This window comes from Anaerolineae bacterium (genome assembly GCA_025062375.1).
Lineage (GTDB): Bacteria > Chloroflexota > Anaerolineae > SpSt-600 > SpSt-600 > SpSt-600.
This window is the reverse complement of sequence record JANXAG010000015.1, coordinates 1-47,549: the sequence shown is the minus strand read 5'-3', so window position 1 is coordinate 47,549 and position 47,549 is coordinate 1. Positions and strand designations below refer to the sequence as shown.

The following is a 47,549-nucleotide window of genomic DNA, read 5'->3' as shown; positions in this document are numbered from 1 at the left end:
ATCGCACCATAGTGGGATTGAGCGGAAGGGGAAGAGCCGCGATTGCACTATACCCTGATATAGGGCTGGGAGTTTACAGAGGTGGAGTTGGGGCGCAAGGTGTGATTTGCAGAGCCCCAGGGTTAATGCAAAAAAGCCCGCCGGTATAAGGCTTTGTTTAGAATTGAAGGAGAACAGGTCGGCCTGAAGCTTTCTCTAAACCATGTGAGGGGGTTCACCGCTACGCCATTCACCCGCACTTCCCAGTGAAGGTGTGGGGCTGTGGAGAGACCAGTGTTCCCCACTTTCCCTATTATTTCACCCCTCCTCACTTCCTGCCCCTCCCTTATAGCTATCTCCGAAAGGTGCAAAAAGCCACTCATCACCCCAGCCCCATGGTCCAGTATGACCATCCTGCCCCTTAAAATAAGTTCCCTGGCCAGGACTGCCCTCCCGGGCGCCGGGGCGTAGACCAGTGTCCCCTCTTCAGCTCTGAAATCAACCCCAGCGTGGAAATCTGAAGGAGGTGAAGAACCATAAGCTCTCAAGGTGCCAAAATGGGAGGTTATCTGCAGTTCCCCTTTAAGAGGCGGGGAAAAAGGGAAAAACCACAATGGTTTTCTAGAAAATTTGGAGTATGCCCGGGAAACTATTTCCCTCTCCTCTTTAACTATTTCGGGCCTGATAAGGGCCAGTTTTTCCGCCGGAAAGCGAATTCTCTCCACCGGATAAACCTTTTGGACCACAGGTAATTCGCTGGTCTGGCACAGCCCTGAGGGCAAGCACACCCGAAGAAAATGTTTCCCAGGACTGGTCAAAACATGCACTCCCACAAAAGCCACCCAATTTCCCCCATCCCGCACAAACTTTAAGGATTGCCCCGCAAATTCCCCCTCAGGAGGACCAGGCAGGTGCGTTTTCACCGTTACAAGGGCTGTTTCCCCGGGCACAAGGGGAAGCGGAATAACTTCAACTGAAAGCGCAGGGCCAGCGCCAAAGCTTACCGCTATGGCTACAAGAAGGCTAAGGGATTTCAAAAGCCAGCTCATCCCCCACTTCCACTTTGCTCAGCAGTTCCACAGGGCCCTCCAGAAGGTAAACGGCGGGGCAGGAAGGAAAATACCAAGGGACGAAGGGCCTGGCAAAGGTTTTATCCACTACTCTCCTCTCCCGGTTAAGCCATATCACCGCCAATGGGGTGAAGACAAATAGCATGTGGACCCCGGACCCAAGCCGGGTTTCTTTCCCCATCACGAAAAGGAGGATTTCATCAGGCTCAATAGAGCAGCGGAACATGAACCCCAGACCCTTTTCCCAAAAACTGCGGCATATCCTGGCCTTTTCGGTTAGTTTTGTCTCTTTTGTGCGGTTGAAAATGGGGGTTGAAAGTCGGCCCAAAGAGATTACCCCCTCAATCAGAATCTCTGGAAATCTGCACCACTAGAACTTCTTTTGTTTGAGAAGTGATGGCTGCTTCTTCGGATATGTGGTGGCCTACTACCCACAGGATTTTTTCTTCGTCTGCCAGCAGAGGCCACCTATCCCGCAGATATTGGGGGATTTTTTCGTCAATCATGAACTCATGGAGGCTCTTGCTGCCACCTCTGAGGCCCATCGGCCGGAAACGATCTCCAGGACGGCGAGATCTCAGTTTGATGGAACCCGAAATTTTCCACCGGTCCAGAAAAGCACGCCAGGGGTCGGGGTTTTTCTCCCAACCAGCAGGAAGTTCGGATAAAGGGAGAACGTAGGTTTTAACTATCCAGTCGGTTTGGGGGATGTGGGTTTGGTCTGGGATTTTCAAAGGGATTTCTTCCGAGCCTCCTGCGAGAGAAGGCGGGAGAAGAGGAAGGTCTTCCTGAGGGGTGAAGCCTTCTTCTCCGATGAAAAATTTTCCGTAGCCAGTGGTGAGGACCAATCCGTGAGGGAGTGTTACCCTGAGCCCGGCTCTGCCTTCCAGTATCGCTCTGCGCGCATTTTCTATATGAACCCATCCGATATCCCTCAGCCCGCGGCGCATCCGCCTTATGGCTTCTCTGAGAGTCCCCCTCTGCATTGCCGGGTGGAGGTTTTTCCAGAGGGGGAGGGAAAAAACTATGCCCTCTTCCCCTTCTCGTTCCACTGTTTCCCGCCACGAAGCTTCCACTTGGCGGCGAAGGAAGTCGTAATCGTCGGCGAAAAGCTGGGCGGAGCGCCTCACCAGTTCCCGGAAACGTGGGTTGAAGGTTTCCAAGTAAGGGATGAGCTCATGGCGAAGGCGGTTGCGGAAGTAGGTAGTATCCAGGTTGGAAAGGTCAAAGCGAGGGGTAAGCCCGTTTTCGCGACAGTAAGCTTCAATTTCCGCTCTGGTTACTTCTAATAAGGGGCGGATGAGCCAGAGGTCGTATTCTTTGCTCCCCACTACGAGGCGGGAACGGGGAAGCATGCCTCTGAGGCCAGCCAATCCTGAGCCCCGCACCCAGTGCATTACTACGGTTTCTACCTGGTCATCAGCGTTGTGGCCCACGGCTATGGTTCTGGCTCCCTCCCTTGTGGCCACCTCAGCCAGGAACTCATACCGGGCGTAACGGGCAGCTTCTTCCAGGCTCATCCCCTTTTCCTGTGCCAAAGCCGGCACATTTCTGGTTTCTATTGTGCAGGGGATACCCCATTCTCTGGCTATGGTTTCCACAAAAGCGGCATCTTCATCGGCTGCAGCCCCCCTTATCATATGGTTCAGGTGAGCCGCATGGAGTTTAATGTCCCACTCCCCCTTGAGGCGATTGAGGACGTGCAAAAGGCAGAGGGAATCGGGCCCTCCTGATACCCCAACGATTATTTTTTCTCCGAAAGAAAAGAGTCCGTGCTGAATTGCGAAAAAGCGAACTTTCTCAAGCATTTGCTTTTACATTTCCACCACTTTAATCCCTCTCTTCGCCAGTTCCTCCAGGAATGGCTCCGGTTCTATGCAGCCTTCCGGGGCGAAGGCGCCTTTTTGCTGGATTAGTCCGCGGGCCAGCCACTGAGCACCTATGGAAGCCGGTATGCCTGTGAGACGTCCCATTCGGTCGGCCACAGCGTAGCTTATAGTTCTGGCCTGGCCGTCTTTGCGGCCTTTGACGGTGACTCTGGCTCCGGAGCAGGGTATTCCTCCGGCCCGGAAAAGGCCTTCAATGGGATGGATCAGGCGGGCAATCCTTTCCCTTCTGGCGGGGGTGTTTATTAGCCCAAAGGCACTGAAAATGTTCAGGAGTTTGTTGTTCCATTCGGGAACCAGAGCACCCTTTAAGGACACGTTTCTGGCTTTTATGTAGCGAGGGATAGTTATGGGCTCGGGGTGGCCGCAGTGGAAAACTTTCACTTTACCCAGTGGGGGTGGAAATTCAACGGTTTCCCTTCCCGAGGAAGCTTTTACCCGGATGAGGCGGCCATCGGACCAGGTGGGGACTTCGCCGGTAGATACGTAAAACACGTGCATTATAACCGCCAGCCCCTTTGAATCGGAAGGACTTCCAGCCCAGGCTATGTGGATCTCATCCACTTCGTCAAGTTGCTCGGACGCGCGACGGGCCAGGATGTTAGTTATGCCTGGAGTCCACCCGAGGCCCGTGATTATCGTTATCCCCGCTTGGCGAGCGGCCTCATCCATGGCCAGAATTTCTTCCACAGGGCCGTAGTCATCGCAGATATCAACATAGTTAACTTTCGCTTCCAGGGCAGCCTTAGCCAGGGGCAGGGCGAATTTGTAGAACGGGCCGATGCATCCCACTGCTGCGTCGGCACCTTCAAGGACTTTCCGGAGCGAGGTAGGGCTGGTGGCATCTACGAAAGCCGCTCTGGCTTTTCCCCCAAGCTTGGAGGCCATTTCTTCGGCTAATTTTATCCGGTAATCGGCAATTACCACTTCGGCATCGGAAGTCTGGAGAAGGTCGTGAACCACGTGGCTTCCCATATCGCCACAGCCGCCCAAGACTACGATTTTCATGTTTCCCCTCCTTTCTTGGTCTACACCTATTATATCTGACGGTGGGGTAAAAGAAAATCTTTCAAGTTGAAACTACCTTGATACGTCCGACCCTTCGTGCTATAATTATCCTGGCCTGATTGATACTGGCCCTACTGCCCTCAGGCCAGACGAACGGGGAGATGTACTGCGCTCTCACAGGCTCGCTGACCAGCGAACCCTGGCTGTGTGGAGGTGAAAGATGGACATAAAGCTTGCCCAGGAATATATCAAAATCCTTGAGGGAGAACTCTCCGCCATTGACCCCGAAATTGACCGCCTTATCCAATTTGAGGAAGAAAAACAGGCCCGCAAGATCATCCTGATCCCTTCCGAAAGCATAGCTCCGGAACCCGTCCTCAAAGCCCTTGGTTCTGTTTTCAATAACATCTACGCCGAAGGATATCCTCCCCTCAGGATGACCAGGGAGGAATTTGAGCTGGTGATGGATTTTGCCCATCAATTGACTCATTACCGGCGCTACGGTGACAGGCGGTTTTATAAGGGCGTTGAATATGTGCACTTTGTGGAGACGCTGGCCCAGCGCAGGGTGGCCCAGGCCTTCGCCAACGAAAGGGTTCCCCCAGAACGCATCTTCGTGAACGTCCAGCCCCTATCGGGCGCTGCCGCTAACATTTCAGTCTACGATGCCCTCCTCAACCCTGGCGATACCATCATGGGCATGGACCTCTTCCAGGGTGGCCATTTGACTCACGGAAGCGAATTCAATATCTCCGGCCGCCGCTACAAAGTTGTATCCTACGGTGTGGACCCCGTCACTGAACGCCTAAACTACGACCAGATAATGAAGCTGGCCCTGGAATATAGACCCCGCCTCATAATTGCCGGCTACACTTCCTACTCCTGGGCCCCCGATTGGGAGAAATTCCGGGAAATAGCCGATGCCGTAGGAGCTTACCTCATGGCCGACATCGCCCACACCGCAGGCCTCGTAGTAGCTGGTGCTCACCCCTCCCCCATCGGTATTGCCGATGTGATAACCTTTACCACCCACAAAACCATATGTGGCCCTCGCGGAGCTGTCATCATCTCCACCGATGAGGAACTGGCCCAGCGGATTGACGCCGCCGTTTTCCCAGGAATCCAGGGAGGCCCCCACGTCAACAAGTTCGCCGCCATCGCCGTAGCTTTTAAGATTGCTCAGACTGAAGTTTTCAAACGCATCCAGCACAAGATCGTTGAAAACGCCAAAGCCCTGGCCGAAGCTTTCCAGAAAAGAGGGATAAAAGTAGCTTACGGCGGGACCAACACCCATATGGTGGTCCTGGACCTGCGTCCCATAAGGACCGATACCGGCTACCCGGTAAAGGGAGAAATAGCTGCCCGGCTCCTGGATATTGTCGGAATTGTCGTCAACAAGAATACAATCCCCGGCGACACCATGACCCCTCTGGCCAGCGGAATACGCCTGGGAACCCCCTGGGTCACCCAACGAGGTCTTGATGCGGAGGAGATGGACGAAATAGCCGATATAATGACCGAAATCCTAGTCAATATAAAACCCTTCCGGTATTACGGCCGGGACCATGAACTGCCGAGAGGGAAGATAGAGCTTGAAATCCTGAAGAGGGCCGCCTGCCGGGTGGATGAACTCATAGACCGCATCCCTGTGTGTCCTCCACCCTGCAGAACAGGTTACCCCCACTACTGTTTCCTGCCCGGAAGAGAGCCCGCCCGAAGCCCAATGCTGGAAACCAGAGCTATACCCGAAGGTGAAGGACCTTTCGTATTTGACCTGACCAACCTCGGCCTCTTAATGGTGAGGGGGACCAGAGCTGAGGCCTTCATCCAGCAGGTGAACACCGCTAACCTTGCGAACCTCAAGCCAGGAACGCTCGCCCGCTCCTTCCTATTGGATGCTGATGGCAAACTTCTTGACGATATCTCCGTCCTCCGCTTCCCCGATGATAGCCGTGGCCGTCAGCAATACCTGGTGGTAACCAACCCTGAAAATTCGGAAAAAGTCAAAGACTGGTTCCGGGCTTTATCCGATGGCTACGTGATCTTTGACCGCCATGACATCTTGGCCAAAATTGAAGGGCCAGTGGTCGTGGAAGACCTGTGGGAAGATATGGAAAAGCCTTGGAGGAAAACGGCCATAGGGGTCGCAGGGAAAGAAGCCAGCGCTAAACTCTACGAGCTCTTCCCCTGGCTCCCCGAACTCCCCATCAACCACTTCTGGTCCGGCCAGGTGAATGGAGCCGAAACCATGGTTGCCAGGGTGGACTACGGCAACGGCTATGAACTTTTGATGCTTATATCCCACCCTGATAACATCAGAGACCTGTGGGAGACCCTGAAGCAGAAGGGCTTTAAAGCCGCTTCACCTCAGGCTTACAAGTCCTGGCGTGCTTCCGCCGACTGGCCCTCTTACGATGGCGAAAGACCTGATGCCCTCGCCCTCTACCGCAGCAACCACAAAGACCTCTTTGCCCTTTCCAAACCCTATTTCGTGGGCGAAAACCGCCTGCACCAGGAAAGACTCCCTGTCCAGAAAGAAGAATTCCGCTGGGAGGAGAAGCCCGGACCCCTCAAGCATACGCCTCTTAACGAAGAGCACAGAAAACTCAAGGCCAAGCTTATCCCCTTCGCCGGGTGGGAAATGCCCGTATGGTATACAAGCGTCCTTGAAGAGCACAAAGCCGTCCGCGAAGCCGCTGGCCTCTTTGACGTAGCCCACATGGGAGTCTTTGAGATATCCGGAGAGCACGCCACGCGCTTCCTGGACTTTGTCACCACCAACTATGTCCGCTGGCTTGAGGATGGCCAATCTCTTTACTCCTACCTCCTGGACCCTGACGGCAACGTCATTGACGACGTGATGATTTACCGCTTACGGAAGGACCGCTACATCATGGTGGTGAACGCTGTCAATGAAGAGAAGGATTGGGCCTGGCTCAACGCCGTTAACTCCCGCCGGGTAATCGTGGACAGAGAGCACCCCGATAAAGAAGTAGATGGGCAAGCTATCCTGCGCAACCTCAAAGACCCATCCTGCGGCAGAGATATGAGGGTGGACATGGCCCTCCAGGGGCCGGCCTCACTTCACATCCTCATGTCCCTGGCCAACCGCGACGGGCGAGAGATCCTCAAGAGGCTCCGCCGCACAGAGCTGGCCGAAATTACTCTGGATGGAATGGACCTTATCATAGCTCGCACAGGCTACACCGGTGAGGAATGGGGCTATGAGATCTTCGTTCACCCCGACGACGCACCCCGCCTCTGGAACCTCCTCCTGGAAAAAGGGAAAGCTTTCGGCATAAAGCCAGCCGGCCTTGGCGCCAGGGATTCAACCCGAACTGAGGCAGGGCTACCCCTTTACGGCCATGAACTGGCAGGGCCCTTCAACATAGACCCCATAGAAGCAGGCTTCGCTCCCTACGTCAAATTCCACAAGCCTTACTTCATCGGGCGCAAGGCCATCATTGAAAAAGAAGCCAGACGCACACGGGAGATAGTCCGCTTCCGGATGAACCGCAAGGGCGTTCCCAAACCGGAGCCAGGGGATCCGGTCGTTAATCCGCGGGGAGATTACATAGGGGCAGTAACCTCCTGCGCCATTGATACCGAGGGCTACCTTGTGGGCATGGCCCTTATAGACCGGCGCCAGGCTCGTGAGGGCAACCAGATAGGGATATTTGCTGGCCGGGCTCGCCAGCGCGAGATAAAGCCTGTGGATAAACTTGGCCCTGGCGACAGCGTTCCCCTTCCGGAGTGGGCTACCATCCTACCCCGTTTTATGCGGAGAAGTTAGATGCGTGCCCTGGCCCCGGCTCCTCTTAACCCTGAGTCTCACCTGCAAAATCTTCTGAAAGGCACGGCTGACACATCGGGTAAAAACCTGTAGCTATCACCCTCTCCCAGGGGAGAGGCTCCTTTCGGGGCCAGGGTCCAAGGTATTTTCCTTTATCTGTGCCTGCTTTTTCCAGAGCCTTCTCCCAGCGGGAAGGGGTTGCCTTTTCTCTCATTCGGGCTATTTCCACAAGAGCAAGCCCCACCTTTTTATCCCCACGGCTCAGAGTGGCCTGAACTGTAGCCCAGGCCGGGCTTTCCGCCCGCATTTTAACTTTGAGCCTGCGCAGGAGATGGCGCAGAAACTTCAAGCGCTCTCCCAGCTCTTCTTCCGGGGCCATCGCAATCCGTTGGAAAGGAGTGTGAGGCTTGGGAACGAAAGGTGAAACGTTCACCACCACTTCGCCCTCAAACCTTTTGAGGATCTCGCTTGTTAGAAGACTTATGGCCCTTAAATCTTCCTCGCTTTCCCGGGGGAGGCCTATCATAAAGTAGAGTTTGAGGCGGCGAATCCTGTACTTAGCGGCCAGCTCAGCCACCCTGAGGATTTCCTTTTCAGGGATGGGTTTACCGATAATCCTGCGAAGGGCAAAGCTTCCAGCTTCGGGAGCCAGAGTTATAGTAGCGGAGCTTCGGGCCAGAGCTTCAATTAGCTTCTCACTTACAGATTCAGCCCTTAATGAAGAGGCGGAAAGGCCAGCTCCCAGAGCCCGAAGGCCGTCCAGAAGTTCGTCCATTCTGGAATAATCGGAGACCGCAAACCCTACAAGGCCAATGGTTCCACGCCACTTAACCCCCTCTTTCGCCTGGGCCAGGATTGACTCCACAGAGCGCTCTCTTGGGGGGAGGTAAATGTATCCTGCCAGACAGAACCTGCAGCCTCTTCCACACCCCCTTTCTATCTCCACAAGATACATGTCACCGAACTCGGTTTCTTCCGTGAGCACCACTGAATGCACCGGATAAAGGTCAAGGTCCTGCACCCACCGTCTGACCACAGGAGGATCAGATGGGTTGTGAATTAAGGGAACGTAAACGCCCTGTATCCCTCGCAAAGCCTCCAGAAGTGTATTACGAGGGGCATGGATGGTTTCCCTTAAGACAGCAATCACTTCAGGGATAACTTCTTCCCCTTCACCGATAATGAAAGCATCCACCATTTGAGATAGGGGTTCAGGGTTGGCGGAAACGGCCGGCCCTCCCGCAATCACCAGAGGATCCCCTTCTTCTCGTTCTGCAGAGAAGAGAGGTATGCGGCTGCGTTCCAGAACCTCAGCCAGGTGAAAGTAATCTAACTCGTAGGAAATGGAAAAAGCTATTACTGAAAAGTCCGCAAGGGGGCGCTGAGACTCCAGAGAAATCGGGCCTTCTTCATCCATGAAGAGGGGATCAGCAAAGACCCTCTCGCATACCACATCGGGCTCGGAGTTAAGTATACGGTAGACGGTCTGAAAACCGAGGCTGGACATGCCAACATAGTAGGTATTGGGATAGACGAGGGCGATGGATATTCTACCTCCCCAATCCTTGACGATAAAGCCTGTTTCTCGCCTGAGAACAGCTCTGGCTCTGGCTATTTTCCTCCAATTCATCGGATTAGAAGGCTGATGAACGGCTTCAGGTTCTCTGTTATCCTCTGGATTACGGCTCCAAGTTCTGTATCTTTAAGCTCGACAGAAACAGGAACTTCCATTTGGATGGAAATCGTCTGGCTTACGGGAACTTCTATGTAAAGCTCCACTGGCAGCCGCATCCCGGGTGGCAAGACCAGGCTCACAGAACCTCTTATGGATCCTCCTCCGCCTGGAAGAACAAAATTTGCGCTGGTACTGACGGGGACAGGCCCCAGAGTAGTGACTGTCGTGCGGGTGTGAACGGGTAGGGTGAATTCTACGGGTATCGTCTCGCTTATGGAGACTGTTAGGTTTATAGGGGCGCTCAGCAAGTCATCAAGGTCTCTTTGAACTTCCTGAAATTTCGGGCGAATTACCTGCTGGTGGATCTGTGGACTTTGCCAGACCAGTAAATCCAGGAGCACGATGATAACGCACAAGGTCATAAGGTTGAAAAAGAAAGAGAAAACAATGGCGATGTTTCTGAAGGCATCCCAAAGCCTGTTCCATTGGATTGGTATTCTGTCCAATGGTTACCTCCTCAATCCCAGTGAAAAGTTCTGGGCTCACTGAAAGGACTCAGAGGGATTATATTCCCCTGGTCCGTCAGATATATTACCTGAACCTGCCACTCATAGGTTCGGTCTGGCTGATCAGCAGCGCCGTGCAGGCTCTGAGGGACTATGTAACTGGGCCTTTCTGTGAGGATCGGAATTTCCACAAGGTTTCCACCCTGGCGGTATCGTATTATGAGCCTGTATACGTGCCTGGGAGGCAATTCCGCAGGAGGCTTCCATTTAAGGTCTATGATGGTGCTCCCGCCATGGAACCATTCCCCATTAGATGGGAAAATAGGCTCTGGAGCTTGATAAGCGAAGGGAATTGTGGGGGTTGGAGTGGGCATTGGGGTGAAAGTTGGCGTTGGTGTCACTCCGGGTGCTGGCGTGGGGGTCTGAGTTGGGGTTGGACTTGGGGTTAAAGTGGGAGTTGAAGTTGGCGTCGGGGTTGAGGTTGGAGGTGGGGCGGGGGTGGGAGTCGGGGTGAAAGTTGGCGAAGGGGTAGGGGTGAAAGTTGGTGGGACAAGCTGAAGGGCAATGGTCTGGAAATCGCTTCGTATACGATGGGCTACAATGGGGGGAATGATAGCGTAGAGGATAAGGCCTAAAACAAATCCGGCTAAGAGGCTGAAGGCTATCATCCCCCAGCGGGTTCCTGGCTTCCAGACTTCAGCTCCGCAGTGGGGGCACAATTGGAGAGCGCCGCTCACAAACTGCTGGCAGGAAGGGCATCGGACGTATTCAACCTGCGGGGCACGGGAGTAACCGCACATGGGGCATACTGAAGCCCCCCTTGGTATCTTCGCTCCGCATTTTCTACAACGCATTTCCCGTCCCTCTGGCCATAAATCTACAGTCTATTATACGCCTTTTCACCATATTATGCCAGCTCAGAAGCAATGGGCCATTTGTTGAGGCAAAGTCTGGTCTTCTTCTATCCCGCCGGCAAGCTGCGTTTGACAATAAGGGTGCACATCGGTATAATAAAAATAGATTCATGGGCGGGTTCCCGAGTGGCCAAAGGGGGCGGACTGTAAATCCGCTGGCTCAGCCTTCGCAGGTTCAAATCCTGCCCCGCCCATTTTTTGTTTCCCAATGAAAAGAGACAGGATTTATATAACCGGCCTTCCCGTGGATAATTTGACTTCCGAAGAAGCCCTCACGGCCCTGGAAGGTTTCATCCTCGAGGGCTTTCCTCCCCGTCTGGTTGTTACTCTGAACCCGGAAATGGCAGTTCTGGCCTCCCGAGATCAGGAATTCCGAAAGATTATCCTTTCGGCCTCTCTGGTATTACCCGATGGAGTAGGAATCATTCTGGCCTCCCGCGTCCTGGGCACTCCTCTAAAAGAAAGGGTAACAGGAGTTGATACAGTGGAAAGGTTCGCCGCTATGGCTTCTAAAAAGGGTTACAGGCCCTTTTTCCTGGGAGCAAGCCCGGGAGTAGCTCAAAAAGCGGCATCAGTTCTGGCCGAAAAATACCCAGGATTTAAAGTTGCAGGAGTTTATCCAGGTTCCCCTTCCCCTTCAGAGGAAGAGATTATTTTAGAACTAATCAAAAAAGCCTCGCCCGATGCCCTCTTCGTGGCTTACGGCTCCCCGGCTCAGGAAAAATGGCTCGCACGCAACCTCCCATTTCTCAACGTCCCTTTTGCCATGGGGGTCGGAGGAGCCTTTGACTTTATAGCCGGTGTGGTCCCCAGAGCTCCCAAGGTAATACGCCGGGCAGGATTTGAATGGCTTTTTAGGCTCATTGTTCAGCCCTGGAGATGGAAAAGGCAGCTGGCCCTGCCCGTGTTTTGCTTTCTTGTCCTGAAAGAAAAGCTCAGCCTGTAACATCCTTTAGTTTCGTTTCCGCTTTTCCCCACCCTTAAGTAAAGCCACGCTCCTTCCTCCCACCTGCGCTGGGCACCTGGTCAGCGCCCGGCTATTAGTAAACAAAGCCTCGCTAATATTCCCTCCCCACCATGAAGGAAGCGAGGTCTCTGAGAGCTTGCATCGCCTCAGAATCCTGCCCCAAACCTGCCAGCTCTTCCAGGGCCTTTTCATAAAAGCTAAAAGCCTGAGCCTGGGCAAACTCCTTAGCTCCCGATCGATTGATGATCTCTAAAGCTTCGGCAACTTCCCCTTCACCCCACTTCACCTGAGCCATTAGGGATAATAAACGGGGGTCTTTTTCCATGGCATAGATTATGGGCAGAGTCTTCTTACGCTGACGCAGGTCATCAGCAACAGGCTTGCCTGTCACGGCCTCGTCGCCCCATAGGCCCAGGATATCGTCCTGGACCTGAAAAGCCATGCCTAAATTTTCCCCAAAGCTCCTGAAACGCTCCACAATCCTCCTTTCATCAGTGGCTATTGTGGCTCCTATCTGGGCTGAAGCAGCTATGAGGGCCGCCGTCTTCCGCCTTATCATTTCCATGTATTCTTCGAGGACTACCCTCTCCTTCTTTTCAAAGGTTAAATCCAAAAACTGGCCTTCTGTAAGCATGAGGCAGGCATCAATCAGTATTTGACAGCATTCCCGGAACTTTTCCTTAGGCACCTTCTCCATAGCACGACAGGCCAGGATGAGCAGAGCGTCCCCCACGTTTATGGCTAGGGCTTCCCCCCATAGTTTCCAGACGGTGGGGCGATGCCGTCGGAATGGGCTACGGTCCTGGATGTCGTCGTGAACCAGGGAGAAATTGTGGACAAGTTCCAGAGCAGCAGCGGCAGGAATTGCTTCCTCCCAGTTCCCACCGGCAGCTTCACAGCTCAGGAGGCAAAGGAGAGGGCGAAGCCTTTTACCGGCCGGAGCTGTAATGGGCCTGAGCTCTTCATCAGCCCAGCCCATGTGGTAACGCATCATCCCATAGTGCCGGCTCAGTTCTCCCTCCCCTTCGCCTACAATTTTACGGAGGAATTCCTCTACGGATGGCAGGTAATCTGTGGCTTTCTCTTTCCATGACTTTTTCATTTTATCACCTCTATTCCGCCCATGTAGGGGCGCAGGACTTCAGGTATAACTATGGAACCGTCTTTCTGCTGGTAGTTCTCCAGAATGGCTATCATGGTCCTGGGCAGGGCGAGCCCGCTTCCATTTAAGGTGTGGACGTAACGCGGCCTGGCATTAGGAGCTGGACGATAGCGGATGTTGGCCCTGCGGGCCTGGAAATCCAGAAAATTGGAACAGGAGCTAACCTCAAGCCATTCTTTGCACCCCGGCGCCCAAAGTTCAACGTCATACTTTATAGCCGCCGAAAAGCTCAGGTCTCCGGTGCACATCTGCACCACCCGGTAGGGGATATTGAGCCGGCGACAGAGATCCTCCACATCGGCTACGAGCTTTTCCAGTTCTTCGTCAGAGGTATGGGGTTCCACGAACTTGACCAGTTCTACCTTGTCAAACTGATGGACCCTTTTGATGCCTCGGGTATCCTTGCCGGCAGCCGCTCTCTCCCTCCGGAAGCAAGCTGAATAGGCCACGTGATATATAGGCAGGGAGCCTGGGGGCAGAATTTCGTCCCGGTAGAGGTTGGTAACGGGTACTTCAGCCGTGGGGATGAGCCAGAGGTCATCCTCGGCATCGTAGTAGAGGTTGTCGGCGAATTTGGGCAGCTGAGCCGTGCCGATAAGACATTCCCGCCGGACCAGATAAGGGGGGTAGACCTCAGTGTAGCCGTGTTCGTTTATGTGAACATCCAGCATCCAGTTGATGAGGGCTCGCTGCAGTTTTGCCCCGAGGCCTTTGAGGACGTAGAAACGAGAGCCGGAAATTTTCACTCCCCTTTCAAAGTCAATGATACCGAGCCTTTCCCCCAATTCCCAGTGGGGAAGTGGCTCAAAGTCAAACTCCCTCGGCTCACCCCAGGTGCGCACTACCACGTTTTCTGTTTCGTCTCTACCCACGGGAACTTTGGGGTGAGGCATATTGGGAACCCACAGGAGCGCTTGATATAACTTTTCTTCAACCTCTCTCAGCCGCTCCTCGAGTCCATCGATCCTTTCCCTCACATGGCGCATTTCTTCAACCAGTTCCTGGCGCCTGGCTTCGTCTTTTACTCCCGGGATTTCTTTGGAGACAATATTGCGGCGATGGCGAAGTTCTTCCAGCTCTTTGAGAATTTCCCGCCTCTGGCGATCCAGCTCAAGGATTTCATCAATGGGGGCATCAGTATTGAGTTTGACCAGGGCTTCCTTTACCTCCGCTGTGTGTTCCCTTATGAAATCCAGGTCTAACATGGTCCCACACCTCCTTCCTTGAAGGTTTAGTCAAATTAACAAAAAAACTTCCCGCCCGAAAGGACGAGAAGTTTCGCCTTCTCGTGGTGCCACCTTTCTTCGCCGCAGGTTTCAAACTGCGACCTCTGCAGCCCTCTAACGGGGGCTCTCCGGCTCGGCATACTCAGCCCTTTCGGGCTTTTCCTCCTGCAGCTCGGGAGGGGATTCAGCAACCACCGGCCATCGCCTTCCCAGCCCCGGCGACTCTCTGGAGGCCGGCACGGCTGCCTACTGCTCTCCGTCATCGCCTTTAGAGTATTCAATTTTATCCTTACAATCTGCGCACAGGCCAATAAAATCTATATGCGCAGATTTGGCCTTGAACCCGTACTCCTTTTCCAGCTCTTCCCTGAGCTTTTCGGCCAGTTCGCTTTTAAATTCCTCAATTTTCCCGCATTGCGCACATATCATGTGGTAATGAGCCACCCCTTCCACAAGTTCGTAATGGTGGTGCTCTTCGTCAAGGTGCAACTCCCGCACCAGACCCAGCTCTTTGAGGATGTTAAGGGTCCGGTATACGGTTGAAAGGCTTATGTTAGGGTCCAGTTTTTTGGCCCGCAAATAAATCTCTTCCGCGGGGAGATGGCCTTCACTTTTATGGATTACTTCGTAGATAAGAGCCCGCTTCGCAGTAAACCTCTTCCCCTCGCTTTTGAGAAGGGCCGCAATCTTGCTGGTATCCTTTTTGATCACCGCACACTAACCATTATATTGGCCGTCATTCCCCATCTGACCTGGGGAGCGAGGGCCAGTATTTCTACATACATATTATAACGCGCATCAGCGGGAAAAGCAGGCACTATCCTCTCAATTTTCCCCGGAAGGGTCAGGTTAGAAAGGGAGGGAAAGCTTACCATTACGCTTTGCCCCTCCTGAACCCATTTCAGGTCGTCCTGGGTCAGCCCGGTGGCTATTACTTTCAAGGATGAGCTATCCCCTATCGTCATAACGAGATCACCAGGAGAGACCGTTTCCCCTTCGCTTTTCCACACATTCCATACAATTCCATTGAAAGGGGCCTTCAGAGTAGCTTGCTCAAGCCGGATGCGAGCAGCCTGAACTTTTAACTCAGCTATTTTGACCTTCGTTTCAGCCAGGGCCAGCCTTTCAGGGTCGGGCCCTCGTTTAAGGCTCTCGTAGCGGGTTTGCACCTGGGAAAGCCTGGCTTCAGCAGCCCTCAGCCTGGCAAAGGCGGCCTGAACTTTGGAGCTCACAACCTCTTTCTGGTCCTCAGAAGGGCCTTTGAGGAGAGCTTCGTAACGGGCTTTGGCCAGCTCATAATTGAGGGTGGCTTGTTCCAGAGCTATGGCCTGGGGACTCGCACCCGCTCCGGGCGCCCAGGCTACTTTGTCATATTCAGCTTGGGCCTGACGCATTATGGCTTCAGCTCTGTCCACCTCGGCTTTAGCGATGCGCAGTTCTTCCTCTGAAGGGCCACCCTCAAGGATCCTGAGCTCTGCCTGAGCACCAGCCAGTTGAGCCCTGGCTTCTTCTACCAGGGCCCTGGCTTCCCGCAATTCCGCTTCTGCTGATCGGAGAACATCTGAAGAGGCTTTGAGCATTTCCAGCTCCAGTTTAGCTTCCTCCAGTTCGGCCTCCGCTGCAGCCAGCTCTATCTTCAAGAGGGAATCTTCAAGGGAGGCAAGCTCTTCCCCCTCTTCAACCACGTCCCCCTCTCGCACATAAAGCCTTGATATTCGCCCAGATATGGGGAAAGCAAGGTTGGCCTCACGGGATGGTATTGCTCTGCCGTTGAATTTGACAAACCGTGGCGCCTCCTCAGGCAGGACCGTCTCAGGGGACTCACGGTAGGGAGTTCTGTAGGTGTAGAACGAATAAATCCCCAGACTCAAAAGTATAAGAACGGTTATTGCTGAAAGGAGCGCAAAGTTTTTAGCTGTCATCGCTTTATCCCCGTGATTTGAAGGCAATTTTAACCTCACCGGCGGGCGCTGTCAAGCCAGTTCCCCCTCATTCCCGATAAATTTTCTGGTAAATGGCGTACTGTTCATAGATGGCCCTCACATATCGGCTCGTCTCCTCTATCGGGATAATCTCCACAAAGAGGTCAGGGTCATAGCCAGCCTGTTCCCACCACTTTGCCGCTCGCAGAGGGCCAGCATTGTAAGCAGCCAGTGCCACAAACCAATGACCAAACCTCTCTTTTTGCCGAACAAGATACCAGGTCCCGAACTTGAGGCTAACCCAGGGTCTTTCTAGAAGTTTTTCCGAAAAGTTGGGCCATCCCAGAGCCGAGGCTATGGACTTCCCTGTAGGGGGGATGATCTGCATAAGGCCGATTGCCCCCGCCGGTGAGCTTACCCAGGGGTCAAAAAGGCTTTCCTGACGTATCACGGCCGCTAAAAGCAGAGGATCTATTTTCCAGAAAGAAGCCTCTTGCTCTATAAGCCTGGTGAAGAAAAAGGGATATGAAAGTTCCCACAGTTCAGGGGGAAGCGATACCCCCGCTCTCTGAGCAAGCCAGACAAGGCTCATGGCCGAACGAATGGAGAGGGAATAGAGTTTTTCCCGACGGAAGTAGAAAGTTAAAAAGGCAAGAGCCTTCGGGTCCTGGGAATATTCCCTGTAAAGGTTTCTGTAAAGCACCAGGGCTTTATCCCTGTAACCAGCCATCATGAAGGCTCTGGCCTTTGCCCAACGAGGATCACTTTCAACCCCTGATGGAGACAAAGAACTCCAAGTGCTGAGCCAATCCTTTAGGGTTTCGGGAGAAAGCTCTTGCCCGGGTTTCGTGTAACCGTGACCAGAAGCGAAATCAAATCGGCGAAGGCTGGCCAAAGCCCGCAGACCGTAATAGCTTTCGGGAGCAAGGTTGTGAGCTCTCTCCCAATAGCTTCGGGCTTCTGCCCATCTACCTTGTTTCATTAAAGCTTTGCCGATCCAGAAGAGGGCTCTGGAATTATCTAACCCCCTCCAGAGCTCAACAGCAGCGTCCAGATTCCCCGCTCTATAAAGAACAAGGCCTGCTTTAAATAACGCTTCCTTTTGCTCCTCCGAAGAGGCAGCTATCCTGCTCGCTTTAAGGTAAAGGCTGGAAGCTGAGGCAAAATCGCCCTTCTCCTCCATAAGGCGTGCTGCTTCCTTCAGGGCTTTGAGAGCGAAGGGACTATCGGGGTAAAAGTCAGCTAACTTTTGATAGATAGCCAGAGCCTCGGTAATTCTGCCTGCTTGCTCAAGGGTCCTGCCCTTTTCCCACCACCCCTCGGGCACAAGAGGGCTATCGGGATGGGTTTGAATGAGCCAATCCCACTCCCTCAGGGAAGCCTGGTAATCTCCGAGCCTTCGGTAGATTATGGCAGCGTAATAGTGAGCTTCAGGTTTATGGTGCACCGGATTGGCAGCTATGTATCGCCCAAAAGCCAACAGGGCAGCACCGCAAGCCTGCGGATAAGAGAAACAAGCGTGGTAGTCCACCAGACCTCTCAGGTAATCATCCACTGGCTTCCCGGCTTCCACCAGCTCTATGAGAGAAAAATACGCGTAGGGAGACTCGGGGAAAAGCTCTACAGCACGCCGGAAGAGGCTGAAAGCTTTCCATAAAGCTCCTGCTTCCCTGTAAATTCGGCCGCACAAATAATTTATGCGAACCCTAACTGGGGCGCTGAGGGGCAAACTTTCCAGGTTAGTGCATTCAACCATGGCCCCTTTGTGATCTTTGGCTTCGGCCAGGGTTTCTAAAATCTTTTCCCGCAGATGGAAGGAGTTACTGATCTTAAAGGCCTCCCGATAGGCTTTCACTGCCTCCCGATAGTAGCCCATCCCTCTGTAGAGGTCTCCGACCTCTTCCCAGGCAACTTCGGAGAGCAAGCCGCCGCTTTGAGCGTGGAGCAAATAAGCTTGGATAGCTGCCTGGGGATTATTAACTTTTTTGTAAAGGCGACCGATACGCAGGGGTATCAGAGGAGCTCTGAAATCCTGAGGGTAAAGGGAGAGAAAGTTTTGCCATACTTTTAGCGCTCCCTGGTAATCGGCTTCCTCCTCAAGACATTCTCCGAGGGAAATAAAAGCTTCGGGGGCAGGAAGCAGGGCTTCAAAGAGCCTGATGGCTTCAGAACACTTCCCCTCTTCTTTCAAAGAGAGAGCTTCCTCCATCGTCGGAGGCCCTTGAGCTGCGGTTTCAGAAGCCAGAAGGAGTAGCGCCAAAATTAGAGGAAGCCATCTCATCCCAGAATACTCTCAAGAATAACGCCGGTGAAAAGAGCTGCAAGGTAAGGGCTTGTGATTTTAAAGGCGATCCAGGCATTGCGGGCTGTGGGCTTAAACCAGAGGTAAAAATTAACCATCAGCAGAGCAACTCCCGGGATGTAGGCCAGGAAAGAGTAAATGGGCCCGAAACCCCCAACGGCTTGGATCAGCACCGAAACGATGAACATAAGCAGAGCCGTAGAGACCACACACCTTAGAACTTTCTTCTCACTGGTAACCACCGGAAGCATGGGAACCCCGGCACGAGCGTAATCATCCCGATAGCGAAGGGCCAGGCTCCAAATATGCGCCGGAGTCCAGAGGACTACCAGAGCTGCCATGAGCACAGGCAACAGGGCGATATCCCCCCGCATAGCTGCCCATCCGAAAACCGTCGGAGCCCCTCCGCTAAAGGAGCCTAAAATTATGTTCCATGGAGTGCGACGTTTGGACAAAAGGCTGTAGACAACAATGTTATCAAAGAGCCCGAATAACATCCAGAACAAAGCCCACCAATTGAGGAGAGCTGAGAGCAATATGGCCCCAGTGCTCAGGATAATTCCCCACATTAGGGCTTCCTCAGGTGAAATAATACCCTGGGGCAATGGACGGCGACGAGTTCGTTCCATCACTGCGTCTATATCCCTGTCTATGTAAGAGGTAATGGTGTTAGCCCCCGCACACCCGGCAGTTATAGCTACAAAAGCTATGAGAAATTTACCCCAGGGGATGGCTGGCCCGACAGCAGCTATCATACCACCGACAGCTGTAAAAACAAGAAGCAACACGCTTGGAGGTTTGGTTACCAGGAGATAGCCTTTCGCCTTTGAAGCCAAACTCAATTTTTGGGTTTTAACCAATTTTCCTTCCATAATCTTACCTCCGAGGGATCCTTCACTCCAGCCAGGAGTTCAGAAACCGTCAGCCCAAAGTAGGGGTGGACAAAATCAGGGGCAATTTCGGCCAGGGGAACCAGGACAAAGCGGCGCTCGTGGAGGCGAGGGTGAGGGATTGTGAGCTTTTCATCGGAAAAGACCAGGGTATCATAAAAAAGAATGTCAATGTCAATGATTCTTGGCCCCCAGCGTACCCCCTCAGTGCGCCCCAACTCCCTCTCCACAGCTTTGAGGAAATCAAGAAGTGGATAAGGAGCAAGCTTCGTCTCCCCAGCACAGACCGCATTCAGGAACCAGGGCTGTGCCAAGTATCCAACGGGTTCTGTTTCGTACAGGGAAGAAAGCTGCAGAATGCTGATTTCCTCCTCAATTCTTTCAAGGGCTATGGAGATATTCCTTTCCCGGTCCCCAAGGTTAGAACCAAGTCCCAGGTAAACTAATGCCACCGTTTTCCTGCTCCTATTTTATGTAAATTTTCCACGATGAACTCTTCAGGCAAAGGCCCTCCGAGGGTGACATTCACAATTTCCCCTGAAGGGTCAATCCAAAAAGTAGTGGGCAGGCCCCTAACGCCGTATTTGTTGGCGATTTTTCCCTTCTCGTCCAGGAGGATGGGGAAAGTGACATTTAATTCCTCCACAAAATTTCTGACCACTTCAGGCGATTCACCCACGTTTATTCCCAGGATGACAAGGCCTGAAGGGCCGAGCTCATTGTAGAATTTCTGGAAAACAGGCATTTCCTCCCGGCATGGGGGGCACCATGTAGCCCAGAAATGGAGTAAAATAGGCCTGCCTTTGAAGTCTTCCAGACTTTTTTCCTGGCCATCCAGGGAAGGGAGAGTAAAGGAAGGAGCTGGACCCAATCCCTCTTTAGAAACCGTTCTGGAAACGCAGCCCGCTAAAAGAAAAACTGATCCCACGATAAAGCTTAGGATTTTCAACCAGCTCATGGCCTCTAACTTTAACCCTCTTGAGCTATTGGGTTAAATTTTAATCCTGAAGGCTAAAAAGTCAAAAAGCCACAATTCTGGGCGACCTTCCGCAAACGGCCAGCAAGCCCTGAGCGATCATTTGGCCTGTCCCTTTCGAGCCTGAGGGCATTGGTTTGACTTTATTTCTAACCTGTGCTAAAATTGGTTTAGCCCTGCTGTGTGCGTGATGCGAAAAAGGGGGTTCGAGCCAACACTTGACCCAGGGAAGCTTCCGCAGAAGGGGATGCGATAGCCCTGGAGGCGAGGCAGTAACCGACGGGGAGCTTCCAAGGTAAGTTTAAAGGGTCGAACCAGTTCGCACACGGCACAGCGGGGAATTTTTATTGAGAGGTGTTCGGTGGAAGTCGCCAGAGAAGGGTCCCTGGTGCTCCTGATTAGCCAAAAAGGTAAGCGCTTCATCTTGAAGCTTTCCCCGGGCAAGCGCTTTGAAACCCAGTTCGGCTATATAAAGCACGAAGACCTGATAGGAAAACCCTTTGGTTCCTCTGTCCAATCTCACCTGGGGCATAAGTTCCTCCTGCTGGAGCCCTCCACCTTCGACCTCATCCAATCTATCCCACGCATAACCCAGATAATCTATCCAAAAGACGCTGGCTACATAATCCTCAGACTAAATTTGATGCCCGGGAAGAGGGTGGTGGAAGCTGGAACCGGAAGTGGAGCCCTTACCCTGGTGCTGGCCAGGGCAGTGATGCCTTCGGGACGGGTTTACTCTTATGAGGTGAGGCCTGAAATGCTTAAGTTTGCCCACCGCACTCTGGAGATGGCTGGAGTTCTGGATTACGTGGAGCTTAAAGAAAGGGACATTGCTCAAGGCTTTGACGAAAAAGAAGTGGATGCTCTATTTTTGGACCTCCGCACTCCGTGGGAATACCTGGCCCAGGCTGAGGAAACCCTTAAGCCGGGCGGTTTTTTCGGAGCGCTGGTTCCAACAGCCAATCAGGTGATAAAGCTTCTGGAAGGCTTGGAGAACCATGGGTTTGTAGACGTTGAAGTTGAAGAGCTGTTCCTCAGACCATACAAAGCCGTCCACGAAAGGCTTCGCCCCGATGACCGGATGGTAGCCCACACCGGTTATCTTATTTTTGCCCGGAAAGCCGAAGCGGCTGGAAAGGAGTGGTTTTCTTTCCGACGCGGCCGAGCGTGGCGCTTCCACAAAGAGGAAAGTTTTAACGATTGAACCTGACGATTGTTACCCCATCTCCACCTTCACCAGGAGGAGCGTGGTAAAAAGAGGCTACGAGAGGATGTTCTGCCAGATACGCCCACAAAGCCTGACGGAGAGCTCCCGTTCCCTTACCGTGGACTAACCTTACTTTTTCAAGCCCCGCCAGAAAAGCCTGATCTAAATAATTATCCAGGAGTATGAGAGCCTCCTCAACCTTCATCCCCCGTAAGTTAAGCTCGCCCGGAACCTTTGAGGGCCGCGGGAAAACAACGCTCTCAGCTCTGGGAATGCTAAAGGATGGCGATTGCCGTTTCTCAAGTCTATCCAGAGGCACCCTGACTCTCCAGTTGTCCACCAGCACCACCGCTTCCTCTTCCATAAGGGCTATCACTTCTCCGGAGGAATTAAGGCCATGGACCCAAACCCAATCTCCTACCGAAATAGGGCCTGGGAGAACAGGAGGCGGCGGTGGGGGGACGCTTTCCTCCAGCTTTTCGATTTCCTGCAATATTTCCCTTATAGTCTCGGGAGAACGGTGGATTTCCGCCGTTGCTTTCAGTCTGGCCAGTTCTGCCCGAATCCTATCAATTTCCTCCTGTGCTTCCCGACGGGTTTCCTCCAAGATGCGGTGTCGCTCTTTTTCAAGCTCTTCCAATTTCTTGCGGGCTTCTTCCTCCCATTGCCTGGCTCTTTCCAGGGCTCTGCTGGCTTCTTCCTCCAGTTCTCTGGCCCGCCTGTAGGTTTCCTGAATCTGAGCCAGGAGAGCTTCTGTCTCAAGCCTCTGAGGAGGAAGGAAATCCCTGGCCTGACGTATTATCTCAGGATCGAGGCCAAGCCTTGAAGCTATTATCAAAGCGTTGGATTGCCCCGGAAATCCTATCTTGAGACTGTATGTTGGCGCCAGGGTCTCAGGATCAAATTCCATAGAAGCGTTTTCCACACCGGGGGTGGCATAGGCGTAAGCTTTAAGCTCCGAAATGTGGGTGGCCACCAGCGTGGTAATGCTCCTGTTTCTGAGGTGGGCCAGGAGAGCCCTTGCCAAAGCTGCTCCTTCCACCGGGTCCGTCCCTGCTCCCAGCTCATCCAGAATCACCAAGGAACGGGAGTCGGCCATGTTCAGAATCCGGATTATGTTGCTCATATGAGAGGAAAAAGTGGAAAGACTTTGCTCTATAGATTGCTCATCGCCAATATCGGCATATATTCCCCGGAAAACCGAAAGGGAAGAACCTTCCTGAGCGGGGATGGCAAGACCCGCCTGAGCCATCAGAGCCAGAAGCCCAGCCGTTTTCAACGTTACGGTTTTGCCTCCAGTGTTGGGCCCCGTTATCACCAGAATGAAATAGTCATCGGTTAAGTATATGTCCACGGGGACCACTTTGCGGGGGTCCAGAAGAGGGTGGCGAGCTTTCTTGAAGGAGAGGGTTACCCCTGGGTGGACGAAAGAGTCCTTGAGGACGGGACCCTTCCAAGGGACAAGTTTCGGTATAACGGAATCGGTAGCTAAGGCATATTGAGCTTTGGCGAAAGCCAGGTCAATTTCCGCCATAATTTCCACAGTGCGGCGGAGGTAAGGTTCCTCTTCAGCTATGAGGCGAGTGAAGCGGGCCAGAACTCGGCGGATTTCCTCTTCTTCCATAAGCTGAAGCTCTCGAAACTGGTTCCCCAGCTCCACCACTTCCAGAGGCTCCAGGAAAACTGTAACCCCACTGGCGGATATATCGTGGACGAGGCCAGGTATGCGGCTTTTAAACTGGGCTTTGACGGGGATTACGAAGCGGCCGTGGCGCTCAGTTATTATGGGTTCCTGGATGAACTGAGCTACGGCCGGTGAAGTTATGATTTCGTGAAGGCGATGGAAGAGGAGCTCACGAGTCTCCCTCAGCTCCCGACGGATGCGCTTAAGCTCAGGAGAGGCTTCATCCAGAACGTCGCCCTGCTCGCTTATAGCCTGCCCGATTTCGCGGGCCACCCAGGTGTAATCCTCCATCCCCCTGGCCTTTGCCGAAAGCAGGGGAGCTATATCGGAGTAACGGACTATAGCCCGCCGAAGCCTGGCAGCGGCTAAAATCGTGTTCTTTATGGCGATAAGTTCTTGGGGCAGAAGGATTTGAAATTTTGCCGCTCTATCCAGGAAAGGACGAATTTCCACCGCCCCCGCCAGGGAGAGGTTGGCTTTTTCCCGAAGGAGAGAAATGGCCTCTGCTGTTTCCCGGAGCTTTAACTCCACTTCTTTCTCATCGGAAGAAGGGCGCAGGGAAAAGGCCAACTCCCGGCTCCCCTCAAAGGAGGTGTAAGAAGCCAGCTTTTCCAGAATTTTGAAGAACTCCAGAGTCTGAAGGTCCCTTTCCTGCAAGGCTCCTGCCCCTTTCAAGGGAAAGGACAAACGAAAATTTTCACCCCATTTTTATCATACACCAGGGTCGCAAAACGGGAAAATTTCTCCTCCGCCAGGCCGGTGAGCCGGTAAGTTTCGCGCTCAAGAGGCCCAATGTAAATGTAACGCACATTGTATTTCTGGACAAGCTCCTTTGCTTCTTCAGGATCCGGAGTAGTGTAGATTCGGGAGATGTCAGGCTTGCGCCGAGAGGGCTCTTCATAGGAACCGCGCCACTGAAATTCATGGAAATCCCAGCCCAGAATTGTCGGAAGTCCTGTATGGGTAGAGACCCGGCCGTAATAGGTGTAAGAGCCACCGGTGGCTTCCAGAATAACGGGAACCCCTTTAACATTTTGATTGAGCCAGAGGATGGCTTCGTAATCAGCCGGATTAACCTCTTTTAAATAGACAGTTCCGTCCAGGGTCAATGGCCCCCTCCCTTCAGCGAAGGCCCTGGTTGCCGAAGCGGCCAGAGGATAAAAAAAGCCGAAGCCCACGAAGAGGAGGATGAAATTCCTCCACAAGGTTCTGGTGAAGGAAACTCTGGTGGAAAGTCTATAGAGGGCAAAAGCACAGGCCAGCCCCATCAGAACCCAGGCCTGGTAGTAAAGTTTGAAAACAGTGTTCATCCTTGTCCCAAAAAGGTCCCTGACATAAACGAACTCCACCGTCAGAGTAAGAAGGAGGCCTGAAAGCCAGAGAAGCAGGGCAAAGGCAGAAGGCTTTTCTTTGTTATTCAGAATTGAAAGGAAAGCTATGAGGCTTAGAGGAATAAGAAGAGCGGGAAGGGGTTTCCGGAAAAGGTAGCACAAAAGGGCCAGGAAGACAGCTGTAATTGACAGGGTTTTAGCAAGCCCTGTTGCCCTCAGAGTGCGAAGCGGAGAGAAAAGGGCCGGCCCTGCGAGGATAAAGGGGGCGAACATGATAAAGTACTGGTGAACCTTCGTAGCGTTGAAGATTACAGGCAAAATCCCCCCGGCTTGAGAACGAAAACTGACGTAGAAAGGGATGTACAGAGCTACTCCAAGCGCACCCAGAACAAAGACAAGCCTTAAAGCCTTCTTCACGGGAGCTCTTTCTCCCTCCCGGTGGTGGGCAAGAGCGACTGTTGCTCCCACGAAAGCCAGGTAAATGGGGAAATCCCACGTGTTCAAAAAGCCTAGTCCTCCCAGGATAAGGCTGTAAAAGAACAAGTTTGACCAGGCGAAAGAAACGGGGTAGGAATAAAAAATGTTCAAAGCCAGGCCTGTAGCCATAATAGCAAAAGGCAGAGCCAGGACGTGAGGGTGCAAATCTCCCAAAAGGAAACTGAAGAAGGGGAACTCGTCAATTACCTCTTGGTCCTGTCCCAGGAGATTGCGGTCATGGATTACTCTGGAAGCCCTCCACCACCACCAGAAATCCACGGGGTGGAGGGAGCCAGGGCATGGTGGAGCCTGAGCTAAACCCTTTATATCAATCCACTCCCAGAAAGCTGGCGAGCCTATGCCCTTGCAGTGGAGAAGCTCCAGGAATCCTTCCTGATTGCCCATCACAGCTACCAGCATTGCTCCCATAAAAGCCCACCGGATTGCTCGCCAGGGCGAACCCTCTTCCACTTTTATTAGCCCGTAGACCACTCCAAAAAGGCTTGTAACGGTGAGGGCGAAGAGAGAAGCTATCGCGAGGTTAAAGGCCACACTTGAAGGGGTGGCGGTCAATTTGGCCAGAAAAGCCACCATCACGTAGCCAAAATAATAGTAACTTATGGCAAAACCCGAGAGCCAGGGGTCGTGAGGTGGAAAATTCGGGCTCCTAAGGATAGCGTTGAGAAAGGCCAGTTCCATGGGTTTCTCGGTACCGGAAATTTCAGGGCGAAAGGCCTTGAAGAGGGCGAAGGAAGCAAAGGCTAACGCGTGGATCAGTTCAGTGGCTAAGATCAAGGGGCGCTCCTGGCTCCAGAAATCCCTTAAATCCTTTCGGCCCAGCTTCCAGGAAATGAGCGAAGCCAGTGCCAGGGCGGCGATAACACCACCAGGACTATTCTGAATGAAACCGAAAGAACACCCGAGCCAGAAAATCCAGCAGGTCAGGAGGAGGCCCAGAGGTCTGGAGAATGGGTAACCATTTCCCGGGATAAAGGGAAAAAGGCGGCGCGTTAAAGGCAGAGCCAGCAGGTTCAGAAGGCTTAAAGCGAGCCACCATTTAAAAGCGAAAAGCACCTTTTACCCCCTTTCAGCCTGACTTTGCCCTTTGATTTTACCAGAATCAGGCCTTATCCTCAACTTACGTTAAAACCGGGAGCGATAAGGGCTGTCTTTGACCTTTTGGCGAAAAGAGGTCTTTATGCTATAATCCCTCCTGTAAAATTTTAACCGTGGGTAATAAAGTGGGAGAGGGGAAAATCCGCTGCAGTGTAGGCATTACCGCCTACAATGAGGAGGCCAACATAGGCAAGCTTCTGGATGCTCTCCTCAACCAGAAGCTCCATGAAGTAGAAATTACCGAAATAATCGTTGTGGCCTCGGGTTGCACTGATCGCACTGTGGAGATAGTTCAGGAATACCAGCAGAAGGACCCCAGGATAAAGCTACTGGTTCAAGAGCGGAGAGAAGGGAAAACCTCCGCTGTAAACCTGTTCTTAAGGCACGCCAGAGAAGAAATCTGCGTCCTGGAAAGCGGCGATACGCTTCCCCGCTACGATGCCATTGAAAACCTGGTCAGGATGTTCAAGGATCCCAGGGTTGGGATGACGGGAGCCCAAAAGGTGGCCGTTAATACCCCTGACCACATCATCGCCGCTCTATCCCATTTGAGGTTGAAGCTGGAGCACGAACTCTGTATGGAAATCCCCCGCCTTGGGGAGCTCATAGCCTTCCGCAAAGTCTTCGATCAGATCCCGCCTGATGTGGCTATGGATGAAGCTTTTGTGGAAGCTCTGGTTATAAAACGGGGCCTTGAAGTGCGTTATGCTCCTGACGCAGTGGTTTTCAACATGGGCCCAACGACTCTGGGAGATTTTATCCGACAGCGCCGGCGCAACTATGCTGGCCACCTTCACCTTATGCACAAATATGGCTATAAGGTGGCAAGCCTTGACACCTGGCGAATCGTGCGTCTCTGGCTTGCGGAGCTGTGGGGAGCTATAAGGCTCATTTACGTTCTTATAGCTCTGGCGGCAGTAGAAGCCTTCGCTCGACTTCTGGGTGCTTATGATTATTATGTCCGAGGCCGTAAGCATGTGATCTGGGATATGGCCTGGACTACCAAAAAAGTGGAACCCCCTTCCAAGCTTGAAAAGGCTCCTCCCTCGGTAGTTACGAAGTTAACCCTTGACCCCTTTGCCCCCATCATTGATCCGGAGTACAAAGAAGAATGAAAAAAGCTCTCACCTCCGCCCTTAAGGTAGCCATAAGCATCGGTTTACTGGTTTTTCTCCTCACCAAACCTGAAATACATCAGTCATGGGAGCTGCTTTCAAGGGCTAAGCTTGAGCTGGTCCTTTTAGCTTTTGCCCTTTACATTCTGGCTATATTCGTCAACATTTATAAGTGGCATTTGCTTTTGAGAGCAGCGGGGATGGAAGTGCCTTTCAGTAGCCTGACTTCTTATTTTTTCACAGGTCTGTTCTTTGGGAATTTCCTGCTACCCATGGTGGCGATAGACGTAATGCGGGGCTATGGTCTGGCAGTAGATTCGGAACAGGCGACAGAGGCAGCTATATCCGTGCTGGTGGACAGGTTAGTGGGGCTGGCTTCTTTCCTCTTCGGAGGTCTGGTGGGAGTAACTTTCGCCCTCTGGGGGATGAAAAGGGTTGACCTTTACGGTCTTGTAGTGGTTGTAGTGGGTGTGAATATATTTTTTATCCTGGGTTTTGCTTCCCTCATGAGCCGCCGGCTCAGGCGACTTCTGGGCAAAGTGACCACCATCAACCCCTTTCTCCTGCGCCTTTCCAGGGCTGTGGATGCCTACAGAGCCAAGCCCACAGTCTTAGGGAAAGCTTTTCTGGTAGCCCTTTGCGGCCTTACCCTCACCAGCCTGGTGAACTGGTGTGCTTCGGAAGCTGTTCACGCCGGCATACCCCCCATTTACATCTTCATCCTGAACCCCTTAACCCCTTTTGCTCCCATTCTCATTCCTTCGGTGGGAGGGCTTGGAGTTAACCAGGGCACCTTCGTTTTCCTCTACAGCAGCCTGGCTGGAGTAACCTCTCCGGCGGGCGCTTTTTCCCTTTCCCTGTTGATGCAGGCTATAATTTATTTTACAAGCCTGCCAGGGGCTTTCCTTTGGTGGAAAAGCAGAAAGACCAATAACTTCAGGGGAGGGAAAGTATGGTCAGGGAAAGAGAGCAGGAACTGAGGAGAAGGAGAGTACGCAAACAAAAACTGCGCAAGCTAAGAGCCAGGCTTGCTGCCACAACAGACCCTGCAGAAAGGGAACGCATCATCCAGAAAATCCGCAAGATAAGCCCATGGGCTCCAATTGAATTGCCGCCCAAGTAATCTTCAGCCCTGAAGGCCTAAGACCCTTTTTATACTCTCTACCAGATCGCTGGGGCCGAAGGGCTTGGTTATGTAATCATCAACCTTCGCTATGTGAAGCCCCAGGATTTTATCTATATTCTGGGACCTGGCAGTAACGATGATTACTGGAATATCCTTGAGCTCTTCATCGCTTTTGAGCTGACGGTAAACTTCCCACCCGTCCATCTCAGGCATCATAAGGTCCAGAAGGATCAGGTCTGGTTTTTCGGACCGGGCTTTTTCCAAGCCTTCTTTCCCTCCTACAGCTCCTTTGACCTCAAAACCCTTTTTCTCCAGAATAATGCGGATCAATTCTATCATTTCGGGTTCGTCTTCTATGCAGAGGATGCGCTTCCTCTCCCCCATCCCTTTCTCCTTCTAATCCATATTTGCCTTCAACTGGCCAGGCTCAAACGGTTTGGCAATTACTATTACCCTATGGGAATTTCCACGGGGAGGCCAGCAGGTTATTAAAGTAAGGGTTTCATCCGGAGTGGGGTCCATATACCTGGCATTAGCCCTCCGCTGTTCCTCGCTCACCCCCTTTTCCCTGAGCAAAAGAACCTCTTTGACCTCGTATATGAACACTTTGCCTTCAGCGTTGTAGAGGAGCACTCTGTCCCCAGGCTTTAACTCCCACAGCCTCTGGAAAACCTTGCCTTTTACGTTGTGATGACCCGAAATTACGATGTTTCCCCCTTCGCCGGGGCTGGCACTGGTGGAGTGATGCCCTGCGGCATATTCGGCTACTTCCCACTGTGCCTGAAGGCCCTTTTTAGTGTGCACTATTTTTATCCCCACTTCCACAACCGGAGCATCAACTTTTATAGCAGGGATAATGATTCTAACCGGCCTGGGAGCGGGCGTTGGAGAGGGAGTTAGAGAAAGCTCCAGGGAAAGTTGTGGTGAAACGAAAACCGACGGCTTAAGCTCAGGAGTTGGAGAAGGCCCTAGGGAAAGCTGCGGTGAAACGAAAACCGACGGCTTAAGCTCAGGAGTTGGAGAAGTTTCAGCGGTGACCGCTGGAACAACAAGGGTCAGATTCTGGACCTCCAGGGGTTCTTCTTCCTGGCTCAAATAAAATATGCCTGCTATTATGGAAATGCCTCCCATCAAAATCAAAAACCAAAGCCAAAGCCTAACCATGGCTTCGCCTGCCAAAGAAATTATAATTTAACCTGTAAAGTGACGCAAAAGGGCCAGTTTAAAGTTTTAAAGCCTGCAGAGCTTTTTCTATCAGGCTTACCGGGTTATGGACCAGGACGAGCTCGAGCTCTTCCCCTTCCAGACCTGCCCCCATAGCTACTTTCCTGGCCAGTTCGGGATCCATTAGATCATTGGAAGAGTGAGCGTCGGAGTTCACCAGAAGTTTTGCTCCGGTAAGCCTTGCTACTTTGACTACGTGGCCGTTGGTGAGGCAATGCCATTTCCGGGCACTTATCTCAAGGTAAACCCCATTCTCGGCCGCTGCAGCCGCTTCCTCCACGGTAATGAAGCCAGGATGAGCCAAAATGTCCACATAGGGGCATTCCACCGCTGCCCTGTTAGTGCCAGGGTAAACAGGTTCCATTATCGTTTCCCCGTGCACCACGACGATCCCAGCTCCCAGCTCTTTGGCCTTCAGGGCCAGGTGAGGGATTGCCGAAGGAGGCACATGGGTTATCTCAATCCCAGGGATAAAGGGTATTGGCAGGCTATCGGATTGTTCCCTGGCTAACCTGACCAATTCCCTCACCAGCCTTTCAAGGTTTGAGACATCAGCATGATCGGTTATGGCTATAGCAGCGCACCCTTTGGAATAAGCACGCCTTATGAGCTCGCTGGGCAAAAGTTCTCCATCGCTGAAGAAAGAATGGGTGTGCAATTCGTAATGTCTGAACATTGTTCTTCTCCGTTCAAAGAGGGCATATTGGAGGCAGAGCCCTTTTGTGGGCTGTTGCTTTCACCATCCTCTCCACTTTGAGGACCAGGGGAGAAGAAGCGTCATATTCCCCCTTTTCCAGAGCCTCCAGAATTGAATCCAGTTCAGAATAAGTTATTCCCATTTCCCCTTCATCGGTCTGACCTTCCCAAAGGCCTGCGCTGGGGGGTTTCTCAATTATCTCCCTGGGGATTCCAAGGTAACGAGCAAAATCCCGCAGCTGAGTCTTATACAGGCTTCCCAAAGGAAGAAGGTCAACCCCTCCATCGCCATATTTGGTAAAGTAGCCCACCTGGAGCTCGCTCTTGTTACCAGTCCCCACTACCAGGTAATTGAAGGTGTTGGCGTAATAGTAAAGGGTAAGCATCCTCAGGCGAGGCTTGAGGTTAGCCCTGGCCATTGGGGTACCTGGAGGGAGAATAGTGAGAAGAAGATCATAGACAGGGGTTAAATCCACCACCTCGGTTCTCAGGGCGAAGGTTTGAGCCAGGAGGTTAGCGTGCTCAATATCCTCGGGAGAACTGTGACAGGGCAGAATCAGGCCTAAGTGGTTATTTCCTACAGCCTTTTTGGCCAAAACAGCGGTTATGGAGGAATCAAGCCCCCCACTTATTCCCTGGACCAGACCATTAGCCCCAGCCTCTTCCACCTTACTTCTCAGCCAGTGGACTATCTTCTTTTCCACTTCTTCCCAGTTCACTCTCTCCTCCTATTCGTGCTTCTTGGTGGCTTCGTATGCGAGGATTATAGCCTCGGCCACTTCTTTCATGGGCTTACGGGTGTCCATGCTCAATTTCTGAATGCGCCTGAAGGCCTCGGCTTCGGATAAGCCCTGGGTATCCATTAATATCCCCTTTGCCCTTTCCACAAGTTTGCGCGTTTCAAGCGCTTCTTTCAGATCAGCTACTTCCTTTTTGAGAGCCCTAAATTGTTCAAAGCGGGCTAAAGCAATCTCTATAGCCGGGGCCAGGTCTGATTCCCGGAAGGGTTTCACAAGGTAAGCCACGACTCCCGCTTCTTTCGCCTGATCCACAAGTTCTTTCTGACTGTAAGCAGTGAGGAAAATAACGGGGGCGATATCTTCCTGAGTCAAGATCCGGGCGGCTTCAATTCCATCCATATCGGGCATCTTTATGTCCATGATCACAAGATCCGGGCGCAGTTCCCTGGACATGTTAACCACACTTCTTCCATCGCCCGCTTCCCCCACTACCAGGTAGCCGAGGCTGGTGAGCATCTCTTTAAGGTCCATCCGAATTATGGGTTCATCGTCGGCTATTATAATTCTAACTTTCCGCACGGTCACCCTCCTTGGCTCCGTGGGATTTCTTTTGAATTATATCCCAAAGGTCAGGTTATGCAAATTTCATGAATCAAGGCCCCCTTCAAGCCTTAATAGCTACCCGGAGCAGCCTCTCAGATCCTCAACGGGCCTGGTAGAAGGGACGCCAGGCACAAGCTGCGGCGCTTGATGCTTCCCCTGGGGCACCACCTTTACATCTGAGAGCGAGCTTCTGGCGCAGGATTTTGCGGTTCTTGCTAATCGTTTCCTTCGGTGCTAAAATTTTTAGAGTATTTCCTGACGGAAGGGCAAAGGGAAATGGGGCAGAACAAGATCGTGGTGAGAGGAGCAAGAGAACATAACCTGAAGAACATAACGGTGGAAATACCCAGAGACAAACTGGTGGTTATAACCGGGGTTTCTGGTTCCGGGAAATCAAGCCTGGCCTTTGATACCCTCTACGCCGAAGGACAGCGCCGCTATGTGGAATCCCTTTCCGCTTACGCTCGCCAGTTCCTGGGCCTGATGGAAAAGCCCGATGTGGATGTTATTGAAGGTCTATCTCCAGCCATTTCCATTGACCAGAAAGGGGTAAGCCACAACCCCCGCTCTACGGTGGGAACTGTTACCGAGGTATACGATTACCTACGCCTCCTGTTCGCCAGAGTGGGCAGACCTCACTGCCCCAGTTGCGGGAAGGAAATTTCCCCTCAGACTCCTCAACAAATAGTTGATTCCCTGCTTTCCCTCCCCGAAGGCACAAAAATCATGCTCCTTGCTCCTCTGGTCCGAGGACGCAAGGGCCACCACAAAAATGTTCTGGAGGAAATCCGACGCGCTGGGTACGTCAGGGCTCGCATTGACGGTAGAATAATGGAATTGGATGAAGAGATTGAGCTGGACCGCTACAAGCTCCACACCATCGAAGCGGTGGTGGATAGACTTATAATCCACCATTCCGAAGACGAAGATTACCGTAGCCGCCTGGCCGATTCAGTGGAAACGGCCCTCAAGTTTGGAAACGGCGTCATTGTGGTTTCCATACTGGAGGAAGAAGGCCCTCGGGATATTCTGTTTTCAGAGCATTCAGCTTGCGTGGATTGTGGAATATCCTTGCCGGAGATCGAGCCCCGAACTTTCTCCTTCAACAGCCCCCATGGGGCCTGCCCCCATTGTTCTGGCCTGGGGATTATCCTGGAAATTGACCCTGATCTGGTTATACCTGATAAATCCCTCAGCCTGAAAGATGGCGCTATAGCTCCATGGCGATATCTGGGCAAAGAGACCGCTCGCTATTACATTCATCTACTCCGCCGCGTTTGCGAGTTCTACAAAATCCCCATGAATGTTCCTGTGCGGGAACTCACAAAAGAACAGTTGGATATAATCCTATACGGTACTCGTCCTGGCGAGCTGGTCTCCCTGCCTTATTCTGACCAGTATGGACGAATCCGCCACTACGAAATACCCTTTGAAGGGGTAATCCCGAACCTCCAGCGCCGCTATCAGGAAACCGAATCCGATTACATCCGGAGCGAGATCGAACGCTACATGACGGCTATACCCTGCCCCGCCTGCAACGGCACAAGGCTTCGCCCCGAGGCCCTGGCTATAACGATAGATAACAGGAACATAGCTCAAGTAGCTTCCATGTCGGTGGCGGATGCTCTGAAATGGGTAGAACGCCTTCAAGGGCCAGATTCTCCCCTGAGCGAAAAGGAGCGCCTGATTGCCCATCAAATCCTCAAAGAACTCCGAAACCGCCTGCGCTTCATGGTAGATGTAGGCCTTGACTACATAACCCTGGACCGCAGAGCTTCAACCCTCTCGGGAGGAGAATCCCAGAGGATAAGATTAGCCACGCAGATAGGCTCACAACTCGCCGGAGTGCTCTACATCCTGGATGAACCCTCCGTAGGTCTGCACCAGAGGGACAACGCCCGCTTGATTCAAACCCTGAAGCACTTGAGGGACCTCGGAAATACCGTTATAGTGGTGGAACACGATGAGAACACCATCCGTTCTGCCGATTACATCATTGACCTGGGGCCGGGAGCTGGGGAAAAGGGGGGTGAAGTAGTGGTGGCGGGAACCCTTGAGGATCTCCTTCGCTGCCCCCGCTCCATCACTGGAATGTACCTGAGAGGCGAAAGGAAAATAGAGGTCCCCAAAGTCAGGCGTCCAGGAAATGGCCATTTCATCACCGTCTACGGGGCTTCCGAAAATAACCTCAAGAATATAAACGTTCGTTTCCCCTTAGGCACCTTCATATGCGTGACCGGGGTCTCGGGTTCGGGGAAATCAAGTTTAGTTATAGAAGTTCTGTATAAGGCCTTGGCCCAGAAACTCTACAGGGCAAGGGAAAAGCCTGGCAAACACCTCTTCATTGAAGGGATGGAGCACATAGATAAAGTTGTGAACGTGGACCAATCCCCCATCGGAAGGACCCCCCGGAGCAATCCAGCCACTTACACTGGAGCTTTTACCCCGATAAGGGAGCTTTTCGCTTCTCTGCCTGAAGCTCGCCTCCGGGGCTACACACCTGGCCGTTTCTCCTTCAATGTCCGCGGTGGGAGGTGCGAAGCCTGCGAAGGCGCAGGTATAATCCGAATAGAAATGCAATTCCTGCCCGACGTTTACGTTCCCTGCGATGTGTGCAAGGGCAAACGTTACAACCGGGAAACCCTGGAAATACGCTATAAAGGCAAAAACATCTCCGAAATCCTGGACATGACAGTGGAAGAAGCTATGGAGTTCTTCGGCAATATACCCCAGATAAAAGCCAAACTCCAGACCCTCTACGATGTTGGGCTTGGATACATAAAGCTTGGTCAGCCAGCTCCAACCCTTTCGGGAGGGGAGGCCCAGAGGGTAAAGCTGGCTCGGGAGCTTTCCCGCAAGGCCACTGGTCGCACTCTTTACATTCTGGACGAACCCACCACTGGCCTCCACTTCGCCGATATTGAAAAGCTCCTCAGCGTCCTGAACCGCCTTGTGGATGCAGGGAACACGGTCATTGTCATCGAACATAACCTGGACGTGATAAAATGTGCTGACTGGATAATAGACTTGGGGCCAGAGGGGGGCGACAGAGGGGGGTGGGTGATAGCCGAAGGAACCCCCGAAGAGGTGGCTATGGTTCCCCATTCCTATACAGGGCAGTTCATTAAGAAAGTTCTGTTTCCTGAGGAGGTTAAGCAATGCGCATCCCGATAATCGCTGGCAACTGGAAAATGAATAAAACTGTTCAAGAGGCAGAGGAATTTGTGGAAGCTGTAAAGAACGAACTGGATTCAATAGGAGGGATAGAGAAAGTGCTTTGTCCACCTTTTACGGCCATCAGCGCCGTGGCCCGGCTGATAAGGGGGACCTCCATAAAAGTTGGAGCGCAGGACGTCTTCTGGGAGGACAAAGGAGCTTACACGGGCGAGATTTCCCCCATCATGCTGAAAGAATTCTGTCAGTATGTAATTGTAGGCCACTCCGAAAGGAGAAAGTACTTCGGTGAAACTGATGAACATGTAAACCGCAAAGCCAGAGCGGCTCTGGCTCATGGCCTTACCCCGATAATCTGTGTAGGAGAAAACCTGGAAGAAAATGAGGCTGGCCTGACAGAAGAAGTGGTTATTCGACAGGTTAGGGGAGCTCTGGCAGGCTTTTCGCCCTCCGAAGCTCAAATGGTAGTAATTGCTTATGAGCCTGTTTGGGCTATAGGCACCGGTAAACCTGCGACACCAGAGGGCGCGCAGGCGGTAATAGGCGGAGTTATAAGGCCCCTTCTTGCTGAGCTTTTCGGGAAAGAAGTGGCTGAAAGGGTGAGGATCCAGTATGGAGGAAGCGTTGAGCCATCCAACATTGGAGGTTTTGTAGAGCAACCTGATATAGACGGAGCCTTAGTAGGTGGGGCAAGCTTGAGACCGAAGGATTTCGTGGAAATTGTAAGAATAAGCGCCAGGGCCAAAGCCTGACATAAAGGACATTGCGTGCTTCCTGCAGAGTTGCCAAGAGGTTTTCTCTTAATTATAATTAAATCAGCACGGGGCGTAGCGCAGCCTGGTTAGCGCGCAGCGTTCGGGACGCTGAGGTCGGAGGTTCAAATCCTCTCGCCCCGACTTTATGACAACCCCCGCAAGGGGGTTTTTTAATTCCAGCAGGGGATTAGAAGGCGTTGCCCTACGTAAATCAGGTTCAGGTTGAAAATGCCATTGAGCCGAGCAATTTCCCACACGCTAACCCCATACATCCTGGCAATCCCCAGGAGTGTTTCTCCAGGCCTTACATAGTGAACAAAGACGCATGGTGGCTGAGGGGGATAATAACACCCAGGGTAAATCACCAAGATCTGACCGGCATAAATGAGGTTAGGGTTGGGGATATTATTCCATCGGGCTATGGCCCATGGACTTACGCAGTACCTCCAGGCTATAGACGTAAGGGTATCACCCCAGCGCACTCTGTAGTATATGGGAACGGAAGAGGGGCGAGCCGCATAAAGAGGTAAAGCGAAGGCAACGCTGAGGGCGGCAATAAAAAGAAGCACGAAAAACCATTTTTTCATGGGAAAGTCCCCCTTATTTTAATCAACGCCCCCGGGGGGACTCGAACCCCCAACCAGCGGATCCGAAGTCCGCTGCTCTGTCCAGTTGAGCTACAGGGGCTTTTATAAAATTTTACAGCCTTAAATGTAAAAAGTCAAAGTCCTCGCCAGTTCTTGCAACGCAGAAAGCTCTCAGCTGATATCCTCAGCACAGCAGATCAAGCCCAGACCTTAGCCTCTCAAATTTGGTCAAAGGAAGAAAAGCTTAGCCTGCTGAGGCTTATGAGAGACCAGGAGATGAGCAAGCCGCGTAGGTTCAGGAAGCCGGTCTCCACGGCAACAACTCAGGACTATCTCCAGGGCGCTCTGGAGATCAATCCGATGGCCTATGGACACGAAAAGGGGGGGAGCTTTATCCTTTGTCCTCAGAACAGCGCCTATAATCTCGGTGCCATCGTAGAGATATGACCACGAACCCTTCTCCGGACCTGGTTCGTGGTAAGAACCCAGTAGGCGGGACTTGGCACACCCTATTGAGGGTTTATCAAAGATAACTCCTATGTGAGTAGCAATGCCCATACGGCGAGGGTGAGCTATTCCCTGTCCATCCAGTATCAGGAGGTCCGGATCGCTCTTGAGCTTTTCCAGGGCTGCTACTATTGATGGCCCTTCCCTGAAAGCCAGTAATCCTGGTATGTAGGGGAAAGTCACTTGCACTCTGGCACTGGCTCTTTCCACCTCTTCCAGGCCTGGGTATTCCAGGACCACAACCCCTGCTTGGGCTTCTTCCCCTTTAAAACTTACGTCTATGCCCGCTATCAGTTTTATTTCCCCAAAAGTTTTCTCCCTGATAACCCTTGAAGCCAGCTGATGCTGGAGCTCCTGAGCTTCTTCAACCGAAAGATCCCACCGGTGGTTTATGACGGACTTCAACTTGACTTCCCCTTAATCATGCTAGCCAAGGCTCTTATCTGCTCCGCCGCCAAAGAAGAGGGCTGAAGTATAACAGCGGGTATGCCTTCTTTAGTGGATTGGAAGAATAATTCGGGGGCTGGAGGCAAAATTATATCAATGCTACTGCCTAAGATTGCTTCCTGCTCTTGCTTGGAAAGAGCTATTTGAGCCCGGGTCCTGTTTACAGACACTACTATGAGCTTGAGGCCTCCGACTCCAAGCTTCCCCAACTCTTTGATCATGACATTGCCCACTTTCAGGGATAGAGGATCTGATTCCAGAACCAGCACTACTTTATCTGAGTCCCTTAAAGCCACCTCTATAGCTCGGTCAATCCGAGCTCCGCCGTCAATCAACAGATAATCGGACATAAAAGTCAATGTCTGAACGAGCTTGCGGACAAATTCCTGAGGGATTTCCCCTATAGAATAGTCTGGGTAAATGGAAGGGAAAACCAGCAGGCCGCTGGCATGTTTTGTGAGAAAGGACTCGGCGATAGCCCTGGATATATCCTGAGGTTTCATCTTAAGGAAAGACGGATCCACCCTGCTTATGGGCAAGCCGAGCTGCGAGGCCACCGCCAAACCATAGGGCTGCATATCCAAGAGGATGCTCTTTAAGCCTTCTTTAGCCAGGATGACCCCCACATTAACGGCGAGAGAAGTTACTCCAACTCCGCCTTTGACCCCTATGAAAGTAACCACTTTGCCTTTGGCAACCTCTACAGCTGTCCTGGCCAGGAGAGCTTTAACCGTGGCTACGAGTTCTGCAGGCAGAACTGGTTTTGTAATATAATGGTCAGCACCTGCTTCGTAGCCAGCGATTCGGTCTTCTGGCATGGCTTTGGCCGTGAGCATGATCACTGGAATTTTGGCAGTGGATGGATTTGCCCTGATTCGGCGGCAGACCTCATAGCCATCCATTTCCGGCATCATTATATCAAGGATAATCAGGTCAAACTTTTCCTTACTCAGAAGTTCCAGGGCTTCTCTGCCGCTCAAAGCAGGGGCAATTTCGTACCCCTCTTTGTAGAGGATATACCCCATAAGCTTTACCGCCTTGGGGTCATCATCCACCAGAAGGATTTTAGGCATTTCATCTTCCTTTTCTTGTGATTGTTTTAACTAAAGCTTAGCACAAAGGGCACTCTTTGGCAAGAATTTTGATATTACCGGGCAGTAAAAGAAGTGCTCTACCCTCAGAGCAAAAGTAGCTATGCAAGCTGGTAGTCAAAACTGAAGGGCCCGGCCGCTCTATCTGCAGCTGTCCTCACTTTAGCTCCACGCCCAAGGCTCCTGGCTGCAGTGAGCCCAGAGCGAGTGGAAGCTGGAAACGGTTTTATCCACCGGCCACAGGTGGGAAAATCCCAACCCTATCTCCCTCGTTAAGGACCTGGTTCATTTCAGCGTGTCTTCCGTTGACGAAAACCACTTTCACCGCATCCGGAGGGATTTTCAGGAAATTTTCAATAAGTTCACCCACGGTAGTGCCTGCGGGGAGGTCAACTTCCATGTCATGGTCACTTTTCCCCTCAGGTATGTAGCGCTTTAAAGTTGCATAGACCCTCGTTGTGACCTTCACGCTCTTTCACCTCCTCTTTTTTTAAGGAAATATAAGACCAGGAGAAGAGTGCCTATAGTTATGGAGCTATCGGCCACGTTGAAGACGGGCCAGAATTTGAAATCCAGGAAATCCACCACATAACCGTAACGGATCCTGTCAATAAGGTTGCCCAGGGCGCCTCCGAGCTGCAACCCGAAGCAAAATTGGAAAAAAAGTGAGGCCTCTTTAATTCGGAAATGGTAAAAGATTAGGAGAAAAACCACAAGAATTCCCACATAGAGGAAATAATCGCCCCACTCAGGCAGGAGACCGAAAGCTATACCCCGGTTAATGACGTGCGTGAAGGAAAAAAACCTTTCTATCCCTTTCAAGGGAGCCCACGAAGCTCCCAAAGGGATGTTTGTTTTTACCAGGTATTTGGTAAACTGGTCAACCCCCAGGACCACTAAAGCAACCGCAGGTGTTACCCAGCGGTAGGTCCCTGGCATTAAGCCCTCCTGGGATTCAATTCGTGACGGTATTGACACTCCAGGCAGTATAGAGCCTGCGGTAGGGTTTCCAGGCGCGTTTCCTCAATGGGTTTGCCACAGTTTTCACATATGCCATATATCCCTTTTTCAAACTTGGAGAGGGCATATTCTACCTCGTGGAGAAGTCTTTCCAGGTGCCTCTCCAGGGATTGACCACAGGCCTGGTCAAAGGCATCAGTGGCCACCTCGGCCATGTGGTTGCTGTGGCTTACGGCGCCGGAAACCTTCCTGGTCCTGAAAGTTTCCAGTTCTTTTACCAATTTTTCCCGCTCTTCCTCCAGCATTCTCTTGAAGAATTCCGGCTTCTTCGCCATTACGAGCCTCCTTTTTCCTTTAAAGTATTTTACCACGCTTTTTTCTTTTCACCAAAACAAACGGCGGCTATTTATAACCTAAGGAAGAATGAGCCCCCTAATTAAGCAGGGTAGGGAGGATAAAAAATCCCTCCTACAGGCTCAAGGCCTGCAGGAGGGCAAAACCGGTGGGGAGAGCACACCAAAGAGGCCGGATTTAGTAGCCCTCTTTTTCCACCCGGGCCTTCCCGCGCAGAGCGTAGTAGATGTAAGCGGTGTAAATGATGACTATGGGCATCCCGATCAGGGCAATAATCAGCATCACCAGGAGCGTGAGTCTGGAAGATGAAGCGTTGAAAATGGTCAGGCTATACTCGGGCACGTTGCTGGCGGGCACCAGGTAAGGGTAATTGGCAGCACCAAAGATTGCCATCAGCCCGACAATGGTCAAACTGGAGAAAAGGAAGGCAAGTCCGGCCCTGCCCCGCGCCAGGTTCCAGCGGGTCAGCCCCATAAAGATTGCTGTGAGGACGGGGATGGCCCAGATGAGCGGCTGACGGGAGGCGTTTTCAAACCGCTGGGGCACCTCTATGGCCGCCACGATGGTGGTTAGAATTGCTAATACGACCAGCGCAATCCAGGCACCATTAGCCCAGCGGCGAGCTCGCTCAGCCACTGGCCCATTCGTTTTCATCATAAGGTAAATGGCCCCGTGGGAGACGAACATCGCCAGCCCCGTAAGCCCGACCAGGAGGGAGAAAGGATTCAGCAGGGTGAAGAAGTTGCCTATGAATTCCATTTGCGCGTTCAGCGGCACCCCTCGCATTATATTCCCAACAGCCACGCCCGTCAGCACAGCAGGCACCAGGCTTCCTACGAAGAAGATATAGTCCCAAGCTTTCCGCCAAGTTGGATTTTCCTCCTTGCTGCGGAATTCAAAGCTGACGGCCCGCAGGATCAGGGCAGAAAGAACGATAAAGAGTGCCAGATAGAAACCGCTGAAGACGGTGGCGTAAACGTGAGGGAAAGCAGCGAAAAGCGCCCCGCCACCGGTCAAAAGCCAGACTTCGTTGCCATCCCAGAAAGGCCCGATGGAGTTAAGGAGCAGGCGACGCTCTTCGTCTTTTTTGGCTACAAAAGGATACATCACTCCTACCCCAAGGTCAAATCCGTCCAGAACGGCGTAACCGGTGAGCAGGACCCCTATGAGCAAATACCAGATGTTCTGAAGGAATTCGTGACTCATGGTTATTCCTCCTTTGTTGCGAGTCTTCCTGCCGGCACGCCAACAACTACGGGTTCTGGCCCCCTCAGAAACTCTCGCCGCAGCAGGTAAATGAGGGCTGCCAGGATAAAGACATAGATAACGGCCAATCCGATAATGGAGAGGAGGAGTTGCCAAGCAGGCACCACCACCGAGACAGCATCCTTTGTCTTCAGAAGGCCATAGACAACCCACGGCTGACGACCGAACTCAGCTGCCATCCAGCCCAGCTGGAGAGCAACCCAGGGCAGCGCTATTGAGAAGGCCAGCGTCTTAAGGAAGGCGCTGTTTTCAAAGCGGCGTTTCCCCAGGAAGATGCCCCACCAGCTCACAAAAATGAACCACACGCCCAGGAGAATCATAATATGATAGGAATAAAACGTCCGCCTGATAGGAGGCCATTCCTCCCTTGGGAACCGTTCCAATCCAGGTATAACGCTGTTGGGGTCAAAGTTAATGAGAAAGCTCAGCAGTTTGGGGATTCTGATGGGGAACCGAAGGGTGCGGTTTTCTACGTCCGGGAAGCCCCAGATAACCAGGCCCGCTCCTGCGGTATCCTCAAAGATGGCCTCAAAGGCAGCCAGCTTGGCTGGCTGGGTCTTAGCCACTTGAACGGCATGGAAATGACCAGTGATGGGGATAAGCAAGGAGAAAATTGCAGCGAGTATCAGGCCCATCTGAAGGGAGCGACGGGCAAATTCCTGATGTTGTTTGCGCAGAAGATACCAGGCACCGATGCTCGCCATGAAAAAACCGCCCGTGAAAAGGGAGGCCGAGATAGTGTGGAAGTAACGAGGAAGGGTGGATGGGTTGAAAAGTGCGGCCCAGAAGTTGGTCAATTCCGCTCGCCGGTAAATCCCCTCGCCGACAATGCGGTAGGCCGTGGGCGTCTGCATCCAGGAGTTGGCGACGATTATCCAGAAAGCGGAGAGCGTGGAGCCAATAGCGACCATCAGAGCGGAGAACCAGTAAAACTTCTTTGATACTCGCTCTCGTCCGAGAATCAGCACGCCCAGGAAGAAAGATTCCAGGAAGAAGGAGAACACCCCTTCGGCTGCCAGGGGTGAGCCGAAAATATCTCCTACGTAGCGTGAGTAAGTTGACCAGTCGGTGCCGAACTGGAATTCCAGGGTAATTCCGCTGGCGACACCGGCGGCGAAGAGGAGGCCGAAAATGCGAGGCCAGAATCGGCTCATGCTCTCCCAGATTGGCTCACCCGTCTTCCATCGTTTCCAGGTAATGTAAACAATAAGCCACGCCAGCCCGATGGTGACGGGTGGGAAGAGGAAATGCATTGCGGCGCTTAGGCCGAATTTAGTTCGCGCCAGGACAACCGGATCCATGGTTCACCTCCAGATAAAGGCGAATTTAACCCTATCACCCCCTCCTGAACCACAAGGCAGGAACGGCCAGGAGGGGGTGATGTCTCTTTAACTTTCCGGTTTCCACACTTCCCATACTCTCCCCACCAGCTCGGGGCCGGGTTTGAGGGTTGGCTTGCCGGGAAGCCAGCAGGCTGGAGTTACCTCCGCTCCCTGAGTTGCCCGAACGTACTGAAGGGCCTGGAGTTCCCGCAAGATCTCGCCCGTATCCCGTCCAACTGGAGCTGGGAGCACGTTGTAGGCCTGAATAATGCCATCCGGATCAATGATAAAAAGACCGCGCAGATTCACTTTGGCTGTCTCGTCGTACACCCCGTAAGCGGAGCCAATGCGTCCGTCGGGGTCGGAAAGCATCGGGAAGGGGACACCCCCTGGAACCATTTTGGAGAGTTCGTTGTCGTTCCAGGCTTTGTGGGTGAAAACTTTATCGGTGCTGATAGCTAAAACGACTGTGTTCAAATTGCGGAACTTTTCGTATTCGGCAGCAACTGCTGCCATTTCGGTGGCTCAAACGAAGGTGAAATCGGCCGGGTAAAACATTAGGATGACCCACTGGCCTTTGTAATCGGAGAGGCGCACTGTCTTAAAAGCGCCATTGGCAAAAGCTTGGGCTTCAAACTCAGGTGCCAGTTGGCCAATTTTCAGACACATGGCTAAACCCTCCTTTTAACGAGTTTTGCACTTCAAAAACCCGGGTTCCATAAGCCCGGTTCAGATTGAGAGAATGCCTTCGGGCCCTTCGCTCTAAAGGAAAGCTCCCGTTGAACTGATTGCGCTCATACAAATGATACCTTTCTTATAGCATTATACATCGCCCAAGGAATCTTGTCAAATCAGGTTCCTGCCGCGGGTGCATGTGCAGTTCCGGATAATTGGGGCCGGAGTTCCCGTTGATTTGGCGATTGCCCTGTCTTGTGCTAAAATAGTTCCCACTATGAACGGGGAAGCAACGAACGGAGTTTACAAAAGCTAAGGCCTGGAAGCGGCTTTTCGCTTCTCAGGCTTATTTATTTCCCCAAGGAGGTAGCTGCTTATGAGTAATGAAAGCTTTCTGGACCTTTTAACCCGAATATTTGAGGGGAAGTGGGGGAAGTGGGTGATAAACCTGGTTGTAATACCGGGGCTGCTCTTTGCTGCTCTCTGGCTTCCCCCTATTTCCCTGAGGGAAAGGGTCCTGGAAGCAGGCTTCACCACTATTGACGATGAAGTAGGCGGCTCTGTTCTGGACCCTGACGGCACTCAAATAACCATCCTGCCAGAGGGGATGGAGGCCCCATTCCGCATCCGCCTATCCAGCGTCCCCCGTATTGATTTCCTCAGAGGGGCCGGCGGGATGGCGGAGGCAGCCAAAAACATCCCCCAATATTTGGAGATAAAAAGCCCTCTCTACAAAGTCAACTTCCGCGGAACGATGCCCACATCTGTAATCCTGACAGTTCCCATCCCCAACGATGCCGAACCTCACGAGACCCTTGACCTCTATTACTGGGACGGCGCTCAGTGGAAGTGGCTCCCCCATCAGCTCATACCCGAAGATGAAATCCTGGAATCTCGCATAGATTTTGTCCCTGAAGCCTTCGCCGTAATGCAAACAAAGCTCACACCTCCTTTTGTATCGGCGGATTTGCCGCACGGTGGCTCTGTTACCCCTGAAGCCCGGGAAGCTCTGGTGGAAATCAACCCGCAGGGCCTGTACCTGGAAGGAGATGGAACCTTAGGAGGCAATATGCGAACCCTCTCTCCGGATGAGCGCTCCGCTTCCCTCTTTATAATCCCCACCATCACCAACTGGGGACCCGATGGCGTTGTCCGGAGTGACTACATTGACAACCTCCTCATAGACCCTGCTCTCCAGGAGAAGCACATTAAAGAAATCATCAACTTCGTGGTCAGGAACCACTACTCTGGAATTGACATCTACTATCGGGAATTCAGCCCCGACCTCAAGCCAGAGTTCGTCAATTTTATCCACAAGCTTGCTGATGCTCTCCACAGGGAAAACAAAATCCTCTCCATTCGGGTTGACCTTCCAACCCAGATAGCCGAGGATCGCTGGGAGACCGGGATTTACGACTGGTATGCCCTGGGTCAGGCTGTGGACCTGTTTAAAATACCAGCCATTCCCGATCCCAGAGCTTACGCCCCCGGCGGTCAGATGGAGCAGCTTCTAACCTGGGCTACCGGTCAGGTGGACCGTTACAAAATTCAACTTGTGGTTTCCACAAGGAGCGTGGAAAAGGTTGGCAATGCCCTGACCTTTAAGCCATATACCGAGGTTCTGAAAACTCTGGCAGCCTCCATCAAGGCCAACAAGGAAACAGCAGTGCCAGGCGAAGAGGTGTCTTTCGTCCTGGAAGGGCTGGCTCAGGTTGCCGGAATCCAGCATGATCCCGATACCGGACATTACTGGTTCAGCTATACTGACCATTCCGGAAACGAGCACACGGTCTGGATCGAAAACGCCACCAGCCTGGCCCGGAAACTTCAGCTGGTTTCTCGCTTCAACATCAGAGGAGTAGCGTTCCGGAACCTTCTGGAGGAAGAGAACGACCATTTAATCTGGGACGTTCTCCGAGGATTTCACGAGTACGCAATCCGGTCCGTGGAAACCAACTTCGCAGTGACCTGGAAAGTGCAGGATGCCCACGGCGTGGTCCATGCCCAGGGCACAAGTCCCCTCCAGGGAGCTTCTTACAAATGGCAGGTTCCTAACCTCCCAGGCGAATACACTGTAGAAGCCGGCATTTCCACCGATGGGGGCCAGACCATGACCAACATCATCCACAGGCTCGCCCTTAAAGTGGCTGAACCGACCCCCACCCCCTTACCTACGCCCACCCCCAGGCCTACCCCCACTCCAACTCCAACGCCGAAGCCCTCCGGGCAGACTATAACTCCAACCCGGCCTCCGGCTCCTCCTCCTTCGGTCAGGGGAACGGAATTCGGTTACGGGATTCAAGCTCACATGGTCCACAACCCCGACCCGAGGATAATCCAGGCCGTTAAAGACATCGGTTTCAACTGGATAAAGGTACAGATTGAATGGAAAGTCTTTGAGCCTTCCAAAGGCAACATCGCCTGGGGCGAAATGGACCGCATAGTGAATGACGTTCACGGCAACGGTCTGAACCTTCTCTTCAGCATAGTCAAAGCCCCCAAATGGGCCCGACCACCCCATACGGATTTCAGCGTGGAAGGACCTCCGGCTAACCCTCAGGATTACGCCGATTTCGTGGGTCAGGTAGCCGCCCGTTACTGCGGAAGACTCAAAGCCATTGAGGTCTGGAACGAGCAGAACATAAACTACGAGTGGGGCAATGAGCCTCCGGATCCGGGCCGGTATGTGCAGCTCCTGGCCGCTGCCTATAGAGCCATAAAAGCGGCATGCCCTCAGATGATCGTGGTAAGCGGTGCTTTAACCCCCGCTGGAGATGTTACCATCGCAGGGCAGTGGAGAGCAGTGGATGATATAAATTACCTGGACGCCATGTACCAACATGGCCTCAAGCATTACTGCGATGCCATTGGTGCTCACCCCAGCGGATACAACTGCCCTCCCGATGGTGACTGGCGCACCGTCACTGATCCTACTGCTAAGTTCCGTGGCCCCTTTGATAACCGGCACCACTCCTGGTGCTTCCGCGGCACTATGGAAGGATACCGCAATGTAATGCTCAAATATGGTGATGGAGCAAAGAAGATATGGGCCACTGAGTGGGGCTGGGCTTCAGTGGATGGCCTAGGGGTATCGCCAGCTCCTGGCTATGAATACGCTGCCGATAACACCGCTCAGGAGCAGGCCGAGTGGACTGTCAGGGCTTTTGAGCTGGCCAGAAGCTGGGGGTGGGCTGGAGTTATGTTCCTCTGGAACCTCAACTTCGCCCCCGTCACCGGCCCACAGGATGAGAAAGCAGCCTGGAGTATAGTGGACCATAATTGGCAGCCTCGCCCGGTATATTATGCTCTCAAGAACATGCGGAAATAAACCTGAGGGGGCGGCGGCCAGAAACCGTCGCCCCTTAAATCTCCCCCTTCTCTTTGGCATAATTTCAGCAATTTTCCTGCTGGTAATATCCAGCTATTCCAGCGTCCCGGAGAGGAATAAGCCCGCTTTTCCCTCCCCACCCTGGCGGATGCAATCCCCTGAATACGGAATGCATGCTTTCCTCTGGTGGCGCCCTGAGGTAGCTGACCGGGATCTTCAGCTTATAAAGCAGGCCGGGTTCCAATGGGTAAAGCAGAGCTTTGCCTGGAGAGACATAGAAGGAGCAGCCAAAGGGCACTTTGACTGGACCCGGACGGATAGGATTGTGGAGCAGGTTGAGAAATACGGTTTAAAACTGCTGGTAAGAGTTGATAGACAACCAGCCTGGGCTGGTGGAGGCTATCCAGCTAATGGCCCTCCGGATAATTTAGAAGATTTCGGCGATTTTCTCTACGCCCTCGCCAGCCGCTATCGGGGGCGGATTCACGCTTACCAGATATGGAATGAACCTAACCTGAACCGCCCTGATGGAGGAGGGGAATGGGGAGGCCGCTCCCCCGATCCGGTTGAATATGTTCGCCTGCTCCGGATAGCCTATAGACGCATAAAAGAGGCCGACCCCAATGCCCTTGTGGTCTCGGCAGGGCTGACCCCAACCGGGGATATGCCCCCGAGAGCACTACCTGATGATGTTTACCTGGAAATGATGTACCAGGCTATGGAAAATAATTCCAGCGATGGCTACTTTGACGCCCTGGGGGTTAATGCTCCCGGATACAAGGCCCCCCCTGAAATGAGCCCCGATGAGGTAGAGAAAAGCCCCGAATACGGGGGGAAACGCTTCTTCTGTTTCCGCCGCGTTGAAGACCTGCGTAAGATAATGGTTAAATATGGTGATGAAGAAAAACAGGTGGTGGTTCTGGAGATGGGCTGGACCAGTGATCCTCGTCCTGATTCCCCCTACCACTGGCATTCGGTGGATGAAGAGAAAAAGGGGGAATACCTTGTGCGGGCCTACAAATATGCCCGGGAAAACTGGGCACCCTGGATAGGCCTAATGGTGGTGCTATACATTCCCGATGTAAGCTGGACTCCAGATAGAGAAGAGTACTGGTGGGCGATACTGGACCCCTGCTATCCGGAACTCTGCCTCCGGCCAGCCTACGTGATGCTCAAAGAGATGCCTAAATAAGCTGAGAGGAGAGGGAGGAATGCGCGCAGTAGTTCAGAGAGTGCGGAAGGCTTCAGTCCAGGTCAATGGGGAGATGGTTGGGGCAATAGGAAAAGGCTTCGTGGTCCTGATTGCAGTGAAAAAAGGCGATACCGAAGAGCACGCCCGCTGGATGGCCCACAAGGTAGCTAACCTCAGAGTTTTCCCCGACGAAGCCGGTAAGTTTAACCTTTCCCTTCTGGATGTGAAAGGAGAGGCCCTAGTAGTCTCCCAGTTTACCCTCTACGGTGACATAAGGAGGGGTTTCAGGCCAAGCT

Annotated in this window: 42 protein-coding genes, 3 tRNA genes and 1 other annotated feature; of the genes, 13 read left to right on the top strand and 32 right to left on the bottom strand. The window is 52.6% G+C overall.

Annotated features, from left to right (window positions below; genetic code table 11):
- Positions 1–122: 122 nt before the first annotated feature.
- The 4 genes from NZ653_05840 to NZ653_05825 are packed head-to-tail and all read right to left on the bottom strand — an operon-like array spanning position 123 to position 3,943.
- Entirely contained in the window at positions 123–1,028 is a 906-nt protein-coding gene (locus NZ653_05840) for a M23 family metallopeptidase (protein MCS7286635.1), read from the bottom strand.
- Positions 1,003–1,377, bottom strand: a complete 375-nt coding sequence (locus tag NZ653_05835) for a DUF192 domain-containing protein (GenBank protein MCS7286634.1) — start codon at positions 1,375–1,377, stop codon at positions 1,003–1,005. Before NZ653_05835 ends, NZ653_05840 begins: the two co-directional genes overlap by 26 nt.
- 13 nt (positions 1,378–1,390) lie before the next feature.
- Positions 1,391–2,857, bottom strand: coding sequence for a tRNA lysidine(34) synthetase TilS (gene tilS / locus NZ653_05830; GenBank protein MCS7286633.1), 1,467 nt, complete (start codon positions 2,855–2,857; stop codon positions 1,391–1,393).
- A gap of 6 nt (positions 2,858–2,863) precedes the next feature.
- Entirely contained in the window at positions 2,864–3,943 is a 1,080-nt protein-coding gene (locus NZ653_05825) for a saccharopine dehydrogenase NADP-binding domain-containing protein (protein MCS7286632.1), read from the bottom strand.
- Positions 3,944–4,163: 220 nt separating this feature from the next.
- Here NZ653_05825 and gcvT point away from each other — a divergent pair, with 220 nt between their 5' ends.
- Positions 4,164–7,736, top strand: a complete 3,573-nt coding sequence (gene gcvT, locus NZ653_05820; GenBank protein MCS7286631.1) for a glycine cleavage system aminomethyltransferase GcvT — start codon at positions 4,164–4,166, stop codon at positions 7,734–7,736.
- A gap of 25 nt (positions 7,737–7,761) precedes the next feature.
- Here the strand turns inward: gcvT and NZ653_05815 are convergent, their stop codons facing one another.
- From NZ653_05815 to NZ653_05805, 3 genes are read right to left on the bottom strand one after another with little or no spacing between them, the layout of a single operon-like run.
- Positions 7,762–9,366: a radical SAM protein gene (locus NZ653_05815; protein ID MCS7286630.1), complete on the bottom strand. Its 1,605-nt coding sequence runs from the start codon at positions 9,364–9,366 to the stop codon at positions 7,762–7,764.
- On the bottom strand, positions 9,363–9,917 hold the full coding sequence (locus NZ653_05810; protein MCS7286629.1) for a hypothetical protein: 555 nt from the start codon (positions 9,915–9,917) through the stop codon (positions 9,363–9,365). The genes NZ653_05815 and NZ653_05810 overlap by 4 nt, the downstream gene beginning before the upstream one ends.
- An 11-nt stretch (positions 9,918–9,928) precedes the next feature.
- Positions 9,929–10,771 carry a zinc ribbon domain-containing protein gene (locus NZ653_05805; protein ID MCS7286628.1) on the bottom strand — a complete coding sequence of 281 codons (843 nt, stop codon included), beginning with the start codon at positions 10,769–10,771 and terminating at the stop codon, positions 9,929–9,931.
- Positions 10,772–10,943: 172 nt separating this feature from the next.
- Between NZ653_05805 and NZ653_05800 the strand changes: the two genes are divergently transcribed.
- Positions 10,944–11,025: transfer RNA gene (locus tag NZ653_05800), tRNA-Tyr, on the top strand.
- 14 nt (positions 11,026–11,039) lie between these two features.
- Complete coding sequence (locus NZ653_05795) at positions 11,040–11,777, top strand: WecB/TagA/CpsF family glycosyltransferase (protein MCS7286627.1); 738 nt, start codon at positions 11,040–11,042, stop codon at positions 11,775–11,777.
- 112 nt (positions 11,778–11,889) lie between these two features.
- On the opposite strand, the gene NZ653_05790 is transcribed toward NZ653_05795, so the two are convergent.
- The 8 genes from NZ653_05790 to NZ653_05755 form a co-directional block, all read right to left on the bottom strand.
- Positions 11,890–12,900, bottom strand: a complete 1,011-nt coding sequence (locus NZ653_05790; GenBank protein MCS7286626.1) for a polyprenyl synthetase family protein — start codon at positions 12,898–12,900, stop codon at positions 11,890–11,892.
- A complete protein-coding gene (serS, locus tag NZ653_05785) occupies positions 12,897–14,165 on the bottom strand; it encodes a serine--tRNA ligase (GenBank protein ID MCS7286625.1) in 1,269 nt (422 codons plus the stop codon). Before serS ends, NZ653_05790 begins: the two co-directional genes overlap by 4 nt.
- Positions 14,166–14,221: 56 nt before the next feature.
- Positions 14,222–14,458, bottom strand: a binding site (T-box leader).
- Positions 14,433–14,897, bottom strand: coding sequence for a transcriptional repressor (locus tag NZ653_05780; GenBank protein MCS7286624.1), 465 nt, complete (start codon positions 14,895–14,897; stop codon positions 14,433–14,435). Its footprint overlaps the feature before it by 26 nt.
- The gene (locus NZ653_05775; GenBank protein MCS7286623.1) at positions 14,894–16,108 is read right to left on the bottom strand and encodes an HlyD family efflux transporter periplasmic adaptor subunit; all 1,215 of its coding nucleotides are present in this window, start codon (positions 16,106–16,108) and stop codon (positions 14,894–14,896) included. The genes NZ653_05780 and NZ653_05775 overlap by 4 nt, the downstream gene beginning before the upstream one ends.
- Before the next feature lie 67 nt (positions 16,109–16,175).
- Positions 16,176–18,389 carry a tetratricopeptide repeat protein gene (locus NZ653_05770; GenBank protein MCS7286622.1) on the bottom strand — a complete coding sequence of 738 codons (2,214 nt, stop codon included), beginning with the start codon at positions 18,387–18,389 and terminating at the stop codon, positions 16,176–16,178.
- On the bottom strand, positions 18,386–19,282 hold the full coding sequence (locus NZ653_05765) for a heme o synthase (GenBank protein MCS7286621.1): 897 nt from the start codon (positions 19,280–19,282) through the stop codon (positions 18,386–18,388). Before NZ653_05765 ends, NZ653_05770 begins: the two co-directional genes overlap by 4 nt.
- Complete coding sequence (folK, locus tag NZ653_05760; protein MCS7286620.1) at positions 19,249–19,752, bottom strand: 2-amino-4-hydroxy-6-hydroxymethyldihydropteridine diphosphokinase; 504 nt, start codon at positions 19,750–19,752, stop codon at positions 19,249–19,251. Before folK ends, NZ653_05765 begins: the two co-directional genes overlap by 34 nt.
- Positions 19,743–20,258, bottom strand: coding sequence for a TlpA family protein disulfide reductase (locus tag NZ653_05755; GenBank protein MCS7286619.1), 516 nt, complete (start codon positions 20,256–20,258; stop codon positions 19,743–19,745). Before NZ653_05755 ends, folK begins: the two co-directional genes overlap by 10 nt.
- 379 nt (positions 20,259–20,637) lie before the next feature.
- Here NZ653_05755 and NZ653_05750 point away from each other — a divergent pair, with 379 nt between their 5' ends.
- Positions 20,638–21,480: a tRNA (adenine-N1)-methyltransferase gene (locus tag NZ653_05750; protein MCS7286618.1), complete on the top strand. Its 843-nt coding sequence runs from the start codon at positions 20,638–20,640 to the stop codon at positions 21,478–21,480.
- On the opposite strand, the gene NZ653_05745 is transcribed toward NZ653_05750, so the two are convergent.
- Both NZ653_05745 and NZ653_05740 read right to left on the bottom strand, forming a co-directional pair.
- Complete coding sequence (locus tag NZ653_05745) at positions 21,470–23,824, bottom strand: endonuclease MutS2 (protein MCS7286617.1); 2,355 nt, start codon at positions 23,822–23,824, stop codon at positions 21,470–21,472. The two genes, NZ653_05750 and NZ653_05745, sit on opposite strands and share 11 nt — an antisense overlap.
- 14 nt (positions 23,825–23,838) lie before the next feature.
- Complete coding sequence (locus tag NZ653_05740; protein ID MCS7286616.1) at positions 23,839–26,049, bottom strand: DUF2298 domain-containing protein; 2,211 nt, start codon at positions 26,047–26,049, stop codon at positions 23,839–23,841.
- Positions 26,050–26,204: 155 nt separating this feature from the next.
- Between NZ653_05740 and NZ653_05735 the strand changes: the two genes are divergently transcribed.
- Genes NZ653_05735 through NZ653_05725 form a run of 3 tightly spaced genes read left to right on the top strand, consistent with a single transcriptional unit; the run spans position 26,205 to position 28,329 of the window.
- Complete coding sequence (locus NZ653_05735) at positions 26,205–27,206, top strand: glycosyltransferase (GenBank protein MCS7286615.1); 1,002 nt, start codon at positions 26,205–26,207, stop codon at positions 27,204–27,206.
- Positions 27,203–28,186 (top strand): flippase-like domain-containing protein, encoded by a 984-nt coding sequence (locus NZ653_05730; GenBank protein ID MCS7286614.1) that lies wholly within the window; start codon positions 27,203–27,205, stop codon positions 28,184–28,186. Before NZ653_05735 ends, NZ653_05730 begins: the two co-directional genes overlap by 4 nt.
- On the top strand, positions 28,159–28,329 hold the full coding sequence (locus NZ653_05725) for a hypothetical protein (protein ID MCS7286613.1): 171 nt from the start codon (positions 28,159–28,161) through the stop codon (positions 28,327–28,329). The genes NZ653_05730 and NZ653_05725 overlap by 28 nt, the downstream gene beginning before the upstream one ends.
- Positions 28,330–28,332: 3 nt before the next feature.
- Here the strand turns inward: NZ653_05725 and NZ653_05720 are convergent, their stop codons facing one another.
- The 5 genes from NZ653_05720 to NZ653_05700 are packed head-to-tail and all read right to left on the bottom strand — an operon-like array spanning position 28,333 to position 31,571.
- On the bottom strand, positions 28,333–28,716 hold the full coding sequence (locus NZ653_05720) for a response regulator (protein MCS7286612.1): 384 nt from the start codon (positions 28,714–28,716) through the stop codon (positions 28,333–28,335).
- A gap of 12 nt (positions 28,717–28,728) precedes the next feature.
- Complete coding sequence (locus NZ653_05715; GenBank protein MCS7286611.1) at positions 28,729–29,496, bottom strand: sortase; 768 nt, start codon at positions 29,494–29,496, stop codon at positions 28,729–28,731.
- 58 nt (positions 29,497–29,554) lie between these two features.
- Complete coding sequence (locus tag NZ653_05710) at positions 29,555–30,232, bottom strand: histidinol phosphate phosphatase domain-containing protein (GenBank protein ID MCS7286610.1); 678 nt, start codon at positions 30,230–30,232, stop codon at positions 29,555–29,557.
- A gap of 13 nt (positions 30,233–30,245) precedes the next feature.
- The gene (locus NZ653_05705; GenBank protein ID MCS7286609.1) at positions 30,246–30,971 is read right to left on the bottom strand and encodes an NAD+ synthase; all 726 of its coding nucleotides are present in this window, start codon (positions 30,969–30,971) and stop codon (positions 30,246–30,248) included.
- Between the two features lie 9 nt (positions 30,972–30,980).
- Positions 30,981–31,571: a response regulator gene (locus tag NZ653_05700; GenBank protein MCS7286608.1), complete on the bottom strand. Its 591-nt coding sequence runs from the start codon at positions 31,569–31,571 to the stop codon at positions 30,981–30,983.
- Between the two features lie 300 nt (positions 31,572–31,871).
- Between NZ653_05700 and uvrA the strand changes: the two genes are divergently transcribed.
- The 3 genes from uvrA to NZ653_05685 all read left to right on the top strand — a co-directional run bounded on the left by uvrA (position 31,872) and on the right by NZ653_05685 (position 35,665).
- Positions 31,872–34,769, top strand: coding sequence for an excinuclease ABC subunit UvrA (uvrA, locus tag NZ653_05695; GenBank protein ID MCS7286607.1), 2,898 nt, complete (start codon positions 31,872–31,874; stop codon positions 34,767–34,769).
- Positions 34,754–35,521, top strand: coding sequence for a triose-phosphate isomerase (tpiA, locus tag NZ653_05690; GenBank protein ID MCS7286606.1), 768 nt, complete (start codon positions 34,754–34,756; stop codon positions 35,519–35,521). Before uvrA ends, tpiA begins: the two co-directional genes overlap by 16 nt.
- 69 nt (positions 35,522–35,590) lie before the next feature.
- A tRNA-Pro gene (locus NZ653_05685) sits at positions 35,591–35,665 on the top strand.
- A gap of 29 nt (positions 35,666–35,694) precedes the next feature.
- On the opposite strand, the gene NZ653_05680 is transcribed toward NZ653_05685, so the two are convergent.
- The 10 genes from NZ653_05680 to prxU form a co-directional block, all read right to left on the bottom strand.
- Entirely contained in the window at positions 35,695–36,111 is a 417-nt protein-coding gene (locus NZ653_05680; protein MCS7286605.1) for a LysM peptidoglycan-binding domain-containing protein, read from the bottom strand.
- Between the two features lie 26 nt (positions 36,112–36,137).
- Positions 36,138–36,211: transfer RNA gene (locus tag NZ653_05675), tRNA-Arg, on the bottom strand.
- A gap of 128 nt (positions 36,212–36,339) precedes the next feature.
- Complete coding sequence (gene nfi / locus NZ653_05670) at positions 36,340–37,023, bottom strand: deoxyribonuclease V (GenBank protein MCS7286604.1); 684 nt, start codon at positions 37,021–37,023, stop codon at positions 36,340–36,342.
- Positions 37,020–38,138 (bottom strand): response regulator, encoded by a 1,119-nt coding sequence (locus NZ653_05665; GenBank protein MCS7286603.1) that lies wholly within the window; start codon positions 38,136–38,138, stop codon positions 37,020–37,022. Before NZ653_05665 ends, nfi begins: the two co-directional genes overlap by 4 nt.
- Before the next feature lie 244 nt (positions 38,139–38,382).
- Positions 38,383–38,625, bottom strand: a complete 243-nt coding sequence (locus NZ653_05660; protein MCS7286602.1) for a MoaD/ThiS family protein — start codon at positions 38,623–38,625, stop codon at positions 38,383–38,385.
- The gene (lspA, locus tag NZ653_05655) at positions 38,622–39,095 is read right to left on the bottom strand and encodes a signal peptidase II (GenBank protein MCS7286601.1); all 474 of its coding nucleotides are present in this window, start codon (positions 39,093–39,095) and stop codon (positions 38,622–38,624) included. Before lspA ends, NZ653_05660 begins: the two co-directional genes overlap by 4 nt.
- Positions 39,095–39,451 (bottom strand): TraR/DksA C4-type zinc finger protein, encoded by a 357-nt coding sequence (locus tag NZ653_05650; protein ID MCS7286600.1) that lies wholly within the window; start codon positions 39,449–39,451, stop codon positions 39,095–39,097. Before NZ653_05650 ends, lspA begins: the two co-directional genes overlap by 1 nt.
- Positions 39,452–39,647: 196 nt before the next feature.
- On the bottom strand, positions 39,648–40,676 hold the full coding sequence (cydB, locus tag NZ653_05645) for a cytochrome d ubiquinol oxidase subunit II (protein ID MCS7286599.1): 1,029 nt from the start codon (positions 40,674–40,676) through the stop codon (positions 39,648–39,650).
- A 2-nt stretch (positions 40,677–40,678) separates the two neighbouring features.
- On the bottom strand, positions 40,679–42,037 hold the full coding sequence (locus NZ653_05640; GenBank protein ID MCS7286598.1) for a cytochrome ubiquinol oxidase subunit I: 1,359 nt from the start codon (positions 42,035–42,037) through the stop codon (positions 40,679–40,681).
- Between the two features lie 87 nt (positions 42,038–42,124).
- On the bottom strand, positions 42,125–42,727 hold the full coding sequence (gene prxU, locus NZ653_05635; protein MCS7286597.1) for a thioredoxin-dependent peroxiredoxin: 603 nt from the start codon (positions 42,725–42,727) through the stop codon (positions 42,125–42,127).
- 382 nt (positions 42,728–43,109) lie between these two features.
- Here prxU and NZ653_05630 point away from each other — a divergent pair, with 382 nt between their 5' ends.
- The 3 genes from NZ653_05630 to dtd all read left to right on the top strand — a co-directional run.
- The gene (locus NZ653_05630) at positions 43,110–46,061 is read left to right on the top strand and encodes a cellulase family glycosylhydrolase (protein ID MCS7286596.1); all 2,952 of its coding nucleotides are present in this window, start codon (positions 43,110–43,112) and stop codon (positions 46,059–46,061) included.
- A 148-nt stretch (positions 46,062–46,209) separates the two neighbouring features.
- Positions 46,210–47,253, top strand: coding sequence for a cellulase family glycosylhydrolase (locus NZ653_05625; GenBank protein MCS7286595.1), 1,044 nt, complete (start codon positions 46,210–46,212; stop codon positions 47,251–47,253).
- 19 nt (positions 47,254–47,272) lie between these two features.
- The coding region (dtd, locus tag NZ653_05620; protein MCS7286594.1) for a D-aminoacyl-tRNA deacylase at positions 47,273–47,549 on the top strand (277 nt) is incomplete at its 3' end.

Bases quoted from the DNA above. Each gene is read 5' to 3' on its own strand.
- NZ653_05770 (MCS7286622.1), bottom strand. From the start codon at position 18,389: ATGAGATGGCTTCCTCTAATTTTGGCGCTACTCCTTCTGGCTTCTGAA.
- serS (MCS7286625.1), bottom strand. From the start codon at position 14,165: ATGTTAGACCTGGATTTCATAAGGGAACACACAGCGGAGGTAAAGGAA.
- NZ653_05840 (MCS7286635.1), bottom strand. From the start codon at position 1,028: ATGAGCTGGCTTTTGAAATCCCTTAGCCTTCTTGTAGCCATAGCGGTA.
- NZ653_05630 (MCS7286596.1), top strand. From the start codon at position 43,110: ATGAGTAATGAAAGCTTTCTGGACCTTTTAACCCGAATATTTGAGGGG.
- gcvT (MCS7286631.1), top strand. From the start codon at position 4,164: ATGGACATAAAGCTTGCCCAGGAATATATCAAAATCCTTGAGGGAGAA.
- NZ653_05725 (MCS7286613.1), top strand. From the start codon at position 28,159: ATGGTCAGGGAAAGAGAGCAGGAACTGAGGAGAAGGAGAGTACGCAAA.
- cydB (MCS7286599.1), bottom strand. From the start codon at position 40,676: ATGAGTCACGAATTCCTTCAGAACATCTGGTATTTGCTCATAGGGGTC.
- uvrA (MCS7286607.1), top strand. From the start codon at position 31,872: ATGGGGCAGAACAAGATCGTGGTGAGAGGAGCAAGAGAACATAACCTG.
- NZ653_05625 (MCS7286595.1), top strand. From the start codon at position 46,210: ATGCAATCCCCTGAATACGGAATGCATGCTTTCCTCTGGTGGCGCCCT.
- NZ653_05765 (MCS7286621.1), bottom strand. From the start codon at position 19,282: ATGGAAGGAAAATTGGTTAAAACCCAAAAATTGAGTTTGGCTTCAAAG.
- lspA (MCS7286601.1), bottom strand. From the start codon at position 39,095: ATGCCAGGGACCTACCGCTGGGTAACACCTGCGGTTGCTTTAGTGGTC.
- NZ653_05730 (MCS7286614.1), top strand. From the start codon at position 27,203: ATGAAAAAAGCTCTCACCTCCGCCCTTAAGGTAGCCATAAGCATCGGT.
- NZ653_05795 (MCS7286627.1), top strand. From the start codon at position 11,040: ATGAAAAGAGACAGGATTTATATAACCGGCCTTCCCGTGGATAATTTG.
- NZ653_05720 (MCS7286612.1), bottom strand. From the start codon at position 28,716: ATGGGGGAGAGGAAGCGCATCCTCTGCATAGAAGACGAACCCGAAATG.
- NZ653_05775 (MCS7286623.1), bottom strand. From the start codon at position 16,108: ATGACAGCTAAAAACTTTGCGCTCCTTTCAGCAATAACCGTTCTTATA.
- NZ653_05790 (MCS7286626.1), bottom strand. From the start codon at position 12,900: ATGAAAAAGTCATGGAAAGAGAAAGCCACAGATTACCTGCCATCCGTA.
- NZ653_05710 (MCS7286610.1), bottom strand. From the start codon at position 30,232: ATGTTCAGACATTACGAATTGCACACCCATTCTTTCTTCAGCGATGGA.
- NZ653_05680 (MCS7286605.1), bottom strand. From the start codon at position 36,111: ATGAAAAAATGGTTTTTCGTGCTTCTTTTTATTGCCGCCCTCAGCGTT.
- tpiA (MCS7286606.1), top strand. From the start codon at position 34,754: ATGCGCATCCCGATAATCGCTGGCAACTGGAAAATGAATAAAACTGTT.
- NZ653_05715 (MCS7286611.1), bottom strand. From the start codon at position 29,496: ATGGTTAGGCTTTGGCTTTGGTTTTTGATTTTGATGGGAGGCATTTCC.
- NZ653_05755 (MCS7286619.1), bottom strand. From the start codon at position 20,258: ATGAGCTGGTTGAAAATCCTAAGCTTTATCGTGGGATCAGTTTTTCTT.
- NZ653_05640 (MCS7286598.1), bottom strand. From the start codon at position 42,037: ATGGATCCGGTTGTCCTGGCGCGAACTAAATTCGGCCTAAGCGCCGCA.
- NZ653_05665 (MCS7286603.1), bottom strand. From the start codon at position 38,138: ATGCCTAAAATCCTTCTGGTGGATGATGACCCCAAGGCGGTAAAGCTT.
- NZ653_05650 (MCS7286600.1), bottom strand. From the start codon at position 39,451: ATGGCGAAGAAGCCGGAATTCTTCAAGAGAATGCTGGAGGAAGAGCGG.
- NZ653_05815 (MCS7286630.1), bottom strand. From the start codon at position 9,366: ATGAATTGGAGGAAAATAGCCAGAGCCAGAGCTGTTCTCAGGCGAGAA.
- NZ653_05805 (MCS7286628.1), bottom strand. From the start codon at position 10,771: ATGCGTTGTAGAAAATGCGGAGCGAAGATACCAAGGGGGGCTTCAGTA.
- NZ653_05825 (MCS7286632.1), bottom strand. From the start codon at position 3,943: ATGAAAATCGTAGTCTTGGGCGGCTGTGGCGATATGGGAAGCCACGTG.
- tilS (MCS7286633.1), bottom strand. From the start codon at position 2,857: ATGCTTGAGAAAGTTCGCTTTTTCGCAATTCAGCACGGACTCTTTTCT.